General features: G+C 44.4%; 54 protein-coding genes and 1 pseudogene (1 of these 55 running past the window's edge). 15 read left to right on the forward strand and 40 right to left on the reverse strand.

Translation table 11 applies throughout. The features are described from left to right. Positions 1–244: 244 nt before the first annotated feature. The 11 genes from OQJ86_RS04025 to OQJ86_RS04075 all read right to left on the reverse strand — a co-directional run bounded on the left by OQJ86_RS04025 (position 245) and on the right by OQJ86_RS04075 (position 11522). Positions 245–553 carry a hypothetical protein gene (locus OQJ86_RS04025; protein ID WP_265986594.1) on the reverse strand — a complete coding sequence of 103 codons (309 nt, stop codon included), beginning with the start codon at positions 551–553 and terminating at the stop codon, positions 245–247. A gap of 32 nt (positions 554–585) precedes the next feature. Then, positions 586–1761 (reverse strand): tetratricopeptide repeat protein, encoded by a 1176-nt coding sequence (locus tag OQJ86_RS04030; protein WP_265986595.1) that lies wholly within the window; start codon positions 1759–1761, stop codon positions 586–588. 1112 nt (positions 1762–2873) lie between these two features. Next, positions 2874–3029: a YoaH family protein gene (locus OQJ86_RS04035; protein WP_080774323.1), complete on the reverse strand. Its 156-nt coding sequence runs from the start codon at positions 3027–3029 to the stop codon at positions 2874–2876. A 42-nt stretch (positions 3030–3071) separates the two neighbouring features. After that, positions 3072–4193 carry a conjugal transfer protein TraF gene (locus OQJ86_RS04040; RefSeq protein WP_265986598.1) on the reverse strand — a complete coding sequence of 374 codons (1122 nt, stop codon included), beginning with the start codon at positions 4191–4193 and terminating at the stop codon, positions 3072–3074. Positions 4194–4252: 59 nt separating this feature from the next. Then, positions 4253–5134: a DUF2861 family protein gene (locus OQJ86_RS04045; protein ID WP_038870714.1), complete on the reverse strand. Its 882-nt coding sequence runs from the start codon at positions 5132–5134 to the stop codon at positions 4253–4255. Between the two features lie 9 nt (positions 5135–5143). Continuing rightward, the gene (gene vxrB / locus OQJ86_RS04050) at positions 5144–5806 is read right to left on the reverse strand and encodes a response regulator transcription factor VxrB (RefSeq protein ID WP_038870712.1); all 663 of its coding nucleotides are present in this window, start codon (positions 5804–5806) and stop codon (positions 5144–5146) included. Further along, positions 5781–7202 (reverse strand): sensor histidine kinase VxrA, encoded by a 1422-nt coding sequence (vxrA, locus tag OQJ86_RS04055; RefSeq protein WP_161625078.1) that lies wholly within the window; start codon positions 7200–7202, stop codon positions 5781–5783. Before vxrA ends, vxrB begins: the two co-directional genes overlap by 26 nt. A gap of 220 nt (positions 7203–7422) precedes the next feature. Continuing rightward, the gene (pntB, locus tag OQJ86_RS04060) at positions 7423–8817 is read right to left on the reverse strand and encodes a Re/Si-specific NAD(P)(+) transhydrogenase subunit beta (RefSeq protein WP_038877385.1); all 1395 of its coding nucleotides are present in this window, start codon (positions 8815–8817) and stop codon (positions 7423–7425) included. A 12-nt stretch (positions 8818–8829) separates the two neighbouring features. After that, on the reverse strand, positions 8830–10386 hold the full coding sequence (locus tag OQJ86_RS04065; protein WP_265986601.1) for a Re/Si-specific NAD(P)(+) transhydrogenase subunit alpha: 1557 nt from the start codon (positions 10384–10386) through the stop codon (positions 8830–8832). Positions 10387–10821: 435 nt separating this feature from the next. Beyond that, positions 10822–11103: an HlyU family transcriptional regulator gene (locus OQJ86_RS04070; protein ID WP_038877383.1), complete on the reverse strand. Its 282-nt coding sequence runs from the start codon at positions 11101–11103 to the stop codon at positions 10822–10824. Positions 11104–11153: 50 nt separating this feature from the next. Further along, entirely contained in the window at positions 11154–11522 is a 369-nt protein-coding gene (locus OQJ86_RS04075; RefSeq protein ID WP_038870703.1) for a late competence development ComFB family protein, read from the reverse strand. A 255-nt stretch (positions 11523–11777) separates the two neighbouring features. On the opposite strand from OQJ86_RS04075, the gene OQJ86_RS04080 reads away from it, so the two are divergent. Next, positions 11778–13022 carry a GGDEF domain-containing protein gene (locus OQJ86_RS04080; RefSeq protein WP_038870701.1) on the forward strand — a complete coding sequence of 415 codons (1245 nt, stop codon included), beginning with the start codon at positions 11778–11780 and terminating at the stop codon, positions 13020–13022. A 45-nt stretch (positions 13023–13067) separates the two neighbouring features. Here OQJ86_RS04080 and OQJ86_RS04085 read toward each other — a convergent pair whose 3' ends face one another. From OQJ86_RS04085 to OQJ86_RS04095, 3 genes are all read right to left on the reverse strand, one after another. Next, positions 13068–14042 carry a Solitary outer membrane autotransporter beta-barrel domain gene (locus OQJ86_RS04085; RefSeq protein WP_052486864.1) on the reverse strand — a complete coding sequence of 325 codons (975 nt, stop codon included), beginning with the start codon at positions 14040–14042 and terminating at the stop codon, positions 13068–13070. A gap of 129 nt (positions 14043–14171) precedes the next feature. Then, positions 14172–15122 carry a Solitary outer membrane autotransporter beta-barrel domain gene (locus OQJ86_RS04090; RefSeq protein WP_042601472.1) on the reverse strand — a complete coding sequence of 317 codons (951 nt, stop codon included), beginning with the start codon at positions 15120–15122 and terminating at the stop codon, positions 14172–14174. Positions 15123–15157: 35 nt separating this feature from the next. Further along, entirely contained in the window at positions 15158–16117 is a 960-nt protein-coding gene (locus OQJ86_RS04095; protein WP_038877400.1) for a diguanylate cyclase, read from the reverse strand. Positions 16118–16301: 184 nt separating this feature from the next. On the opposite strand from OQJ86_RS04095, the gene OQJ86_RS04100 reads away from it, so the two are divergent. Next, positions 16302–16739, forward strand: a complete 438-nt coding sequence (locus OQJ86_RS04100) for a DUF3069 domain-containing protein (RefSeq protein WP_038870697.1) — start codon at positions 16302–16304, stop codon at positions 16737–16739. Between the two features lie 74 nt (positions 16740–16813). On the opposite strand, the gene modC is transcribed toward OQJ86_RS04100, so the two are convergent. The 4 genes from modC to OQJ86_RS04120 all read right to left on the reverse strand — a co-directional run bounded on the left by modC (position 16814) and on the right by OQJ86_RS04120 (position 20912). Beyond that, a complete protein-coding gene (modC, locus tag OQJ86_RS04105) occupies positions 16814–17920 on the reverse strand; it encodes a molybdenum ABC transporter ATP-binding protein ModC (RefSeq protein ID WP_038877381.1) in 1107 nt (368 codons plus the stop codon). Beyond that, a complete protein-coding gene (modB, locus tag OQJ86_RS04110) occupies positions 17917–18606 on the reverse strand; it encodes a molybdate ABC transporter permease subunit (RefSeq protein ID WP_265986607.1) in 690 nt (229 codons plus the stop codon). The genes modC and modB overlap by 4 nt, the downstream gene beginning before the upstream one ends. Positions 18607–18617: 11 nt before the next feature. After that, positions 18618–19370 (reverse strand): molybdate ABC transporter substrate-binding protein, encoded by a 753-nt coding sequence (modA, locus tag OQJ86_RS04115; RefSeq protein WP_265986608.1) that lies wholly within the window; start codon positions 19368–19370, stop codon positions 18618–18620. A 90-nt stretch (positions 19371–19460) separates the two neighbouring features. Continuing rightward, positions 19461–20912 (reverse strand): cobyric acid synthase, encoded by a 1452-nt coding sequence (locus OQJ86_RS04120; protein WP_265986610.1) that lies wholly within the window; start codon positions 20910–20912, stop codon positions 19461–19463. Positions 20913–21075: 163 nt separating this feature from the next. On the opposite strand from OQJ86_RS04120, the gene OQJ86_RS04125 reads away from it, so the two are divergent. Beyond that, a complete protein-coding gene (locus OQJ86_RS04125) occupies positions 21076–21447 on the forward strand; it encodes a YgiW/YdeI family stress tolerance OB fold protein (protein WP_038870691.1) in 372 nt (123 codons plus the stop codon). A gap of 174 nt (positions 21448–21621) precedes the next feature. Then, positions 21622–22152: a hypothetical protein gene (locus OQJ86_RS04130; protein ID WP_038870690.1), complete on the forward strand. Its 531-nt coding sequence runs from the start codon at positions 21622–21624 to the stop codon at positions 22150–22152. 94 nt (positions 22153–22246) lie between these two features. On the opposite strand, the gene OQJ86_RS04135 is transcribed toward OQJ86_RS04130, so the two are convergent. The 3 genes from OQJ86_RS04135 to OQJ86_RS04145 form a co-directional block, all read right to left on the reverse strand. After that, positions 22247–22948, reverse strand: coding sequence for a RimK/LysX family protein (locus tag OQJ86_RS04135; RefSeq protein ID WP_265986613.1), 702 nt, complete (start codon positions 22946–22948; stop codon positions 22247–22249). Positions 22949–22960: 12 nt separating this feature from the next. Next, positions 22961–24148, reverse strand: a complete 1188-nt coding sequence (locus OQJ86_RS04140; protein ID WP_038877373.1) for an amino acid aminotransferase — start codon at positions 24146–24148, stop codon at positions 22961–22963. A gap of 155 nt (positions 24149–24303) precedes the next feature. After that, a complete protein-coding gene (locus tag OQJ86_RS04145; RefSeq protein WP_038877372.1) occupies positions 24304–25161 on the reverse strand; it encodes an AraC family transcriptional regulator in 858 nt (285 codons plus the stop codon). Positions 25162–25313: 152 nt separating this feature from the next. On the opposite strand from OQJ86_RS04145, the gene OQJ86_RS04150 reads away from it, so the two are divergent. Beyond that, positions 25314–26699, forward strand: a complete 1386-nt coding sequence (locus tag OQJ86_RS04150) for an MATE family efflux transporter (protein ID WP_265986617.1) — start codon at positions 25314–25316, stop codon at positions 26697–26699. A 140-nt stretch (positions 26700–26839) separates the two neighbouring features. Here OQJ86_RS04150 and nrdG read toward each other — a convergent pair whose 3' ends face one another. Beyond that, complete coding sequence (gene nrdG, locus OQJ86_RS04155; RefSeq protein ID WP_005435220.1) at positions 26840–27310, reverse strand: anaerobic ribonucleoside-triphosphate reductase-activating protein; 471 nt, start codon at positions 27308–27310, stop codon at positions 26840–26842. A gap of 85 nt (positions 27311–27395) precedes the next feature. Further along, positions 27396–29516, reverse strand: a complete 2121-nt coding sequence (nrdD, locus tag OQJ86_RS04160; RefSeq protein ID WP_045465626.1) for an anaerobic ribonucleoside-triphosphate reductase — start codon at positions 29514–29516, stop codon at positions 27396–27398. A 308-nt stretch (positions 29517–29824) separates the two neighbouring features. Here nrdD and OQJ86_RS04165 point away from each other — a divergent pair, with 308 nt between their 5' ends. Beyond that, positions 29825–30688, forward strand: coding sequence for an endonuclease/exonuclease/phosphatase family protein (locus OQJ86_RS04165; protein ID WP_265986636.1), 864 nt, complete (start codon positions 29825–29827; stop codon positions 30686–30688). Here the strand turns inward: OQJ86_RS04165 and OQJ86_RS04170 are convergent. The 3 genes from OQJ86_RS04170 to OQJ86_RS04180 are packed head-to-tail and all read right to left on the reverse strand — an operon-like array spanning position 30685 to position 31860. Beyond that, on the reverse strand, positions 30685–31125 hold the full coding sequence (locus OQJ86_RS04170) for a YeeE/YedE family protein (RefSeq protein ID WP_265986638.1): 441 nt from the start codon (positions 31123–31125) through the stop codon (positions 30685–30687). The two genes, OQJ86_RS04165 and OQJ86_RS04170, sit on opposite strands and share 4 nt — an antisense overlap. Positions 31126–31139: 14 nt before the next feature. Beyond that, entirely contained in the window at positions 31140–31553 is a 414-nt protein-coding gene (locus OQJ86_RS04175; protein ID WP_323054491.1) for a YeeE/YedE family protein, read from the reverse strand. Positions 31554–31566: 13 nt separating this feature from the next. Then, complete coding sequence (locus OQJ86_RS04180) at positions 31567–31860, reverse strand: ArsR/SmtB family transcription factor (RefSeq protein WP_005435229.1); 294 nt, start codon at positions 31858–31860, stop codon at positions 31567–31569. Positions 31861–32011: 151 nt separating this feature from the next. Here OQJ86_RS04180 and OQJ86_RS04185 point away from each other — a divergent pair, with 151 nt between their 5' ends. Then, a complete protein-coding gene (locus OQJ86_RS04185; RefSeq protein ID WP_265986641.1) occupies positions 32012–33715 on the forward strand; it encodes an FAD-dependent oxidoreductase in 1704 nt (567 codons plus the stop codon). A 66-nt stretch (positions 33716–33781) separates the two neighbouring features. Here OQJ86_RS04185 and OQJ86_RS04190 read toward each other — a convergent pair whose 3' ends face one another. The 9 genes and pseudogenes from OQJ86_RS04190 to OQJ86_RS04235 form a co-directional block, all read right to left on the reverse strand. Next, positions 33782–34000, reverse strand: a complete 219-nt coding sequence (locus OQJ86_RS04190; protein WP_005446898.1) for a DUF6500 family protein — start codon at positions 33998–34000, stop codon at positions 33782–33784. A gap of 99 nt (positions 34001–34099) precedes the next feature. Then, positions 34100–35326, reverse strand: a complete 1227-nt coding sequence (locus OQJ86_RS04195; RefSeq protein ID WP_038870670.1) for a carbohydrate porin — start codon at positions 35324–35326, stop codon at positions 34100–34102. A gap of 111 nt (positions 35327–35437) precedes the next feature. Then, positions 35438–36070, reverse strand: coding sequence for a DUF3299 domain-containing protein (locus OQJ86_RS04200; protein WP_054755320.1), 633 nt, complete (start codon positions 36068–36070; stop codon positions 35438–35440). A gap of 79 nt (positions 36071–36149) precedes the next feature. Beyond that, positions 36150–37315: pseudogene (locus tag OQJ86_RS26630) on the reverse strand (metal-dependent hydrolase family protein). Beyond that, complete coding sequence (locus tag OQJ86_RS04215) at positions 37266–37409, reverse strand: hypothetical protein (RefSeq protein ID WP_265986652.1); 144 nt, start codon at positions 37407–37409, stop codon at positions 37266–37268. The pseudogene OQJ86_RS26630 and the gene OQJ86_RS04215 overlap by 50 nt, the downstream one beginning before the upstream one ends. Before the next feature lie 277 nt (positions 37410–37686). After that, positions 37687–38685 carry a helix-turn-helix transcriptional regulator gene (locus tag OQJ86_RS04220; RefSeq protein ID WP_265986654.1) on the reverse strand — a complete coding sequence of 333 codons (999 nt, stop codon included), beginning with the start codon at positions 38683–38685 and terminating at the stop codon, positions 37687–37689. A gap of 63 nt (positions 38686–38748) precedes the next feature. Further along, a complete protein-coding gene (locus OQJ86_RS04225; RefSeq protein WP_265986656.1) occupies positions 38749–39213 on the reverse strand; it encodes a hypothetical protein in 465 nt (154 codons plus the stop codon). Between the two features lie 38 nt (positions 39214–39251). Next, entirely contained in the window at positions 39252–39758 is a 507-nt protein-coding gene (locus OQJ86_RS04230; RefSeq protein ID WP_020196865.1) for a hypothetical protein, read from the reverse strand. Between the two features lie 2 nt (positions 39759–39760). After that, on the reverse strand, positions 39761–40219 hold the full coding sequence (locus OQJ86_RS04235) for a hypothetical protein (protein WP_054755324.1): 459 nt from the start codon (positions 40217–40219) through the stop codon (positions 39761–39763). 647 nt (positions 40220–40866) lie between these two features. Between OQJ86_RS04235 and uhpT the strand changes: the two genes are divergently transcribed. The 5 genes from uhpT (at position 40867) to manA (ending at position 47357) form a co-directional block, all read left to right on the forward strand. After that, entirely contained in the window at positions 40867–42264 is a 1398-nt protein-coding gene (gene uhpT / locus OQJ86_RS04240; RefSeq protein WP_038870657.1) for a hexose-6-phosphate:phosphate antiporter, read from the forward strand. A 297-nt stretch (positions 42265–42561) separates the two neighbouring features. Then, positions 42562–43170 carry a transcriptional regulator UhpA gene (uhpA, locus tag OQJ86_RS04245; RefSeq protein WP_005435246.1) on the forward strand — a complete coding sequence of 203 codons (609 nt, stop codon included), beginning with the start codon at positions 42562–42564 and terminating at the stop codon, positions 43168–43170. Continuing rightward, positions 43170–44669 (forward strand): signal transduction histidine-protein kinase/phosphatase UhpB, encoded by a 1500-nt coding sequence (gene uhpB, locus OQJ86_RS04250; RefSeq protein ID WP_038877357.1) that lies wholly within the window; start codon positions 43170–43172, stop codon positions 44667–44669. Before uhpA ends, uhpB begins: the two co-directional genes overlap by 1 nt. A 5-nt stretch (positions 44670–44674) precedes the next feature. Further along, entirely contained in the window at positions 44675–46015 is a 1341-nt protein-coding gene (locus OQJ86_RS04255; RefSeq protein ID WP_038877356.1) for an MFS transporter, read from the forward strand. Between the two features lie 118 nt (positions 46016–46133). Continuing rightward, positions 46134–47357, forward strand: coding sequence for a mannose-6-phosphate isomerase, class I (gene manA / locus OQJ86_RS04260; protein WP_265986663.1), 1224 nt, complete (start codon positions 46134–46136; stop codon positions 47355–47357). A gap of 67 nt (positions 47358–47424) precedes the next feature. Here the strand turns inward: manA and OQJ86_RS04265 are convergent, their stop codons facing one another. From OQJ86_RS04265 to OQJ86_RS04280, 4 genes are read right to left on the reverse strand one after another with little or no spacing between them, the layout of a single operon-like run. Next, positions 47425–48084: a potassium channel family protein gene (locus tag OQJ86_RS04265; protein ID WP_265986665.1), complete on the reverse strand. Its 660-nt coding sequence runs from the start codon at positions 48082–48084 to the stop codon at positions 47425–47427. Continuing rightward, positions 48081–49202, reverse strand: a complete 1122-nt coding sequence (locus OQJ86_RS04270; protein ID WP_265986666.1) for an AI-2E family transporter — start codon at positions 49200–49202, stop codon at positions 48081–48083. The genes OQJ86_RS04265 and OQJ86_RS04270 overlap by 4 nt, the downstream gene beginning before the upstream one ends. A 29-nt stretch (positions 49203–49231) precedes the next feature. Next, on the reverse strand, positions 49232–50245 hold the full coding sequence (locus OQJ86_RS04275; RefSeq protein WP_265986667.1) for a DUF2955 domain-containing protein: 1014 nt from the start codon (positions 50243–50245) through the stop codon (positions 49232–49234). Then, a complete protein-coding gene (locus OQJ86_RS04280) occupies positions 50235–51323 on the reverse strand; it encodes an HlyD family secretion protein (protein ID WP_265986668.1) in 1089 nt (362 codons plus the stop codon). The genes OQJ86_RS04275 and OQJ86_RS04280 overlap by 11 nt, the downstream gene beginning before the upstream one ends. A gap of 149 nt (positions 51324–51472) precedes the next feature. Between OQJ86_RS04280 and OQJ86_RS04285 the strand changes: the two genes are divergently transcribed. Together OQJ86_RS04285 and OQJ86_RS04290 are read left to right on the forward strand one after the other, a co-directional pair. Further along, entirely contained in the window at positions 51473–52486 is a 1014-nt protein-coding gene (locus OQJ86_RS04285) for a helix-turn-helix domain-containing protein (protein WP_020196855.1), read from the forward strand. Between the two features lie 541 nt (positions 52487–53027). Continuing rightward, complete coding sequence (locus tag OQJ86_RS04290) at positions 53028–54290, forward strand: hydroxymethylglutaryl-CoA reductase (RefSeq protein ID WP_265986671.1); 1263 nt, start codon at positions 53028–53030, stop codon at positions 54288–54290. A gap of 124 nt (positions 54291–54414) precedes the next feature. Here the strand turns inward: OQJ86_RS04290 and OQJ86_RS04295 are convergent, their stop codons facing one another. Next, positions 54415–56883, reverse strand: a complete 2469-nt coding sequence (locus OQJ86_RS04295) for a hypothetical protein (protein WP_265986673.1) — start codon at positions 56881–56883, stop codon at positions 54415–54417. 578 nt (positions 56884–57461) lie between these two features. Here OQJ86_RS04295 and OQJ86_RS04300 point away from each other — a divergent pair. After that, positions 57462–57671 carry the 5' portion of a DUF1800 domain-containing protein gene (locus OQJ86_RS04300; RefSeq protein ID WP_265986675.1) on the forward strand. The gene runs 1353 nt beyond the window's last position, so the window shows 210 of its 1563 coding nt (coding positions 1–210); it begins with the start codon at positions 57462–57464; the stop codon falls past the right edge of the window.

Genomic DNA, 57671 nt, shown 5'->3' on the forward strand with positions numbered 1-57671 from the left:
ACGCTCAAGTTGGCGAGACTTACGCTATGATCAAAGCGCTGAATAAGCTCACAGGGCTCGGTATGCCTGAAACTCAGCATGTTGTTTAAGAACTGCTCAACATGGGGCTGCCATGTCTTCCAACCGAATTAAGCAACAAAGCCACCAAAAGTCTATCCTGCTAAAGAAAACGTCTTACCGTTTTAAGGCGGCCGTCGAATGAAAGCCGCCGAATGGATACCAGCAAAAAATAAGAAGCTATGAATCACCTTTTTGTAAATTTAACTGTTGAGTCGTCGGAATCTTTCGTTGAAAAAAGAAACAGCACACCTTTTTCGACAAAGCCTAAACACGAAAAATCAACGTCAACATTAGATGATAGATATGAATATTTTTCATTCGGATAGTTTTTTTTAAATCTACCCTGTATCGTTGAGCCAGTTACTGTGCCTGTTAAGTGGAAATTGGCTCTAACTTGAGTTTTTTCTTCATCTTTATATGTTGTCCATTGAGCATCAATGTTAGTACCTTCAAGAGTCACTTCTATGTTGTCTTCATTGAGCCAAGTGTCCAATAATTCTGTCTTATCTCCTAAATAGTAACTATCTATGTATTTACGATAATTGTTTTGCTTTTTCGTGCTTTTTTCAGAAATTCACGCCATTTTTCGTGCTCGGTTTCTCGTTTGGACTCTATTGCTGAAATTAGCTTGTGTACATTGACATGAGGATCTTGAAGCGTTAATGCTTTATGGGCTAATTCACTTGCTTCTTCTATGAACCCAGCCCCCAGAAGCGCATACCCTTGATTGGTTAAAGCAAGAGAATCATCCAGCTCTATAGCTCTAGAATAGCTATTTATTGCCTTAATGTTGAAGTTGGCTTGCTTTGTAGCTACACCTAAATTATTCCAAGCGCCTGCGCTTTTGGGGTGTCGCTTAGTTAATACGTTGTAGTTAACTATGGACAAGTCATTTAGCCCACTTTCAGATGCTTGATAAGCTGCATTGAATAATCGCGATTCGCTTTCAGGATTGTATTGTGCGGTTTTATCTAAGCAGTAAGACGCTTCTTTTTTGTTTCCTAATTTTGTCTCTACGTCTGCTAAGTCAACAAATATATCAGCTTTTTGCTCATTGTTGATTGCTATTGATAGTGCGCCAACTAATGTATTTTTGGCTTTATTTAGCTCGTCATTATCAGCATATGCTTGGGCTAGTTTTATTTTAGCATCAACAATCAACTCTTCGTCAGTTAATCCCTTAGTGAAATCAAGCCATAAATTTTTAGCCCTTTCGGTTTGGTCATCAAAAGCTAGCCCTTTTGATAACCATGATAAGGAATCAAACTTTTGTCTGGCATCGGTAGCTTTGTTCATGTGGGCTTCCAATTCATTGAGCACGTCTGAACCATTGCCGTGATTAAACTGTAAGAATAGAAAGAAACTTTTATCTCTATATGACTTTTCTAGGTCATCTATTTCATTAACGTGTTTCTTGAAAACACATTTGGCCTCTTCCAAATCGTCGACAATTAACGCACTAATTACTAAGTCTACCCAATGATTTTGTTTTTCTTCACTTGGTAGTTGTTCGGGTTCTTCATTGCTTTCAGGCTTAGTACTGCTTTCTTCGCTAACCGGGAATGACTTTTCTTTTTCTTCTACGTCAATCACCATATCGCGAATTTGAACATTTTTGGTTCTATCTATCAGTCGGACAATGGGTTTGTAGAAAATTAATAAAGCTACGATACCGAGAATCAGTGCGACAACCCATCCCATATTGTCTCCCAATATAGATAGTAATTTGACTTGTAAATCCAATGGCTTGTTATCCTAAGTACGTTTGGATGTAATCCTTACATTTTATAATGACTTAGATGCGTAGTATAGGGAAATATAAAAGCCGAACCCCATCGCTAAGGTTCGGCTTTTTAGTTGGCTTCTCACTGATCATGGAAACGTATGTAGTAACATTTTCGAAGCCGTCTAGGTCAATAGACGTGCCTAAGGTATCGGTTCAGCGCACGTTGTGTAAATCATCATTAATGCAGGTCTGAACTAGATCGAAAGGTTTAAGCGCTTATTAGATTCTACTTACATATTGTTTAGACACACTATACATAACTCGTCTCTCCTGCCGCTTTTATCTGGCCCTCAAAACTAACTAAGTATCTACCATGCAGCAAAAGGCTTAAGAACTAAATGCAAACTTTACTCATCAATAGTTCACCCCATTTAGAATCTCAATTTCAATCCTATAACGTTACAGTGTAATACGTAAGTAAAATTGCGTTTATATCTCTAATGTAGGCCAGTGATCATTTTTTGAAAAAAGTTGCGCTCATTCCATCTAAATCTCACGTTGAAAAACACCGTTTACTCATTCTCATTTTCTGTTTTAAGTACGGTTTTAGATTTGGTTCGGTTTTAGTCCGCAAGTACTCACTGTTTCCATAAGTACCATTTTATATGTCTAAATTTTCTGCGAATCAAAGTGACGGCGTCTCTTTTATGTTTTTGCAGAATATTTCACTATTGGATATGGTCATTGAATTCGTCACTGTAATTAAATTACAGAACGAGGTGGGAGTGTTTTATTGCTTGAATGATTATCCCGAGTTAAGTGATTGTATTTAAGGGATTATGTTTAATTTGCTGTGCTTGCGCAGTGTTTTTGCCTGCATTTCAAAAGTGACAGTTAATGGTGGCTAGTAAAATTTTACTAACTTATTGTGGTAGGTGTTTCTACTCCACTTTTGAACTGCTTGGTTACGTGGTAACGTTGAATTTGTTTAAGGTAGTGTGGTGAAAAGACGGGGAGCTGTTTGATTTAGCGATATATGTGAGGGGCGTAAAAAAAGCAGGGTCTGTGCCCTGCTCTTTGTAATTTCTTAGTCTTGTTTCTTCGCGGCGTATTCTGCTCGAATTTGCTGGGCTACGATCTTAATCGCTTCTGCGGTACTGGTACCCTTCTGCATTAATTCTTGAATACGTTCTACAGCTTGTTGCTGTTCTTGATGAGACAGAGGTGGTAAATCGTCAAACATAAAAAAGCTCCTCAATATGAGGAGCTGACTATAACGGCTCGCTTAGTAGGTCGCAAGGAAATTAATCGAAGCACCCATTGCGTTTTCATTGGTATATTGCGCTGCAATATCAAGTTCGATTAAGTTCAAAGGTGACAAACCAATACCCGCCGTGATCGTTCCCTCGTCATCTGAACGTGCAAGGATTTTCATGTATCCCCCACGCAGTGCTAGCTGACGAAGTACGTCAATTTCAAAACCGGCTCGAACCATTTGCGTGTTGTCATCAAAGGTAGAGAACTTCTTCTCTTCATTCAAATCGTAGTCAACGCTGAAGCTGAAGTAATCTGCGACATATCCGGCACCTACGGTGTAGACTGGTCGCATACTGTATTCGTAGGATTGAATGGTATCGCCGTTGTAGGTGAAAGATTTCGTTTTCACGTCGCGACCGATTAAGTTTTTCGCTGAAATACCTAAACGGTAAGGACCAAAGAACCACAATGCACCTGCATCAAGGTTAAACATGGTTTCTGCAGTTTCATTTTCACGCAAATCTTTGGTATCGAACGCAGCAAAGCTTGTTGCGTAAGAGTAAGTGTAGATGCGCTGTAGTTTTGGTGTAATACCAAACGACAAATGCTGATTCATGAAGTTGGTGTATTTAGCGAGGGAGATCCCCGCTTCTGCCACACCAATAGAGACGCCGCGCACGTAGCTATCATTTAACGGGTCACCACTTGCCGTGTCGATAGTCGGTTCAACGAAAGACTCGGTATATAGTTTTCCGTAAGCTGTTGCAGATAAGAATTTATTCGGAATACCAACGGCGACGACACCACCAAGGTCAAAATCCATCTTTTGTCCGTTAATCGCGTCTAAGGAGTTTACGATTTCTGTTGGATCGGTCAGCTTACCTATGCGTTCGATTTCGTCGATTAAACCGTCTTGATCGTTATAGTTAACGCCAAAACTTGGCACGATCATACCTGCATCATCATTACGACGGTAGATTGCCGTTAATGCCGGGTTAAAGAATGGTGCAGTTAGGTAAGAGGCTGATACGGTTCCTACTCCACCCATTGCGTCACTACGAGCTTCGATTGCGTAAGTGCCAGCAAAAGCAGCGCTAGAGCATAACGCTGCTGTGATGGTCGTGGTTAAAATTTTGAATTGTGTCTTCATACTACACTTGTTATTTCGTTCGTCCTGAACTTATATCGGCACAAGTGTAATTTCTTTAGCTATTCTTCGAGAGAAACATCATAAGTTCGGCTAATAGTTTGAGCCTGCTCAACAATAATGTCACCTTGCCAACGTCGACTGTTAATGCTCACAGCTAACACATATCGGTCATTAGGGATTCCATCTAATTCAAGAGAATTTGGGTAATTAGATTCGTATGTCTTTTTCCATACTTGGTCATATTGACCTTCGACATAATCATAAAGGCCGACTTCTAGCTGTGGTAGCGGACAATGTGGGTTCCGTAGCGCGCTCTTCTCTACCTTCCAGTTCTCTTTTGAAGTCCAACGAACATATTGTGTCGAGTTTGAATCGCCTAAAATCACCCATGTACGGTAAGTACGTTTGTCTTTTGTCGTCACTGATAAGTGATATAAGCCCGCATCCAACTTGCCGGTTAGATTGTAGCGTTTTAAAAAGCTGCGTTCATTTGCCAGTTCTGCGCCTTCCGGTTGCTCTTCAAAATTGAATGAGCTGTCTGCAGAGATCGTACTGTCGACCCAACGGCGGAAAGAGATGTCTTCAATATCCGTTGTTGCACGCAGTTTAACGACAAGTCGATAAGTATCTCTGCCTGGGCTTTGGATGGTTTGTCGAATAACGTTAATGCCGCTTATCCAATCAGGAAGCGTGACACCTGTTAATGATTTGCCGCAGTCTCTAGAAAGTGATTGTGCTAATAAATCATTGAGGTGCGGTGTGAGTTCTTTGTTTGGTTCACTTTGCCATAGTTCGACAAGGGAATTGAACATGCCACCAAGGTCATCTTCGAGCAGATGCTGGTGAGCTTGTGTCAGTGGTGTATTAGTTTGAAACCAGTCCGTAGCTTGGACTGGTTTCACTAATAGCAATGAGAGAACTACAGGAAGTAGTGTTTTCATTCTTTGCCGTTACGCTTTCATCTTGTAACCAACGCCACGTAGCGTTTCGATTTCTAGCCCCGGTAGCTTTTGACGTAACTGAAGTACGTGAGTATCTACAGTACGCGTTGTTGGGAAATGGTTGTAACCCCAAACGTGATCTAATAATTCATCACGTGTAAATACGCGTCCTAAGTTAGATGCCAAGAACAGCAGTAGATCGAACTCGGTACGAGTCAGTGTGATCATTTCACCTTGGAATACGACTTCGCGAGTTGCGCGGTCGATCTCAAGGTCTTTGGTCATCACTTTGTCTGCATTACCCTGTTCCGCTGAATCTGGTGCGCGAAGTTGTGCTCGGATACGCGCAAACAGTTCCGCTTCTGCAAATGGCTTTGTTAAGTAATCGTTCGCACCAGAATCTAAACCCGCAACTTTATCTTTTACAGTAACCAGTGCAGTAAGAAGGATTACAGGGATATCTTTAATTTTTTTCCATTCAGGAAGAGATTGTACTGAGTCGCCGTCTGGTAGTTGGCGGTCCAGAATGACTAAGTCAGCCTTTTTCCATTGTGGCTCAACGTCTGAAATACGCTCCACATGTAAACACTCATATCCTGCTTGTTCCAGGCTTACTAACAGGCCGTCAGCCAAGTTTTTATCGTCCTCAACGAGAAGCAGTGTCTGTTTCACAAGGTATCTCCAATATAAAGGTTGTAGGTGGTCCCATTAGGGACATTTTTCCGCCCATGCGGCCTACCATTGATTCAACTATTGTTAATCCAAGCCCTAGTCCGCTCTTACTTACGAACGGCTTTCTTAGGTTTGCCCAATCTTTTGCAGTTAAACTGCCGGCATCTATGACTTGGATAATGATTTTATCCGCACTGGTTTCTACACATAGTTCGACCGGTGCTTTACCGTACTTCAATGCGTTTCGTAGCAAGTTATCGATACAGGTTCCGAGCCAATACACGTTAACTTTAGCAGCTACATCTTCGTTTATTTTGAAAAGTACAGCGTTATCAAATTCTTCTTCAATCTTATATTCTAGCCATTCTGCAACAGAAGGAACCCAGTCTGTTGCAAGCATTTGGTTATCAGATTGCAAATAATCTTTACTTGCCTCTGCTAACTGGCGTAATCGGCGCGTATCTTCGCATAATCGACGAAATTCGTCGTAAACGGTTTCTGGAAGATGTTCGAACTCACGACGGAAACCTTCAACGGTTAAAGACAAAGACGCAATCGGCGTTCTTAGTTCGTGAGTAAGAATTTGCAGCACCAACATGCGACTGCGCATTTCTTCTCGTTTGCTGTTCCAGCGATACACTGCCCAGCCGATCACCAATAAGATGTTGGCAATCACAAGAATGATCATGCTGATCCGCAACACTTGCGAGTGATCTTCTACATCCCAACAAATGTTACCGCGTTTCACAAAGCAGCTTCGGCTTTCTGATGCGAGTCCGTAAGACAGACCAGCATTCGCAACGTTTTCTTGCCAAACATTTTTAGAGAAAACGAAGTAGTGATCACCGCGGCGTAGCCAAAGCTCCTTCCCTTCAATGAACATGCTTGCACCAGCGATGAGTGCGTTTATTGCATCATCATCCATGCTTTGCAAGCTTTCTAGCAGTTCGTCGCCATCGTCGTTAGTGCGCTCTTTAATGTGCATGTACTGTGCAAGCTTAGGGCGCAGTTCTGGATATTTCTCAGCGTAACGAGCTGCGTAAGTGCCGCCTCCTGGGTGAATTAACCCACTACGAGAAAACCAACGTGGTGTGAGTTGCGTTCCTTTACATAAGGCACGAGTAAACACCAAAGGTTCCGTAATTAAAGGACTTAACGGCAGTTTTCCGCGACATGTGTTCGCCAGGCGATACAGCTGTTGAATGTCTTTTAGCGGATAATCGGCCGTTTGTGGCAACATTGAGTCCGGTGAAAGCAACTTGGTTGGGTAGTTCGATTGCAGTATGCGTATATCATACGATTTAAGAGCCACTTCATAATTAAATAGCTCTGTAAACGTATCTATTCGTTCTGGTAATGAATCTGCAAATGCGCTTGCCGAGAAAAGTGGCAGCATTAAGGCAGAACGGAGCAAAAACTGTTTAATCAAACTGTTACCGGTACTTGTTACATTAGCCAGAACTATACATCAATCTAAAAACAAATGACATTAGGCAGCTTAAGGATTTGCAGTACTATAACATTGAAAGCCCACAAAAAAAGGCCAGCGAATGCTGGCCTTGATGAGTTTTAAAGCAAATACTTCCTTTCGAAGCAGATGCTGATGTCCCCTACGCTTACAGTGCTTTAGAGATTGCTTCTACGCTCTCTTTCGCATCACCGAACAACATCGATGTATTCTCTTTAAAGAACAGTGGGTTTTGAACGCCTGCGTAACCTGTATTCATTGAACGCTTGAATACGATGACATTTTGCGCATTCCAAACTTCTAATACTGGCATACCAGCAATCGGGCTGTTTGGATCTTCTAGTGCCGCTGGGTTTACTGTGTCGTTTGCGCCGATGACCAGAACCGTATCTGTTGCTGGGAAGTCGTCATTGATTTCGTCCATTTCTAGTACGATGTCATACGGTACTTTCGCTTCAGCCAATAGAACGTTCATGTGACCAGGTAGACGGCCAGCTACTGGGTGAATACCAAAGCGAACTTCAATGCCTTGAGCTCGTAGCTTGTCTGTGATCTCATGTACTGGGTATTGAGCTTGTGCCACTGCCATCCCGTATCCTGGGGTGATGATTACGGACTTCGAGTTTTTCAGCATTTCAGCAACTTCTTCAGCTGATGTTTCGCGATGTTCCCCCTGTTCTTCATCACTTGAAATCACTACTTCTTGACCGAAGCCGCCTGCAATTACGCTTACAAACGATCGGTTCATTGCTTTACACATGATGTAAGAAAGGATGGCACCTGAAGAACCAACCAGCGCACCAGTCACGATCAATAGATCGTTTGCTAGCATGAAGCCTGCTGCCGCAGCCGCCCAACCGGAGTATGAGTTCAGCATTGAAACAACAACTGGCATATCTGCACCACCGATTGATGCCACTAAGTGGTAACCGAATGCAAAAGCAATCAGTGTCATCAAGATCAGTGCGAACATGCTGCCGTCTGCTTTTACGAAGTAAATCATAAGCAGTGTTGAAACAACGATCGCAGCGAGGTTCATCTTGTGTTTGTGAGGTAGGTTAAGTGGTGAAGAAGAAATGATCCCACGAAGCTTACCAAACGCTACGATAGAACCAGTAAAGGTTACCGCACCGATGAACACACCAAGGAATACTTCTACAAGGTGGATAACGTGCTCTGCGTGAATACCAGCAAGATCTGTTGATACTGGTGCTGGTGGCTCTAGGTAGCTGTTGTAACCAACAAGTACCGCGGCCATACCCACGAAGCTATGTAGAATCGCAACCAATTCTGGCATTTCTGTCATTTCTACTTTCTTCGCGTAGTGGATACCAATACCACCACCGATCACCATCGCGATGATGACCCATGCAAAGCCTTCGGCACTTGGGCTGAAAATTGTCGCAATAAGCGCAATTGCCATACCAGCAATACCGTAGTAGTTACCATTTCGTGCTGATTCTTGTTTAGAAAGTCCCGCGAGACTTAAGATGAAAAATAGCGCAGCAATAATGTATGCCGCTTGTACTAATCCTGCAGACATTGGTAACTCCTATTATTTGTCTTTGCGGAACATTTCAAGCATACGTTTGGTCACAGTAAAGCCACCAAAGATGTTTATGCTTGCAATGAGAACAGCAATGAATGATAGGAAGGTAACTACACCATTACCTTGACCAATTTGCAGTAGCGCACCCACTACGATGATGCCGGAAATCGCGTTTGTTACCGACATAAGTGGTGTATGCAGTGCGTGAGTCACGTTCCAAACTACGTAGTAACCTACCACACACGCCAATACGAAAACGGTGAAGTGTGATAGGAATGCAGCCGGAGCGACTGATGCAACCCAGCCAAACGCACCCAAACCAATAACCAGTGGTGCGAATTTCTTAACTGGTGAAGTTGGCTCTTCAACTTTCGGCTCTTTTTTGACCGGTTCTTGGGTTTTTGCTTGTGGTTGAGCAGAAACTTGAATCGGTGGTGCTGGCCAAGTGATTTCGCCTTCTTTCACGACGGTCACACCACGTAACACAACGTCTTCAAAGTCGATATCGATGTTGCCATCTTTCTCTTTGCACAACAGTTTTAGAAGGTTTACAAGGTTGGTTGCGTAGAGCTGAGAAGATTGCGTTGGCAGACGGCCTACCATGTCAGTGTAACCAACGATTTTTACGCCATTGGCTGTCGTGATGACTTTGTCTTTTTCTGTATATTCACAGTTACCGCCATTGGCAGCCGCCAGATCAACGATCACGCTGCCCGCTTTCATGCTGTCGACCATTTCTTTGGTGATCAACGTCGGTGCTGGGCGGCCAGGAATTAGCGCCGTAGTGATGATGATATCAACATCTTTCGCTTGCTCAGCGTATAGCTCAGCCGCTTTCTTGTTGAACTCATCAGACATTTCTTTGGCGTAACCGTCACCTGAGCCTGAGTCTTCTTTGAAATCTACCGTCAGGAACTCAGCGCCCATCGATTCGACTTGTTCTTTCACTTCAGGACGAACGTCGAAAGAACGAACGATTGCGCCAAGGCTACCAGCCGCACCGATTGCTGCAAGTCCTGCGACACCTGCACCTGCAACTAACACTTTAGCTGGTGGTACTTTACCAGCGGCAGTAATTTGGCCAGTGAAGAAACGACCGAATTCATGAGCAGCTTCAACCACTGCTCGGTAACCGGCGATGTTAGCCATAGAAGAGAGTGCGTCTAATGCTTGCGCACGTGAGATACGAGGAACGGAGTCCATTGCGAGAACGTTGATGTTCTTGCTTGAGAGCTGTTCCATTAACTCCGCGTTTTGCGCTGGCCAGATAAAGCTAACCAATGTTGCGCCATCTTGTAACAACGCGATCTCATCGATGCCACTTTCTTCATCAACATGAGGCGCATTCACTTTAAGAATTAAGCCTGATTGCCATACTTCGTCGCTAGATACAATTGTCGCCCCTGCTGCTTCATAAGCCGCATTGTCGAAACTGGCTAGCACCCCCGCTTGTGATTCGATTGCGACATCGAACCCCAACTTAATTAACTGCTCAACCGATTTAGGTGATGCAGCTACTCGCGATTCACCCGCGAGTATTTCTCTAGGTACACCGATTTGCAAAACGCATACTCCTTGTATACATATCAATAATTAGTCCCAAAACAGAGCGTTGCTCTACTCTAATTCTTTTTTATTTCTATCTGTTTACTACGCAAGAAAACGCAAACGAATGATGGTGTTTTGGGTCACCCATTTGCACAGTCAAATCTTGACTAACAGCCCTGTTATTCTTCTGTTTTTAACGAACGTCCATCATGACTTCAAGTATTTTGTAATAAAAATACTAAATTTCATTACATATAACGCTAAGTAATGAATAATTCTCTACTTCGCGCTGAAAAATAACAACGATTAGCGCCACTAGACAGAGGTCTAACCAGATGAATGTTAAGTGGTTAATTTAACAGGTAATTAAGCCACAAAAAGAAAGAGAGCCATCAGCATATACACTAATGGCTCTCTTGGAGATGATTCGAATCAAGTTGCAGTGAGTTCTTAATTGAAGATTTTTTCACCCATTTGGTCGATGAACATCTGCGCTTTTTTCAGCATCAGCTCATTGGCGTCTTGTTCTGATCCTATCAAGTCGGAACGAATAAAGCGGTGGGTTTTCACTTCTCCATCGAACTCTTTCTCAATCCGTCCTGCAATGCGGTACTGACCACCTTCTGAAATACTCTCTTGGTAAATCAAAAAGCCTTTATATTCGACGGGGTCTACGGTTTTAACTGCGGCAGTTTTATCACCACCACCAAACAAGCGCGAAAAGAATCCCACAATTCCTCCTTGGGCATGCCTTATCTATTTGAGACTGATTAAGACACTCATTACTTAATGTTGACGTTGAGAATTGGCTTCTCAAACCAATCCAGTTCTTTGTCTTCATCATAACTGGTATGCGAGAAAATTACAGGTACATCATTGTTACGATTCGTGCGTCGATCTTCTTGCACCATTGCTGCTGCATTTTCTACCGCGATATAGACACTATCTTTAAACTGCGTCAGTTTACGCTCAGGTAGAGCAGACAGAAAATCGATATCATGGCGGATATAAACTGGTTTTAATTGGATCAGCGCCAAGCAAGCGATGTCAGCCAACTGTTCATGATCAAACTGATCGACGTATCGCTCTGAAGAGAGTTCTTGCCCAACGAGTGTCTCCATATAATTGTGTACATCTGAACTGATTTGCATCGATTTTTCTCCTTTGCTCAACACTACGAAATTATAGCAGTCACAACTATCGTGCAACTTGTTGATTGGTCTTAATTTAATCAACCTCTCTCTTTTTGTAATCATCGACTGTAAAACACTTGGAAAATTCGCAAATACACGTATTCTTGTTAGTTTTGAAAGCGTCAGAATATATACTGCCCACACACGGTATTAATTGAATGCTTAATGTAACTCTTTAGATATACTCAACTATTTGCAGGTAATTTGTAGTAGATGGCTTCATCTTTAATGACCTCTCCAGGCTTTCGGTTTCTATTTCCAATTATACTGTTGGGTATGATCAGCTTGGGTATGGATAGCATCATTCAGATGACTCAGTCTAACTGGGGCATTGCTTCGAATTTGCCATATATTTTGTTGGGCTGTGCACTGTTAATGTGTTACTCATTCAAGCAAGGTCGCGAGTCTATGGTTTGCATTGCTATGCTACTTGCCTACTTCGTAATCCAACATCGCCTACAAGTTCCGCTTCAAACGGGAACTGCGCTTTTAGAGCTCACCATTTTAGCGAGTCTTTTACCCGTCTCTTTCCTAGCGGTGTTTCTGTTCAATAAAGAAGGTTTCGATTCCAAAGCCACGTTAGCCTACATTTTTGTGCTGGTTATGTTTGTCTTTTGGTCCTATGTGACGCTGACCTATTACGTAGAAGGTGGATTCGATGAGTGGACCAATGGCATCTTGTTTATTGTTCCCAAGGTTTCCAAACTTCCTCTAGTACTTGTGCTCTATTGTGTTGGTATTGTGTGCTTCCTTGGCATTTTGGTGCTGAAGAAGAATAAGATCATTCACGCGATGACTTACTCTGCGATGGTGTTAGCCTCGGCGACGTTTATCTTCTTCGACGTCCAATATATCTCTAGCACCATGTTTACGCTAACGGGCCTATTGATCATCATTTACTCCACATCGGCGAGCCATCAACTGGCTTTTACTGATAGCTTAACGCTCATTCCTAGCCGTCGTGCGTTGGATCTGGACCTTAAGCATATGGGACGTAAGTTCACCATTGCGATGCTGGATGTTGATCATTTTAAGAAGTTTAATGACACCTACGGCCACGACACCGGTGATGATGTGTTAAAGATGGTGGCTTCGCGCCTAATGAAGACACAAGGTGGTGCAAAGGTGTATCGTTTTGGTGGTGAAGAGTTCACCATTGTCTTTAAAGGTAAGTACACCGAAGACTGCGAAGCTCATGTGGAAGAAGTTCGCGAATTGATTGCTGAATATGAAATGATTCTACGCGATCAAGACAGTCGACCTGATGACAACAAACAAGGCCGCAAAAAGCGCGGAAGTGCTGATTCAAAGAAAAAGACCGTATCTGTCACTGCGAGTTTTGGGGTTGCAGACAGCCGTAGTGCACGAAACCCAACTGACGTAATTAAACTTGCTGATGACGCCCTGTATAAAGCCAAAAAAGCGGGCCGAAACTGTGTGAAGTTCTGCCACGCTTAATTGTCCTATTTTCTGCTTACAAGAGTCGTTGAAATCTGAAAAGCGTTAAACTTGGTTGAAGAACATGACCAAACTACCCCCTTTAAACGCACTGCCATAGTTGAGACTCATCCCTACACCTATGTTCACCACAAATGGGATTTTAATCGGTGGTGTCATAAGCCAACCCATACTCGCTTCATAGTAGTGATCCGTGTTTAACGGTTTCTTGGTATCGCCACCTATGTCAACTCGGTTGAAGCTGGTATAAAACGACTGAACCATGTTTTGCCATATCGCTAGACGGTGAAAGACCTTTACGCCATTAACCCAATACCAGCCTTCAGGGTTAATTACGTTGTCACCTTTTCCGAGATTGACACCAACGCCGTTAAAGTAATGTGGTGAAGACCAAAAGTACCATTGACCAAAATGACCATAAGGGCTGTATTTTAGTGTCGCATTAACCTCGCCGACCATTGCTAACGCGTTGGTATTGACATAAATACCATCGATTTGGTCACGATAATCCTCCAACGTATCACTACGATAAGCGTAATCATTTTGGTAGTACATGATGTGCGTTCCCGCCGCTGCGCCCAACGTGATATTGCGATTCAAATAAGCCTCTTGCTCAACTTCTAAGTAGCCACCCAAAACAAGCTCATCAAGGTCGTCAGGAGTGTCGGCATTTAACGCGGACACTTTTTGTTGAGAAGAAAGCAGGTAGCCTCGCCCGTTCACTTTTGTCTGGTATGGGGAATAACGGTAATTGCTCGCCGGAATACTGAATGGCAACGACAATACGGAGATTTTCTTCCGAAGGTCGACGGATTCGTTATCACCTAAAGAATCATCATCGAGATTGAGGTATTCGTTAGGGTCAAAGTTTGAGAAGCCAAAGGTGAACACATCACTGTCTGAAAGGACAATGCTGGAGGCGAAGTTATAATCGAACTCTTTTTGCAGCTGCTTTTCAACGGTGCTGGAATAAGATGAAGTAGAAGCGAAACACATCGCCAAACAAGCCAACTTACGCATAACTTTTATAGGTTTGTTATTGTCGTTCCATGACTTGGTTTATGTGCTTATGTTCCTATTAAGCAAAATGGGGCGCGATTTTGGCTCGCCGAGTGAGGAAATGCAATGGTTTTCTTTGCCATTGCGGAATTACTCCTGATTAAAGAACAAAACAAGGCTTCCGCCTTTTAGTGCACTGCCGTAATTGACGGACAGGCCGAGACCTATGTTATCAATCCATTCGCTTTTAAACGGTGGTGTCATTAACCAACCAAAGCTTGCTTCATAGTAGTGTGAGGTATTCATCGGTTTACTCGTATCGCCGCCAACATCAACTCGATTGAAACTGGTGTATACAGACTGGACGGTTCTGCCCACTTTGGTGATGTCGTAAAACAATTTGACGCCGTTCACCCAATACCAGCCTTCTGGGTTTCCTATATCGCCATTATTTCCTTCGCCCCAACCCATTCCATAAAAGTAATGTGGCGACGACCAAACGTACCATTTCCCCCAATTTTCATTTTCGAGGTACTTGAGTTCTGCGTTGACCTCTCCGACCAACGCCCAAGCATCGGTATTGAGGTAAACTCCCTCTATATATGGCTTAAGGTTATCGAGCGCATCACTACGGTAGGAATATTCGTTGCGGTAATACATCAGGTGAGCTCCGGCGGCGCCACTCAATGATAGATGTTCTGTGAGTTGGTTTTGTTGTTCAATTTCGGTGTAAGACCCTAAGATAAGCTCTTTGTTTCGATCGGGTACTTTGTCTTCATTGACGGTCACATCTTGGTCGATACCTAACGCATATAATCGACCTTTGAGATTATATTTAACTGGGGCAGTTTTATCTTCAGAAAGAGATAAGTGATAAGGAAGTGTGGACAGCGCAACCTGTTTTCTCAGGTCGACAGAGTCTTGGGTACCAATATCTTCATTATCAATATTAAGATATTTATTGGGGTCGAAATCATGAAAGCCTAAGGTAAAGACATCACTGTCAGAGAGCACAATGCCAATCGCGAAGTTGCGCTCAAACTCTTTTTGTAGCGTTTGCTGTACGGGATTTGCGTGACAAAAACTAGAAGTAAGTGACATTGTCACAGCGATGGTTTTGCAATTAAACTTCTGAATCAACTAGCATTTACCACAGTGTATGTATTTCTTCCTAGAGACTTTGACGAATAAAGCGCTCTATCTGCCGTTGCGTACAATTCTGCTATGTTGTCTTTACCTGTGGGTTGAAAGGCAAAGACCCCTTGTGACACCGTCACTCTATTTGCAATGCTAGAGTATGCATGTGGATAGTCGAGGAAGTACATGGCCTCTTGCACGCGTTCAGCTTCCCTTTCTGCAGTTTTCGCATCCGTGCTATTGAGCAGAATGACAAATTCTTCCCCACCATAACGCCCGACATACTCTCCAGAACGACAGAACGTTGCTTTGAGTTGATTCGCAATCGCTTGCAGACAGCGATCCCCTTCTATGTGCCCATAGTTGTCATTGAACGGCTTAAAGAAATCAACGTCGAGTAAGATGAGGGCCATTGGCATATGATGACGGCCATGCCAAGCAATCATGGTTTCAAACTTTTGATCGATATAGCGGCGGTTATACAACTTCGTCAGACCATCTTCATTGGCTTGCTGTTGTAATCTTGAGTTCATCTCTTCTAGTTGTGCCGTCGCCTGTTTCAGTTCTCGTCTCATGTGAGCAATACGTTGCATTGCCATCAACTTAGAATTAAGAACAAGCTTGTCGACAGGTTTGATGAGGTAATCATCCCCGCCGGCCTCAATAGCTTTGGCGATCATTTCTGGTTCCTCATGGCTACTGAGGAAGATGATTGGGATCCAGTCCGGGAACGTTTCTCTGATATGAAGTGATACTTCAAAGCCATTCATGTCTGGCATAGCGATATCTAGCAGAACCAGTTCTGGGTCGAAGCTTTCATAAGTATTTAATGCTTCTAGACCACTTCCAACGGCTTTAACAATATGACCTTGTTGTTTCAAACGGATAGCCAACTGCATTCGATCCAGCTGAACGTCATCAACCAGTAGAATGCGCATCGATGTCCCTGTCGGTTGCATAGCGCGTCCCATTCTTTTGTAAGTCTTTATTAAACATATATCATACTCACGAGATTGTTGCATTACGCCACTCATTTAGTGCTATATTTTTTTGTTGAGTGGTCACGGAATCAAATGCTTCTTATGGTAGCTATTTGATGCATTTGGTATTAATATTCCCGCCTTTTGTAACGAGAGACACACCATGTCAGAAGCAACTAACAACGAAAGCAAAAAAATCGATCTAGAAACTATTTCTCCTGAACTACGTAAAGTTATCGAATTTGACGAAGTTCCAGAGCAAATGTTCGAGATGGTTACCTCTATCCATGAAGTGTCTGAAGAAGCTGTTCGTGCGTCTTGGGACGAAATGCCTGCAAGTGCACAAAACATTCTGGACAACTTTGAGCAATTCCACGCTCTAGTAACGGTTGGCCAAGCATTCGCTGGTCTAAACGTAATGGAAGAATTCCCAACGCTTAATCTGCCTGAAAACATGACAGATGAAGACAAAGAAGACTACCGTTCTCAACTTCTTGACAATGTTCTTCACAACTGCGTGAAAGACATGGTTAAGCAACTTAAGAAAGCGCGTCGCGATCCTCTTCTTAAGCGTGAATTTAAAGAAGTATTTGTGAAGTAATTCTCCCCATTTACTTCAGTTAAGTTAAAGGCCGCAATTGCGGCCTTTTTTATTTTGTATAATCTGGTTACGCGCTAGTGATGCGCCAACGAGATATCTCTCTGCGTTACACTGACCCCTTTTACTTGTGCGTACACCATGTCACCGACTTTTAAATTCAAATCATCCAACGCCCAAGGCGTAATGGTCGCCCATAAGTGGCAGTCAGTATCTAACTTCAGCGATACCGTAATACTTTGTTTGTCTTCGCCAGCATTGAATTCTTCAATGGATGCAACGGTCGCTGACAGTACATTACGAATAGACGTCGCAACTGGTTTTTCCAAAGCTATAGAGACATCATTGGCACGCACTTGCAGGCGAATTGACGTATCTGGCTCACCATCGACCTTTTGAACCCACAAACAAGCCTTTGGTGCGAGCTTTACGCACGTTAACGCGTATTTGTCATGATGGGTCGCAATTTTGCCCTCAAACAAGCTACTGTGATCGGAAAATGACTGCCATGGACGCATCGCATGAGACGCCCACACTTCTTCAAGCTTACCTGACGTCATGATTCGTCCCTTGTCGAGAATCGAAAGGTGTTGGGCCAAGCGTAGGATTTCTTGCAAGCTATGCGTAACGTACACGATCGGAATGTTGACCTGCTCAGACAACTCTTCTAAAAATGGCATGACTTCTCGCTTACGTGGCATATCTAAGGAAGCCAAAGGTTCATCCATCAAAAGCAGATTAGGCTTAGAAAGTAGTGCTCGCGCAATGGCTACACGTTGCTTTTCACCGCCCGACAAAGAAACTGGGAAGCGTTTTAACAGTGGTTTAATAGCAAGTAATTCTGTGACCTTATCGAAATACTCTTCATCTTTTTCTACAACACCATAGAGCAAGTTTCCTTTTACTGAATAATGCGGAAACAAGCGAGAATCTTGAAATACATAACCAATTTTGCGCTTATGCGTCGGTAGATTAATACCCGCATCACTATCGAAAAGGATGTGCTCGCCAATCGCCACTTTGCCTTGCTGTGGTGTAACTAATCCACTAATAACGTTAATTAGAGTCGTCTTTCCGGCGCCGGAGCGACCAAATAGCGCACTTATTCCGTTACGCGGTAATGACAGATTAATGTCAAAGTTGGTTTCACCAAGTGATTGTTTAAATTGAATTTCTATACTCATCGCTTGGCCCCCAGACGCGCTGCGGCTTTACGATTTAACCATTCTGAGATCATTAACGTCGACAGAGCTAAGGCAATAGAAATGATGCACAAGCGCGCTGCCTCCATCTCAGCACCAGGCGTTTCTATAAAGTTGTACATGGCTAGTGGGATAGTTTGCGTTTCCCCTGGTATGTTCGAAACGAAGCTGATAGTGGCACCGAACTCTCCTAAACTGCGTGCAAACGAGAGCATGGTACCAGTGATGATTCCAGGAATAGTTAACGGAAGCGTAATTGTGACAAAGACTTTTAACGGCGACGCTCCGAGGGTTGACGCTGCGTGTTCTAATTTGGGGTCAACCGTATCTAAACTCAATCGGACCGAACGGACCATTAATGGTAAGGCCACGACGATACAGGCGATGACGGCCCCCTTCCAGTTGAAACTGAATATTAAACCAAAGTGTTCATATAGCCACCCACCCAAGTATCCTTGACGACCGAGAGATAGCAGTAGCAAATAACCAATAACCACAGGAGGTAATACGAGTGGAAGATGAATCAAGCTATCTAATATGGACTTACCGATAAACTCTTTTCTAGACAGTAACCAAGCGAGAGCAACGCCTATTGGAATCAACCAAACGACGGCATAGGTGCCGACTTTTAGGCTTAGCATTAAGGCTTGGTATTCAAGTTCTGACACTCTGATCCCTTTTATTGAAAACCGTAATGGGCAAAGACTTGTTTTGCTTCATCCGACTTCAAGTACTGGAAGAATTGTTTTGATTGTATTGAGTCTTTCACAATCGCGGCTGGGTAAACGATGTCTGCGTGGGTATCGCTTGCAAATTCTCCAACTATTTTCACCTTAGTTGTCAATTGTGCATCCGTTTTGTAGACCACTCCCAACGGGGCTTCCGCTCGCTCTACTAGCGCAAGTGCAAGACGAACGTTCTTTGCTGGAGCAATTTGACGTTCTAGTACTTTCCACACGCCAAGGTTAGTTAAAGACTCTCTTGCATACATTCCGGCAGGAACGGACACTGGATTGCCTAGAGCAAGGCGGTTGCCGTCCAGTGCCTTATTCCAAGCATCAGCATCAGAGAAATCAAATGTTGCAATACTGCTATCTTGCGGCGCAATGACAACGAGGGAATTTTGCACTAAATTAGTGACATTGTCACTCTTTACGGCTTTTGATTTTAGTAGGTAATTCATCCATTTAGTGTTTGCAGAGATAAACACATCGGCCGGTGCGCCATTTAGAATTTGGCGAGCAATGGATGATGAACCACCGTATACAGGTGTGACTGATACATCGTATTTTTGCTCGAATTTTTGAGCAATATCATCAATTGCATTAGTCATTGACGACGCTGCATAAATTTTTAAGTCAGTTGCCGCGTTTGCTGCTGATGAAACGCTCAATATTGCCACTAGGCAAGCATGAATTTTCCATGCTTTCATAAAAACACTCCGGTGTTAGACAGGCAGAAGATGAATGAGTGGAAAGCAATCTCCACTTTTATTTATGCTTCAGACAGTTAAAAACTGGTTTTATTTGAACAGAAAGTCAAGATTCATATGTTGTTCTATCGCATCTGCAATTCGATTAATGCCCTGTTCTTTGAGCTGTTCAAAGTCTTGTTGTTTGATTTGAGTGCCGTTTACCCATTCTGAAACAAGGCTCAAGACATCTGCCTCATCGAAGAAGCCGTGTAGGTAGGTTCCCATGATTTGGCCACATTCACTAAGCGCGCCTTCTGCTTCGCCAGAATTTAACTTGATAGGTTGAGCGCCCTGCACTTCACTTCTTCCCACATGGATTTCATAACCTTTCACATTAGCTTTTTTGCCGTTAAGAGAAAGCTCTGCTCGTGTGTTTGTAAGTTGTTTGCTATCGGTTAGAGTTGTGGTGATGTCTAACAAACCAAGGCCTTCACTACGACCAGGCCGGCCCTCTACGCCATTTGGGTCATCAATTAAGTTGCCAAGTAACTGGTAGCCGCCACAGATGCCAATGACTTTGCCGCCCAAGCGAATGTGGCGTTGAATGTCTTTGTCCCACCCTTGGCTACGTAGATAATCCAAATCGTCTCGGACTGATTTAGTACCCGGCAAGATAACGAGATCGGCTTTATCGATCTTCTCACCTTTGCCAACGTAGCGAAGGTTAATGTCTGGATTTAGGCGCAAAACATCAAAATCAGTATGGTTACTAATGCGCGTTAAAACTGGTACCACAACATTGAGTTTCACTTGTGAAGACAGTTCTTGCTGCGCCGTAATGGCATCTTCTGCTTCGAGGTTTAATCCGTGAAGATACGGCAATACACCGAGCACAGGCTTGCCCGTTCTCTCTTCTAGCCAATCAAGACCAGATTCAAGCAAGCTGATGTCGCCACGGAAGCGATTAATTACGAAACCTTTAACGCGCGCTTGTTCAGATTCGGATAGCAACGCTAGTGTCCCGTAAAGATGGGCAAACACGCCACCGCGGTCGATATCTGCAATAATAATGACGGGAACGTCTGCTTCCTCGGCAAATCCCATGTTGGCTATATCATTTTCTCTTAAGTTGATTTCTGCTGGACTGCCAGCGCCTTCAATCATCACGGATTCGAATTCTTCGGTCAGTTTAGAGAAAGAGTCTAATACCGTGCCCATTGCGACTTTTTTGTAATCGTGAAAGCCGACAGCGTTCATATTGGACAGTGCTTTACCTTGTAAGATAATTTGAGCGCCCGTATCGCTGTTTGGCTTAATCAACACAGGGTTCATATGAACCGTAGGCTCGACGTTGCAGGCTTGCGCTTGAACGGCTTGAGCACGTCCAATTTCACCTCCATCTTTCGTTACTGCACTGTTTAAAGCCATGTTCTGCGGCTTGAACGGGGCAACTTTTATCCCTCTACGAGCTAATACACGGCATAAACCTGCCACAAGGACGCTTTTTCCGGCATCTGAAGTTGTGCCTTGAACCATTAATGAAGGGATTGGTGATTTCATGAACGTTTAATAAGAGAAAAAAGAAGGTGAACAATCATAACGTTATCTCAGCATAGGACTCAAGAAAATGAATCGAATATGAATGTTCGAATCAGTAATGGTTCAAATAAGGTTTGTTTTAATAGCACCATCAAAACGAACACTTTAATAGAGAAACCAAATTATGAAAAACACTGTTATCGCTACTATCGCTGCACTTGCTATCGCTCCTACTGTTGCAATGGCTAAAGACCACAACCACGGTCAATCAAGCATTCAATTTAATGGTCCTGTAACGGTTGAAAAAGTCGATGCATTGATTAAAGACTCAAGCATGTTCACTGAGAAAGACGTGGTCGTAGAAGGCAACCTACTTCGTCAAACACGTTCAGACCAGTTTATCTTTAGCGATGGTTCTGGCGAGATCATGGTTGAGTTGGACGACGACATCCGTCTAGCGACACCAATTGACCAGACTACAAAAGTTCGTCTATTTGGTGAGTTTGAAGGCGGCAGCAAGCCAGAGATTGAAGTAGAACACCTCGTTGTTATGTAATCTTGCCTTTTCGCCGCTCAATTGGGCAGCACAACATTGAACTGAAAAATCATACGCACTTTGTCCTAGTGCATTAGGTGACGGAAAAAGCCTAAAATGATACTTTGTAAATCTTGGTCTGCATTTTGCAGACCTTTTTTTCGTTCGTATTATTTTTCTTGCCCGGAGACACCCATGCTAGGTAAAGCTCTAAAGGTTGCTGCCTTTGGTTTGTGCGCTGTTTTGCCACTTTCTGCTCACGCAAACAATTTCAACTACAACACAATGGAATTCCGCATGGGTACCAGCCCAGGTACGTTTGGTGGGGAAGTCACAACCTACTTTACTGAAAATACGCATTTTATTGGACGTGCTGATAGTGAATTCAGTGGTGATTGGGATGTTGCAGGCGGTATTGGCTTCAATGGTCCTGCAGGCCAATTTGCTGATATTTATGGTCAAATGTTGGTTCACAACATCAAACAAGACAATGGCGACGGTGATGAGTGGAAAACAGAAGTAAACATCGGCACTCGAGTCTGGTTTATGCAGAACATTGAACTACATGGTCGTATTGGCCAACTGATTGACAACGATGACTCTAAGACTATCTATAACCTAGGTGCACGTTTTCACTCTACGCAACAACTGTCGTTGGGTGCGGATTTAAAAAATAACGGTACTTACGGCCAGCAGCTTGTTTTATCAGCACGCTTTGCTTACTAAGTTGTTCGATATTAAAGTTCAATAACGCATTGATATTATGTAAAAAAGCCTCTCGAATGAGAGGCTTTTTTTGCTTGCTACGTGAAGCAGAGATTTACTTGCCGCTTGGCTTGTTTTGAACATACTTCTTAGATACGTCTACAACAGCAACGTCGCGGAAGAAGCTTCGACCAAGTAGGATTGGGAAATTCATGTGGCCTCGCTCAGCCAGTGTGAATTCCGTTTTCTCTTTTAGGTCACCAACTTGAATGTAAGCCACAACAACAGCGCGCTTATCTACTTCTTCTGAAGAGGATTGACGAACTTTTGCCCAACGTTCAACAGGTAACTTGAACTCTTTGCTCGCTTTACCATTAATGTCGATTTTGAACTTAACCCAGTCTTTACCATCTCGTTCAAACGGCACTATTTCTGTCGCGCTGATTGATGATGTGGTTGCACCGGTATCGACGCGACCTTTAAATGTTTGGTCAATGTCTGGTACATAAACCCACTCTTCCGAACCAAGGATCAACATGCCATCAGGTGTTTTCTTTGCCTGCGGTGGTTTTGCCGGTTTAGGATCGGGTTTCTTCTCAGGCTTAGTTTCCGGTTTTTGTTCCGGCTTCACCTCGGGTTTTGGGTCTACTTCTGGTTTTACATCCGGTTTTACATCCGGTTTTACATCCGGTTTTTCTACCGGCTGCTCCACGACTGGTTTTTCTGGCTCAACAGGCTCAGTGGTCGTCGGTGTCGACGTACAAGCAATAAGACCGCCGCTCATCATTAGCGGCAGAATCAGTTTCCAGTTCTTCATTAACTCTCCCAATTAACGTTGAGATATTTTTTGGATCGCGTCAGCAACGTAAGGAATATGAGTTTCGGTTAAACCAGCGATGTTGATACGACCATCACCGACACCATAAATGCCATAATCTTCACGCAGTTGCGCCATTTGGTTTTCACTAAAGCCTAGCACAGTAAACATGCCTTTGTGACTCTCAATGAAATCAAATTGATCTGTATTATGGTTGTTTCTCAATTCGTTACACAAAGTTTGACGAAGATTCAACAAGCGCTGCTGCATTTCGTTCAATTCTTGTTTCCAAACGGAAGTGAGGCTTGCATCTTGGAGAATGGTTTTTACTAATGCTGCGCCGTGATCTGGCGGCATAGTGTATGTTGAACGTGCTAGCGTAAGCAGTTTACCTTTCGCATTCGCCACATCTTTTGCATTCTTGCCGATCACAATCGCTGCACCGGTACGTTCACGGTACAAACCAAAGTTTTTAGAACAAGAAGTCGTGATCAGCATTTCTTCAACGTTGTCAGCCATAAAGCGAAGACCTTTTGCATCTTCTTCTAAGCCGTCACCAAAACCTTGGTAAGCAATATCTACGAATGGCGTAAAACCATTTTTTTGAGAAAGCTCAGTGATTGTCTGCCACGCTGAAAAATCAATATCTGCACCCGTTGGGTTGTGGCAACAACCATGCAGAAGTACTACATCAGAAGGACCAGCTTTAGAAAGGTCTTCGAGCATTTTTGCTGTATCGACTTGCTTGGTTTCTGGAGAGAAGTAATGGTAGAACTTAACTTTCAGCCCAGCCGCTTCCATCACTGGTTTGTGATTTACGTAGCTAGGGTTTGAAATCCAAACCGTCGTATCTGGTTGTGCGACCTTCATTAGGTCACCCAGCATACGCAATGCACCACTTGCCCCAGGCGTTTGAATAGCAGCAACGCGATCTGTGGCTGATGTTCCCGTTAGAAGGAGGTCGATCATACTTTGGTTGAATTCTTCACAGCCTGCAAGACCAACATAAGACTTAGTCTTTTGGTTCTCAACGACCACTTCTTGTGCCATTTGAATGGCTTTCATGATTGGTGTTTCGCCAGCGCTGTTTTTGTATACGCCAATACCAAGGTCAACCTTGTTAGGGCGTTCATCGCCGCGGTATGCGACGGAAAGAGATAAAATAGGATCTAATACAGGAGTTGGTAGATTAGAAAGCATGAAAGTCATAACCCTTTGAAATTCAAGTATCGAACCTCACGGTAACACTTTCGTTAAAAATGGCGAAAGGATTTTTAACGGATTTCATCAATTAGAGGACAAAATACTGGGAACGAACGCGTTTTATGATCTCAATCGGTTATAAAAAGAACGATTCACTCATCCGAGTTTGAGTCAAGTTTACCATTCTTTCTAAATTCACGTGGGGTCATGCTCGACCAGGCTTTAAAACGGGTACTGAAGTTCGCACTAGTAGGATACCCCACGATTTCACCAATGTGTTGAATTGACCATTCTGTCGAACGCAACAATCGAGCTGCATATTCCATCCGCATGCGTGTGAGATGTGCTATCGGACTTCTTCCAAATTGTTGCTGAGTTAAACGATGAAGGTGCGGCTCAGAACAAGGATATAACGCTGCGAGTTGTTCAACTGTCCAATCTTTATGAAGTTGCCGTTGCACTAGATCGAACACACGTCGTAGTTTTAATTGATTACGCGAAAGGGAATCTGAGTGTGGCATATTTAGCATAAGCTCTAATTGAGCAACACTGTGAGCTCCTACCTCACCTCCGTAGTCAATAGGCAAGTTGATACTGCGCAGTAGCGTTTGAATGCAGGAATACAGCACTTCTGGAGCAGGGGTCAGTTGGTATTCGATCTCTTCATTAACCATTGGCCATTCTTTATCTTGTGAAAGGAAAACCCAAGCGATTTGCCATGTTTCATCTTCCATCCCAAATCCATTTTCCGTTCCAGCTGGAACAATTACTAATGACCCCGGTTCTAACTCATATCGACATGCCCCGCTCTCTAGCCAACCTCTTCCACGGACGGTGTATAACAACATGTGCTTTTTTTGGTTTTTGCGATAAACGGAAAAAAAATCTCGGCAAGTAGCGATTCCACATTGGACAATACCGCGTTCTTCAAGCGCAAGTACACGGGTATGATCGATGAATTCTTGATAGGTTTTATCTGAAATGGTGTAGCGTTCTTGTTTTTCTTCCATGATTCATCGACTCACTAAGGTACTTTCGTCTCGGAGTTAGAGTAACTCCCACAGAGACTGGATAGTTTCGCAAAACTATTGGATGTCTTTGAAAAATACACCGCTAAATCATGTGGATAAACTACTCGCATTATTCTTAGAGGAGAAATGCGATGCTCTTAACACGTCAATACATAGACAAAGCATTTTGGAAAAAACTGGTTGCGATTGGCGTTCCTGTCTCGCTCCAATCTATGCTGTTTTCGTTGCTCGGAGCCGTGGATATCTTCATGGTTAGTCAACTTGGTGAGTCCGCTACCGCTGCGGTGGGTGTCGGTAACCGAATCTTTTTCTTTAACCTTGCTGTGGTGTTTGGTTTGTGTGGGGTTGTAACGGTTTTAGCCTCTCAATATTATGGTTCGGGGAACCTTGCGGGAATAAGACGAACACTCGCTCAATCTTGGTTTATTTCGTTGGTCGTGACCTTGCCGTTTATCTTGTTGTATGTGGTTTACGACAAAGAGATTGTCTCTTTTATGGCGGACGACCCCGAGTATGTTGGGTACGCGAGGGAATACTTGGTGGTAACTGGATTGAGTTTGATTGGCACAGCTGTCGTTGTTCCCATTGAATCGGTGTTGAGATCAGTCGGTGAAGCTAAGATGCCGACTTACGTCAGTATTGCTGCCATTGTTGTAAACATCTTCCTCAATGCAGTTTTGATCTTTGGTTTACTTGGTTTTCCACAATGGGGCGTGTTTGGCGCGGCTGTGGGGACTTTGATTTCTCGATTCTTTCAAACGGCGATTCTGGTTTATTTCTTCTGTCGTCGATACGCGTATCTGCTCCCTACCCGTTCAGATTGGCGTGAAGGTACAATAAAGAAGTATCGGAACAAATATTTCAAAGTCTCTATGCCAATGCTGATCCACGATGCGTTGTGGACCGGCGGCCTGATTATCTACAGCATCATTTACGGTCAATTAGGCGTAACCGAACTGGCGATTATCTCTTTCCTATCGCCGATTGAAGGCGTATTGATTTCAACCTTTATGGGATTCGCTGTTGCCGCGTCTGTGTTGCTTGGGAATGACATTGGCGCTCAGCAATATGACCGTGTTGAGAAGACCGCTTGGTGGTATGTCTTAACCAGCGCCGTGCTCGCAACTGTGTTGTTTTTTGCTGTGTGGGTTAGCTCGCCTTTAATATTGAATTTACTGGAAATGAGCCCGCTCACAGACACACAAATGGCGCTGAATGTATGTTTAGTACTTGCGCTAGGCATGATACTGCGTGTGTTTAACATGGTTGGTATTGGGGGCGTATTAAAGAGTGGCGCTGATATTCGCTATAGCATTTTCATCGACACGTTTGGTCAATGGGCGATTGGTATTCCGCTTACCTACTACACTGGAATGGTGTTAGGTTTACCACTTCATTGGGTGCTGATGTCTCTACTGGTCGAAGAATTGGTAAAAGGCATTCTAACAACTCACCGAATTCAGTCTAAGCGATGGATTAATAACATGGTTGATGATGATTACACTGTGACAGTGTAACTGAAGTGTTGTGCTATAGTAAGATCACAACAGCGCGACTCATCTATCGAGCAAAGCTTTAAAAGAACTCACACCAAAAGGGCACATCCGAACTATACGAATGTGCCCTTTTCATATTTAGCTTTCTTGTGTTTCAACGCTTAAAGCTCAGTGAATCGATGGATAATTTGATTCGAGCTGCCTCGCCATTCTAGATTGAGGTCTCGTTTATCTTGCTCGTATTTGCCATCGATTAATGTGTCGATGTACTGAGTCACTTCGCGCTGTGCATCGTCTAGTTCTTCAAGCGTGTAACCTGTCCAAACCCAAATATCTTTGCCTGGGCACTCTTCTCTTACGCGTTTTACAAGCTTAAGAATGTGCGGCACGTTCGCTGGATGCAAAGGATCACCACCAGACAGAGATAAACCACGGCGTTTGATGCGCGTGTCGTTTAGGTCTGCAATGATTTTGTCTTCCGCTTCTTGCGTGAAAAACACACCAGAATCCAAGCGTTGCGTCGACTGGTTATAACAGCCGCGGCACTGGTGTACACAGCCCGACACAAATAGCGTGCAGCGTGTACCTGGTCCGTTAACAACGTCAATTGGATAATATTGGTGGTAGTTCATAATCGTGCCTTGTTTTGCTGGCTAGAAAAGAAAATCAACCCACGACAGGTTGATTTTCATTATTGGGTTTGAGCTTAAGTGAACCTTATAGGTGCTTAACTCGACGCTTCACTTCTTCTTGCTTACCGAAGTTAAACGGACGTGCATCTGGGCTGCCTAAGTAGCCACAAACACGACGTGTTACTGACACTTTGGTTGAGTCATGGTTGCCACAGCTTGGGCAAGTGAAGCCTTTACTTGTACAGTCAAACTCACCGTTGTAGCCACACTCGTAACACTCATCAATTGGTGTGTTTGTACCGTAGTAAGGTACGCGGGTGTAACTGTAATCCCATACGTTTTCTAGTGCTTCAACATTACGTTGCATGTTCGGGAACTCGCCGTAACAGATAAAGCCGCCGCTTGAGATTTCTGGGTAAGGCATCTCAAAGTCGATCTTGTCGTATGGGTTTACTGTTTTCTCAACATCTAGGTGGAAGCTGTTAGTGTAGTAACCCTTGTCTGTTACACCTTTGATTACGCCAAACTCTTTCGCATCGATACGGCAGAAACGGCTACATAGGTTTTCACTTGGCGTTGCGTAGAGGCTGAAACCGTAACCGGTATCTTCTGCCCAGCCGTTTACTGTGTCTTTCAAGTGCTTAATGATAGCTACTGCTTTTTCACGTAGAACAGCATCGTCGTAAACGTGCGCTTCTGTACCGAATAGCGCGTTGATTGTCTCGTGTACACCGATGTAACCAAGAGAAATCGACGCACGACCGTTCTTGAAGATATCTGCGATTGAGTCGTCCGCTTTCAGACGAACACCACATGCGCCTTCCATGTAAAGGATCGGAGCAACACGTGCTTTCACGTTTTCTAGACGAGAAATACGTGTTTCTAGCGCTTTACGAGCAAGACGTAGGCGATCGTTTAGAAGCTCGTAGAACTTCTCTTCACTGCCGTTTGCACGGATAGCGATACGAGGAAGGTTCAAACTTACTACGCCAAGGTTGTTACGACCTTCGTGAATCAGCTCGCCGTTTTCTTCGTAAGTACCAAGGAAGCTACGACAACCCATTGGCGTTTTGAATGAACCCGTTACTTCTACTACTTTGTCGTAGTTAAGGATGTCTGGGTACATACGCTTGGACGCACACTCAAGCGCAAGTTGCTTGATGTCGTAGTTTGGATCTTCTGATTTGTGGTTCAAGCCATCTTTGATGCCGAATACCAGTTTAGGGAATACCGCTGTTTTACGGTTCTTACCTAGACCTGCAATACGGTTCTTCAGAATAGACTTCTGGATCAGGCGTGACGCCCAACTTGTACCAAGACCAAAACCGAACGTAACGAATGGGGTTTGCCCGTTCGCCGTGTGTAGCGTGTTTACTTCGTATTCTAGAGATTGGAACGCGTCGTAACACTCTTTCTCAGTGCGTGATTTTGCGAACTCTTCTGGCTCAGCAATGTTCCACTCTTTTGCGATCTCTAGGTGTTTCTCGTAGCTTGTCATTACGTACGGCTCTAGAACTTCATCAATACGGTTGATGGTTGTGCCGCCGTAAATGTGGCTCGCTACTTGAGCAATGATCTGTGCCGTTACTGCAGTTGCAGTCGAAATTGATTTAGGCGTATCAATCTCAGCGTTACCCATTTTAAAGCCGTGCGTTAGCATGCCTTTAAGATCGATAAGCATACAGTTAAACATTGGGAAGAACGGTGCGTAATCCAAATCGTGGTAGTGAATGTCACCCACTTCGTGCGCTTGAACCACATCGCGTGGAAGGATGTGTGTCTTCGCGTAGTGTTTCGCTACGATACCAGCCAACAAGTCACGTTGAGTCGGAATCACTTTACCGTCTTTGTTCGCGTTCTCGTTGATTAGATCTAGGTTGCTTTCTTCAATTAGACCTTCGATTTCGCGAGTTAGTGCACTTTGCTTCTCACGAGCGATGTCGCGATCGTGGCGGTATTCAATGTAAGAACGAGCTAGGGCTTTGTAAGGACCTTGCATGAGTTCATTTTCGACTAAGTCTTGAATCTCATGAATGTGAACTTCATCGTGATCCTGAAGCTGTAACTCAACTGCCAGAGCAACATTTAGTGCATAAATGGCGACATCTTTGTCTTTGTTTTCCGCTGCAGCTTCTACTGCTGCTTGAATACGATCCCTGTTGAACGGAGCTCTTGAGCCGTCACGCTTGATTACGATTGGTTTCACTTTTTCTCCTTACCCCAAAATACTCACAGACTTATCCACAAATACACTATATGGGGTTATTTCTTATTCTGATGACACAATATATTGTGGCGTATTTAACGAGAAGCACCAATTGAAAACATTGATTTTGATCAATAAAAAATGGGTAGCGAACAAGAACAAATCGATCTTATTGGCGTTGATCTCAGTTGCGAAGAAAACTGTGAAAATTGCAAAATTGGAGCGAAATCCACTTGCTTTTTTTAGAGGTCTTATAGGATAAAGGATGGAAAGGAATGCGCTAAAAGATAGGAGTGCGATAGACCAAAATGCGATCACTTTTTGTTACGACGATATTACTTTTTAGTTCTTTTTCATTTGCTCAAAATTCCGTCAACTTAACCAGCTGGAATATAGAATGGTTATCTATAAGTGGTGGTAAAGTTTCGAGAACACCACAAGATTTTGAAAAACTGGCCCACTATGTGGATAACACACAAGTTGATATTCTCGCTTTTCAAGAAGTCGAAAGTGCAGCTGCAATCCAAAAAACGGTTGGTAATGACTTCACTATTTATTTGTCTGATCGTGCGAGCACTTCTAATCGACATCTTCAGTTCAACGATACCAACCAGTACACAGGTTTCGCGGTACGCAATGGCGTAAACGTATTGGACAAGCCTGACTTTTCTATCACACGAGGCAACAGCAAGCTCCGCTTCGCCAGCTACCTTGTTTTGAATCCTAACCAAGACAACGAAACTCACCTACTCTCTGTACATCTAAAATCGGGTTGTAGTGGTGCGTATCGCAATAACCGCGATTGTAAGATAGTGAAACAACAAGGACAGGCACTAGCAAAGTGGATAATAGCGCGCGAGGACAACAAACAACACTATATGGTGCTTGGCGACTTTAACCACAATTTGGGTTATCGAGGAGATTGGTTATGGGACGTGCTATCGGACAATACCGATGCTAAGTTAGTGACCAAAAATACCAAAGCGGAATGTAAGGTGCGTTCTAATCGTAATCCGAATAAAACCCACCAATTCCGCTCGGTGATAGACCACATTATTGTGAGTGGTGATTTAAAGGCGTCGTCTGGTGTTCAAACCGTTTTCAAAACACAAGATGTACTCGACTACAAACTGAGTGACCATTGCCCGGTGTCTACGACGCTCTCTTTTTAATGACGAACCACTCTTTTAGCGGTGAATGACCCAACCAACATTGCCGCTATAAAGAGCAGAACTTGTATGTTGCCAGTAAAAAGGCTGGCAACCGCAGGGCCAGGACACACACCCAGTAAGCCCCACCCAATACCAAACAGAGCTGCACCACCAACTAGCTTTTTGTCTATCGTTTTAGAAGTTGGACATAAAATCTCATCACCAAAAACAGATTCGCTTCTTGGCTTTATTAATAAAAGGTAAGCAGGAACGAACACCGCAAGTGCTCCGCCCATAACGAAGGCTAAGCTTGGGTCCCATGAACCGGTAATATCGAGAAAGCCGATAACTTTGGCCGGATCAGCCATACCGGAAATCACCATACCAATACCAAAAAGCACACCAGAAAATGCAACGATGGAAATTTGCTTAATACTTTTCATTACGTGGGTTTTCATTACGACACTATTCCTTACGAGACTAGCAAGACGGTTAACATGGCTGTTGCCATAAAAGTACACGTCGCGACAACAGAACGGACAGAGAAGCGCCCCATTCCACAAATGCCATGTCCACTCGTACAACCATTACCGATACGGGTACCGACCCCAACAAGTAAACCTGCAGCGACAACTAAGATAAGAGAGCTGCTGTACTCAGTTGGTACATGCCCGCCAAGGGCATAAACAGCAAACACACCGCCCAATGCCATCGCAATTAAGAAGACAATTCGCCAAACGTGGCCTGCATTCTCAATCGCGCCATTTAAGATCCCGCTGATTCCCGCTGTCTTACCTGTGAATAGCATCAATATTACCGCTGATGCGCCAACCATGACGCCGCCTAAAAGCGACATCCAAGGAACTTCAAACATAACAACCACCAATATAAAGTCTGAATTATTGCTTACAGAAAACTTGGTTAAACGCTTCGATCAGCGGAGCGACTCTCCCATCAGAAATCGAATAAAATACCTGCTGAGAAACCTTTCGAGCTTTGATGATGTCGTGTTTTCTCAATACAGTGAGGTGTTGTGAAAAGGCTGATTGGCTTAATGTTGAGCCTTCAAACAGTTCACCGACTCCTTTTTCGCCTTCAATCAGCTTGCACATCACGATTAAGCGCTCTGGATGAGCCATAATTTTAAGTAGCTCACTCGCCTCGGTCGCGCTTTGTAGCATACTGTCGCCCATTCTTATGTCCCTTCATCAATACGTTAAGTTTTATTAGATATTACTAATTAATATTATTAAGTCAATGCTAATGTAGTCAAATTAACATTAGACACAGCTAATTTATTTAAGTAAGGTGTAGGCGTTTTCGATCATTCAGTAGGAGAAATCCATGAGCAAAATCGTGATTATTGGTGGTGTTGCTGGCGGTGCATCTGCAGCAGCTCGCGCTCGTCGTCTTAGTGAAGACGCAGAAATCATTATGTTTGAACGCGGTCCATTTGTGTCATTTGCAAACTGTGGCTTGCCGTACCACATTGGTGGCGATATTCAAGAACGCAGCAAACTGCTTCTTCAAACGCCTGAGAGCTTCTTAGCGCGTTTCAATGTTGATGTTCGTGTGATGAACGAAGTGGTTTCTATTAACCGCCAAGACAAAACGGTTACGGTTAACAACCTGCTTGATGGCTCTGAATACCAAGAGAGCTACGACTTTCTTCTACTCAGTCCTGGTGCAGGTCCAGTAGTGCCGCCTATTCCGGGTATTGATAACCCGTTAACGCACTCGCTGCGCAATATTCCAGATATGGACCGCATTATTAAAACGATCGAAACCAACAAAGTGGAACATGCTACGGTCGTTGGCGGTGGTTTTATCGGTTTGGAAATGATGGAAGCCTTCCACCAGCTTGGCGTAAAAACCACATTGGTTGAAATGGCGGATCAAGTGATGACGCCCGTTGACCGAGAAATGGCTGGTTTTGCTCATGCAGAAATTCGTGAGAAAGGCATCGACCTGCGCTTAGGCGTTGCTCTATCTTCTGTTGAATATATTGCGAACCAATCTGTCGCTAACAACGAAGCGGGTGAAGATGACACGCACCAACACCTTCAAGGAAAGCTGACACTGTCTCTAAACAATGGTGACCAACTTAATACCGATATCCTAATCATGGCGATCGGCGTTCGCCCTGAGACAAAACTTGCACAAGAAGCCGGTCTTCAAATTGGTGCGCTAGGCGGTATTTACACCAACGAGTATATGCAGAGCAGCGATCCTTCTATTTATGCCGTTGGTGATGCGGTTGAAGAGAAAGACTTTGTCACTGGCGAACAAACACTTGTTCCGTTGGCAGGTCCGGCAAACCGTCAAGGTCGTATGGCAGCAGACAACATGCTTGGCCGCCAAGAAACTTATCAAGGAACACAAGGCACGGCGATCTGTAAGATCTTTGATTTGGCCGTCGCTTCCACTGGTAAAAACGAGAAGCAGCTAAAACGTGAAAACATCGCTTATGAAAAAGTGTATGTCCACACAGCTAGCCACGCGAGTTACTACCCTGGCGCAGAAACTGTGTCGTTCAAAATGCTGTTTGATCCATTAACCGGAAAGATTTTAGGTGCGCAAGCAGTAGGTAAAGACGGCGTTGATAAACGTATTGACGTAATGGCAGTTGCTCAGCGTGCTGGCATGACGGTAGAACAGCTGCAACACCTTGAGCTAACTTACGCGCCACCTTATGGCTCAGCGAAAGATGTGATTAACCAAGCGGCTTTCGTTGCGAACAACATCATTAAAGGTGACGCAACAGCGATTCATTTTGATGAGATTGACAACCTGTCAGAAAACCAGGTGCTGCTTGATGTTCGTAATCCGGGAGAATTGGAATCTGTAGGCTTCATTAAAGGCGCGATCAATATTCCTGTCGACCAGCTTCGCCAACGTATGAATGAACTGCCGAAAGACAAAGAGATCGTGATTTATTGTCAGGTCGGTTTGCGCGGTAACGTCGCTTATCGTCAACTGGTCAACTCAGGGTTTAAAGCACGTAACCTACTTGGCGGTTACCGTACTTATAAGTTCGCACAAGCTTAATCGCTGATTCTAAAAATCTAAGGTTTAGGGCTGAAAATACAAAAGGGGCACGTAATGTGCCCCTTTCTACATCTCGGATTCGACTAATTGAATAATCTTGGTCGCTTTTTCGAAGTGATCGAGTTGATGAGTTTGAATCCACCAAGTCGCCGCTTCCATCAATAACTCAGGATTGTCATTCTTATTGGCGAAAAAGGCATAAAAGGACACACCAACATTGTCGCCTTTCTGCTCTATTTTCTTCTTACACACCTGAATGATTTTGTCTCTTAACGCGATGTTCATTGCCTTTCCCTTTCTCTTCGCAATAGCAAAATTAACCCAAAACAAGAATAACTGTATTTATATACAGTTATTCTTGGTAAGGCAAATAAACATAATCATCTAGATGAATATTCTCGCGCGAAGACCTAATACCCAAGTGCTGCTTTTGTTCGAAAATGCTGGGTCTTTAATGTATTGAATATCAGGGGTAATTTGAATGTAGTCGTTTAACTGCATGTTGTAGTAAAGCTCGGCAGTGAACTGTTCAGAGTCATCCACACCATAGGCTTGCTCTAGGTTATCGTTAACATGGCTCCAGTTAACAGCGAAGCCGAGGTTGTTGGTTGGCTTACCTAAACCAAAATAACCAATCCCCACCGTTAGGGAGCGGTCATAAAGCGCCACATCACCTTCCGAAAAGCCACCACGAACAAATGGCATTAATTGCTCTGTAGCAAAGTAGCTTGCTGAAAAGTTAATACCCTGTCCGCTGTCTTTATTCGTTAGGTTATGTTGCGTGTCGCCATCTAAATGCCAAGCCGTTAGGTGAACATTATCGGTATAGATTTGGTCTTGTGACGCCGTCCAACCTAGCTCGAACGTGGTAAACAATTTATGATCGTTGAATAAGGTATCGAAGCCATCAAATGGCTCATCTGAACGCCCTTTACCATCTGCGACGCCTGCAACCATATAGAAGTTATCAGTCAGCATGTGTCCCACGGCTAAGCCGAGAATCCCATCATCCGGTAGACCAATCGAGCCTCCACCAGTACTGAATGCAAGGTTAGTAAATCCGGTCCAAGGGCTTGCCAATGCATAGGCATCAACGTAGTCAGTCGTATCTAGGAAACCCACCATGAAGGAAGTTTTGCCATCATTCAGTTTTTGTTTCCAGTATAGGTTGGTTAGACGAGCTCCTTGATCGCTGTATGCTGGACCAATCATGCCTGCATAACCAAGCCCATTTCCGATAAAGCTAAACTCTTTTGGTGACAAATCGTTGTAAGCATGGCGATGTTCGACTTTCCAAACCAGACCGCCTGTATTGCCAGAATCAAGACCGATCAGATCCCAGCTACCATAAAAGCGAGCAACACCAGCACTTGCCGTATCTTCACCACCACTTTGAGGGGTTGAGGCCGTTAGTCCAAGGAATTGATAATCCAGACCGAAAGTAACATTGTGTTCTTCAGCTAATGACTCACGCCATGAGCGTTTTTCTCGAGCATTTTCTGCAATAGTATTGTCTACCGTATCAGGGCTACCAAAGTTCGCCGCGTTTACCGATGACGCCATTACAAGTGAAAGAGCGATAAAACTAAGCTTGGGAACAGTTACTTTCATGTCTGGGTTCTCATTAAATTGATTTCTAGAAAGAGATTTTAATGATTCAGAGTTTTGAAAATTGCCATTAAGCGACAGCTCACTGCTTTATGTCATTTCGATAATAGACTCTTATTGGTAAGGACGGATAGAAACCTCGTCCATTTGGTAGATAGTTTCTACGTTCGCAGCACCATCAGAGTATGAAACGTCTGCTTTGGTCTTTTTCACGTGCAGATCCCCTTTCACCCAAATTGGTTCGTAAAGAGAAGTCAGTTTCAAACCTTTCGGGTAATCAACCAACACAATCTGGTTTGCTGGAGGTGGTGGTGTATGGATACATGCGCCCATGGTGGGAACAAGGAAGAATTTTGTGACAACGTCATTGTTAAATTCTACTGGCGTTACAAAGCCTGGAATTTCATAAGTATCTTCGGTAAGTGTTGCGTTTGGCATTGATGCCAACATACGACGATGTTCAGTAATTTCTTTGCGCTTTTTGAACAACCATTCAATGTCTAAGTCGTCAGCTTTTAAACTGTCCTCTAACTCTTTCATGGTTTGCTTCTGTTGCTCATTAAGATTTTGAGAATCGCGGTATCTTGCAAGAGAACCAAGTTCGAAAAGCTGTTGATCGGTAAGTTTTACAAATGGGTCTTCAATTTGAGGAACATTGACTGGCAATAATTGCTGCCAACTAAGTTGGTCGGCGGATACATTTGATGAAGCCAGCAAAACTAAGCCAGCTAATAGGTACTTCTTCATACGTTCCCTTGAATCGTTCTTTGTCTTTTAGAGAAAAATTTGGGGACAGCCTTCGCCCCCAAATAGTCGAAAGAGTTTACTACAAGGTGTTCTTGTGGATCTTGCCGTCTTTCATAATTATTTTGAATTTATCTTGGTAATCGTTAAGAACTGTGATGTCTTGCAAAGGATTTCCATCCACCAGCACCACATCGGCATAAGCCCCCGGCTCTACAACTCCGAGCTTTCCGTATTTATATGGATTCATACCACCCGACCAACTAAGCACTTCTGCTGCGTTCGATGTGCCCATCTTCATGATTTGATAAGGGGTAAATCCGACTTTCTCCATCCAAACCATGTTGTCTGCTTGGCGCGTATTGTAAGACGGGCCAAACATATCGCCGCCCGTTACAATCAACAAGTCGTATTTACGCGCCCACTCAAACATCTGTTTCGCGCCTTCGTTTACTTTGGTCGCTTTGGCTTTTTGATCGGGACTGAAGAAGGTGATCTTTTCTGGTTCTGCAAAGGCTTCAAGAGACATCACTGCTTGAGCAGAGAGCGCTACGCCCTTCTCTTTCATTCGTTTGATAGTTTCCTCAGAGATAAGGAAATTATGTTCGATAACTTTCACGCCAGCATCAATGGCGCGATTAACCGAACGGTCATGATAAGCGTGGGCCATGACATAGTGCCATAGTCTTCCGCTACGCCCACAATCGCTTCCATTTCTTCTTTGGAGAATTGCGTCATATGGATTGGGTCAAACTCACTTGCGACGCCGCCGCCAGCCATGATCTTGATTTGAGTTGCCCCCGAGCGAAGGTTCTGACGCGCAGCACGACGAGCCTCTGTTTCACCATCAACGATATAGCCAAAGCCGTGGCGTTCGAGATCGTCAACGCGTCCTGGTACATCATTGAAGCTGCCGGTATCAGCGTGGCCGCCTGTTTGACTCAAGAAACCGCCTGCTGGGAAGAGTCTTGGGCCTTCTAGCAAACCATTGTTGATGGCTTTTGCCATACCAAGAATATTACAGCCTGCGTCACGAGCCGTCGTAAAGCCTTGGTCGAGGTACTGCATCATGGAAACGTGAGCACGTGCACCCATCGCCATTTGGTCGTAACCATCTCGACCTACCAACATGCCTTCCTGAATACACATGTGTGAGTGCATGTCGATTAAGCCAGGGATCATGGTTAAGCCTTCGCCATTAATCGTTGTGGTTTGCTTGTCGGTTTTTATCCGTGCCATTGAAAACATCGACGTTGGTAAACAGCGTTGAGGCTGCATTGGCATTGAGGGCGAACGCACAAGATAGCGCAACTAAAGAAAGGTTCTTCTTAGAAATTGTCATTATTACACCTATGTTTTTGGATAGTTGGGGTCCATTTCCTATAACCTCCCTGTTTAAACAGCGGCGTTATGAGGGCATCTATTTCAGTGATCACCAAAAACAACTGATCAGATAAAAATACATATGAAACAGACGACTTACGTTAAAAACATAGAAGTCATAATGACGACTTTCAAGGTGGTTTAATTGCCTTTACACGACAACATGCGGATATTGTTATAGAAATGTGAGTTGAGACGAAAACCTCCGATTATTCAGAGGTTTTATGTGTAACTCATTATGACAAGGATTGGCGGTACGCTTTAGGCGTGAGATTCATCATTCGCTTAAACGCACGGGTGAAATGAGCAGAATCGGAGTAACCTGTTTTGAGCGCAATATGCGTGATACTCAGGTCTCGGTCCGCTAAAAGCTCTAGCGTTTGTTTCAGCACCAAACCTTCGATCACTTCTCTATACGTCGTATCCTCATTTGCTAGCCGCCTTTGTATGGTGCGAGCATTCATGTCAATCAACTCGCCAGCAAACTGGATAGAGATCTTACCCATCGAGAGATAAGGCGTGAGCGCCCTTGCTAAGGCATCGCTGAACTTATCATCCTCACCACGAAAACTTGTATTTGGCGCAGTTTGAGATGGTGTGAAAGCAATCGACTGGTTAATCCATTCATTAGGAATTGAGATTGCAGTAACCGGTCGACCAGTAAAGAACTGCGCACTCTTCATACCCGGCAACAGATTGAAAGGTTCGGCTTCTACATCTTGAATTCCGACTTCTGCCAATCGCCATTGGGCACCAACTAGCTTTTTGAGCAACTCATTCATGAACATCGCGGAGAACATTTCTGCGTAACGGAACCAGTCCCTTTCTGCGTTCTGTTTTTCTCTCACTAGCCACCATTTCCCGCCGCGCGATTGAACAGAAATACTTACGTTATCAGAGATTTGTTTAAGCAGTTGGGATACCTCTTCTAGCGCTGCTTTTAGCGAGTGAGTTTGAGTAATTTGATTCGCAAATCTAGGCACATAGATGTCGTGACAAAGCGTCCAAGTAAGCAAGGCAAACGTCTCTGGTGACGCACGTTCCCCCAACGTTTGGAAGACGGCTTTTAGCGCGCTCTCAGGAACGAACGCGTCAAGGGATTGGTTAGACAAGATATCCTGTGGCATTCGGGCGGATTCAAGTAATGAGTGAATATCTCCATCAAGCTCATTTAACATCGTGGCAAAAAGCTTTACTTCTTCCGAGTGAACCAAAGGAATATCTGTATTGGGCATGCAAGCTATCATCTTAAAATACCAAGGATTATTCTAGTTTATGCACAAACTTCCGAGCTGTCATTAATAGCAATCTAAGTGCCATTCCATATTGAGAGAGAACTCACCTGCAGGCATTTGATACTCGTTCATATCAACTCTGGCGCTGATTCGGACTTCTTTACTAGAATCTAATTGCTCAAGGTTTAGCTCAATGCCTTGCCGCCAGAAGTCAAGATTACCGACAAAACTCTCCGGCGTTTCCACTTTAAAGTGAATACGTTCCGGACTGATGGTCTCTGCGCCCATATCAATATTGAAATAGGACAAACGAAAATAGAGACGCTTATCTCGGTTATTCGCAAGTAGTTTGAGCGTTAATGAATCAGTGCCAAATCTTCGACCGAAATGAATTTCGCCACGCTCTTTAATCACTTCAATGCCACAAGACTCATCGATATGTTTATGAAAATGAACTTGGGCCGCACGAGAAAGCGAACTCACGCTTAATATCGCGACTGCTAATAATGAAATTAGAAATTGCTTCATAAGAAAACAAGCCCTATTAAAGGGCTTTCATTAATTTATTAATCATCACATTCGATGACCCAATTAGTGACCAGTGTATATTGGTCAGCATCCAAATTGCTTTCATCGACATTAATTCGAGCGGACAAGTCAACGAGATTATTATTTCGGATGTCAGAACGGGAATATTCAATACCTTCCTCCCAATCTTTAGCATTCATATTTGCTTCATGGACACCGCCGGATTTAAACCACACATCTTCTTTATCAATGTGGTTACCGAGTTCATGCTCTTTTAATGGCTCAAGGCTCAGCTCAATTTTTCCGTCGTCTTCGTTGTTAATCAATTTAACTTGTGCTTTTGAATCGTTATATTGCTCACCAAAAGCAAGATCAGCGTTCGCGATGGTGACATCAATGCCGCATTGTTCTTGAATAGTCGCACTAAACGTGACGTCGTCACTCGTAGCTTCGTCCTTATCTTTAAGCGCTTGAGCCTGTACACCAGTCGCTGCAATGAGTGTTGCCAACAATGCAATGCGGACCGGTCGTTTCTTGAGTTTCATGTTTACTCCGAAAAAGTGGTTTGAGTTTGCTTCATTCTCTTGAGCCTTTGTGTTTCTGCTTGAATTTGCAGAAGCTTCAGCTCGTGCTCTGCCTGAGCGAGTTCTTCCTGCCGTTTTCTCTCTCGCAACTCGAATTCATAAAGACGAGTACAATCGACTCGTTCCTCACCACCGAATTGAAAAGTCAGTGACGCGTATACGCCCGCCTCATCTTGGTTTTGCTGGTAATAGTTGTTGTAGTAGTTATCACTGTCTTCTTGACCCGTTGCGCCATACGTACCGACCTGAAAGGTTTTACCGGTTGAGACGGCTTGCTCACAGGTTGCGCCTTCAGACGTTCTGATTCTGTCTGTACCCGATGGGTTAGAAACACTGGGAATAGGATTTGCGATAACACCAAAACTCAGCAGTAACAAAGGCAAGCCACAAAACAGAACACGCTTGCTAGCAATCGTGCTCATGCTTTAATACCTTTTTAACCGGATGTTAGAACACACTTCGTAGCTATTTAGTGTGTTATTCACCATTCGAGTACAAATTTTCTTTTTGCTTATTTGGCCCGCAGGTGTTTTGACTCGAACGTTTAATGACACTTCTTGTTGAGGATCGAGTGTTATTTTACTGTTGAACGTCTTATCATCGATTCTGAGATAATAATCCGCTTTTTTGTTGTACTGATTCTTTAAAAGAAATTGAACTTCCGTCATATCGGTATATGCGGTGAACTCTCTCTCTTTCCAAATATGTAAATTTGCCGATGCACTGCCAGAGATTAGCATCGTTAATATAATCACCTTTCGTATCATGGCTTATTACCTTGAGAAGAAATCAGACGGTGATTTTATTTTGTGCAGTTTTTAATCCTTACCATTTTACGCCAAGGAAGAAACTAACTAGGTAACTGGATGCTTATCGCTCGAATTAAGGCTATTCCGCACAGAATGTGATGATTTTCACGCTTTCTTAATCAGCAATCGTTTTCTAGGAATTTTTCCTAGTCGATCTAAGCCCTCCTCTCATGTGGTTCAAAAGAGGACTCTCTACAATCGCCGACAGTTAAAAGAAAGCGAGCACGCAAGTGCATCACACTAATACAAGAGAGTTCACGATGTTAAGATTCCTTGAACAAGTCCGAAAGCCTACCCTCGACCTTCCTGTCGAAGCACGTAGAAAAATGTGGTTTAAGCCATTTATCCAATCTTACCTTGTGGTATTCATTGGCTACTTGACCATGTACCTGATCCGTAAAAACTTCAACGTCGCGCAAAATGACATGATCTCAACTTACGGTTTGTCGATGACAGATCTAGGTTTGATTGGTCTGGGTTTCTCGATTACTTACGGCATAGGTAAGACCGTAGTCTCCTACTACGCCGATGGTAAGAACACCAAGCAATTCCTCCCTTTTATGCTTATCCTTTCTGGTCTGGCGATGCTTGGTTTCAGCTTCAGCATGGGTGGCGGTAGCGCGAGCTTGTTCATGATGGTCGCATTCTATGCACTGAGTGGTTTCTTCCAAAGTACTGGTGGTCCTTCTAGTTACTCGACCATCACTAAGTGGACGCCGCGTAACAAGCGTGGTTCTTATCTAGGTCTTTGGAACATGTCTCACAACGTAGGTGGTGCGGGTGCCGCAGGTGTAGCTTTGTTTGGTGCAAACTACTTGTTCGACGGTCACGTAATCGGCATGTTCGTGTTCCCTTCTATTATTGCGATCATCGTTGGTTTCATTGGCATGCGCTTTGGTAACGACTCTCCAGAAGCATATGGTCTAGGTAAAGTTGAAGAGCTATTTGATGAAGCAGTCAGCGAAGAAGACGAAGCGGCTGAAGAAAATCAAATGACCAAGAAAGAAATCTTTGTTGAGTACGTACTGAAAAACAAAGTTATCTGGCTACTTTGCTTTGCAAACATCTTCCTTTACATCGTGCGTATCGGCATCGACCAATGGTCAACGGTCTACGCTTACCAAGAACTCGGTCTATCAAAAGAAACAGCAATCTCTGGCTTTACCCTATTCGAAGTGGGTGCGCTTGTGGGGACTCTGATGTGGGGTTACCTGTCTGACCTTGCGAACGGTCGCCGTGCGCTAGTGGCTTGTGTTTCTTTGGGTTTGATCATCGTATCACTTGAGTTCTACCAACACGCAACGAGCGAGTTCATGTACCTAGCGTCGCTATTTGTTCTAGGCTTCCTCGTGTTTGGTCCTCAACTGCTTATCGGTGTTGCTGCGGTTGGCTTTGTTCCTAAAAAAGCAATCAGTGTTGCAGATGGCGTAAAAGGCACATTCGCTTACCTAATTGGTGACAGTTTCGCGAAACTGGGTCTGGGTATGATTGCAGACGGCACGCCAATCTTTGGTCTAACGGGTTGGAAAGGCACGTTTGCTGCCCTAGATACCTCCGCAATGATTTGTATTGTTTTGTTGGCTTTCGTTGCTATCGCGGAAGAGAAAAAGATCCGTCAAAACAAGAAGAAGCTTGAACTCGCAGAAAACCAAGCTTAATCAAACAGCGCGCTTTGCAAGTCAAAGCGCGTTAGATCATTAAATAAACTTGGTCAATTTAGTATCATAGTAGGTTTTTATTGAGCTTAGATACCAATCGAAACAAATAGGTGTTCATTCTTGCTGGCTAAAATCACTTATAGCTTTGTTGGAGATTTTGTAGTTAGAGCAACTAGCTAACGGCAATCTCCGCCTCGCTCTAAGCGATTTTTTCTGCGCAATTTTCTAAACACTTATTTATCCCGATTGGTATTGAGCTCATTTTCGTTTGTGTATTGCTGAAGTTTGGTATTTAAGATGATTAACGTAGCGCTTGTTGATGACCATGTCATTGTTCGTTCTGGATTTGCTCAATTGCTGAGCCTTGAAACAGACATGAATGTTGTAGGTGAATTTAGCTCGGTAGCAGAAGCTCGAGTGGGATTACCTGCGTGCAAGCCAAATGTAGTTATCCTAGATATCTCGATGGCAGACGAAAGTGGGCTTACCCTACTCTCCGAAATCCCTTCTGGCATTGCTTGTGTCATGCTTAGCGTGCATGACTCTCCGGCAATGGTTGAAAAGTCACTTAAACTCGGCGCAAAAGGTTACCTAAGTAAACGTTGTAGCCCAGATGAGTTGATTCAAGCTGTAAGAACTAGCGCATCGGGCGGTTGTTATTTAACGCCGGATATTGCGTTGAAGCTGGCAACACCGAGTGACAAAGCGGCGACGCTGACTCAACTGACACGTCGTGAAAACGAAGTCTGCCAATTGCTGGCTCGTGGTTTGGATGTGAAGTCTATCGCCACTGAGCTTGGCTTAAGCCATAAAACCGTTCACGTTCACCGTGCAAACGCCATGGATAAGCTTGGCGTAAAGAACAACGTTGAGCTCGCCAAACTGTTCTCTCAAGAGTCGTTTTAATGCGTAGCTACACCATCACCTCCATTTGCGGTTTATTCATGACAGGATGCTCGTGGTTCTGTCTGTGGGTGATCGCCTATTACTTTGTGAACGATGCCGAGCTTGCGATCTTGTTGTTCCCCTTCGCGTTGCGTTTGGGGTTAACACTGCACACGCGCACAAAGTATTGGGCAACGATTTACCTTGCCGAATGGGGGCTGACCGTTGCACTCGCTCTACTTCTTGAACAGCCACAATGGTTGATGGTGTTGGTGGCCAGCGTGTTGAGTATTCCAGTGGTTTACCTTGCTAAGCGTTATTACAAAGGCGATCAGAACCAACATTTAGCGGTGATGGCGGTCGTGTTGCTCGTGACGTCTTGCATTAACGTACTTGCGGTTGGCTATCATGTTCAATCTGCCTATATGGCATGGTTAGCGAGCATTGCGGGCGGTTTGTTGGTGCTGCCGATGTGTTACTTGCTATGGAATTATCTCTTCCAAAGCCCTTGGTCACCGCTGACCTCGAACTTGTTAGCCAACGAAGTTCAATTCAAAGTTCGTCATATTCTGCTTTATAGCGTGCTGTTGATTGCCAGCATTTTGGTTCAAACCAGCTTGCCTGATGAACTGGCTCGATTTGCACCTTTCTGTATGGCGATCCCAATCATCGTCTTGGCACTGCGTTACGGTTGGCAAGGTGCACTGCTTGCGACCATGTTAAACAGTATTGCCTTGATCGCTGCACGAAGCGGTGTTTCGAATCTGGAAATCACTGACCTTCTGTTGTCCCTTTCGGCACAAACCTTAACGGGCATCATGCTCGGTTTAGCGGTGCAGAAACAAAAAGATCTTAACCAAAAACTGCGTGGCGAATTGTCGAGAAACCAAACTTTGTCCCGACAACTCATTCAAGCGGAAGAGTCGGTACGTCGTGACGTGGCAAGGGAGCTGCACGATGAGATTGGTCAGAACATCACAGCTATTCGTACCCAAGCGAGCATCATTAAGCGGGTTGATAATGCCGAAATGAACACACGCTGTGCCGACATGATCGAAAACCTATCACTCAATGTTTATGACACCACCAAACATTTGCTGAGCAAGCTACGTCCGAAAATGCTCGATGATTTGGATTTGAAAGACTCCGTTCACCAGTTAACCCGTGAAATGGAGTTCGACAATCATGGCACTCGCGTTGTGCTTGATTGGCAAGGAGACTATGAGTCTTTGGGCGACACGCTGAAAGTCACCCTATTCCGTTTGTGCCAAGAAGCGTTGAACAACGCTGCCAAATATGCGAGTGCGACGTCAATCGTTATCGAGCTGTCTATTGACGAGAACATTTCGTTGAACATCGCTGACAACGGCATTGGTTTCAAAACCGAAGACTGCATGAAAGGCATGGGCGTTCGCGGCATGCAAGAACGTGTGCAAGCGCTTGGTGGAAAAATGTATATCTACTCTTTGAACGATCATGTGGATGGTACGCAAATCGCCATCACATTACCTAAGGTGTAACGAGCATGTTTGGATTATTTCAGTCTCCGAGCTACAACCAAGCTCCCCTTAGCAAAGACCAAGTGGATGAACGTTATCGTTATTGGCGCCTGCACATCATGCTGGGCATGTATCTTGGTTATGCGGGCTTTTACTTCACTCGTAAAACCTTCAACTACGCCGCACCCGCGATGATCGCTGATTTAGGTTTAGATAAAGCCGATATCGGTATGATTGGTACGCTTTTCTACATTACCTATGGTTTATCAAAGTTTATTTCGGGCACCATTTCCGACCGTTCTAACCCTCGCTTTTTCATGGGTGTCGGTTTAATCGCGACGGGCCTTATCAATATCGCATTTGGCTTCTCTAGCTCTTTGGTTGCACTCGCAGCCCTGTGGGTGATGAACGCTTGGTTCCAAGGTTGGGGCTGGCCTTCGTGCTCTAAGTTACTTACGACGTGGTATTCGCGCTCAGAACGTGGCTTTTTGTGGGCAATTTGGAACACGGCTCATAACGTAGGTGGCGCGTTAATTCCCCTACTCGTTGGTTTTCTCACATTCCATTACAGCTGGCGAGAAGGCTTTATCGTACCGGGCGTAATCGGCGTGATTCTTGGTGTGGTTGTGTGTTGGCGTTTGCGTGATAAACCGACCACTCAAGGGCTACCAACGGTTGGTCAATGGCGAGATGACAAGTTAGAACTCGCTCAAGAAAATCACGGACAAGGTCTGAGTTATAAAGAAATCCTCAAACAGTACGTGTTCAACAACAAGTACATTTGGTTGCTCGCATTTAGCTATGTTCTGGTTTACATCGTGCGCACCGCTATCAATGACTGGGGTAACTTGTACCTAACAGAACAACATCACTACAGCCTAATCAATGCTAACGCTGCGCTGTCGATGTTTGAAATCGGTGGCTTTGTTGGTTCTCTAGTGGCTGGTTGGGGCTCGGATAAATTGTTCGGTGGTAACCGAGGCCCAATGAACCTATTGTTTGCCGCAGGTATATTCCTATCTGTCGCCGCACTGTGGTTGATGCCGTTAACCAACTTCGCGTTCCAAGCGGCGGGATTATTCTCAATTGGTTTCTTTGTGTTTGGTCCACAAATGTTGATTGGCATGGCTGCAGCGGAATGTTCACACAAAGATTCTGCTGGTGCAGCAACGGGCTTTGTTGGTTTGTTTGCTTACATGGGTGCCGCACTTTCTGGCTACCCATTGGCATTGATTCTTGAAGAATACAGCTGGACTGGATTCTTTATCACCATCTCGGTATGCGCAGCCGTTATTGGCTTGCTGTTGTTACCGTTCTTGCAGGCTCAACCTTCGAGAAAGCCGCTCGCTCCCAAGCTTAGGTTGTAGACATCTGATTGTAGAAGCGACTTCTACACCTCTTAGGGTGAGTTAACCGCTCACCCGTCCAATCTCCACTATTTTTTGCTTCCGATTCAGTTCGGAGGGTTTTCTACGGGTAAAATTCATGAATTCGAATACTATTTCATCAAAATGCTTCTTCAAAATGGACAATAAAATCCAAAACTACGACTGGGGAAGTCGCACTGCTATCCACGATTTGTTTGGTTTTGCTAACGAAGCTCAACAACCTCAAGCCGAAGTTTGGATGGGTACGCATCCGAATGGTTGCTCTATCGTTACACAAGGAAACACTACTGCTTCGAGTACAAATGTTTCATTATCAGAATTGATCAACCAGGATCCGTCAGCGTTTCTATCGCAAAGCACGGCAGAAGCCTTTGGTGATCTACCTTTCCTCTTCAAGATTCTTGCGGCGGATAAAGCCTTGTCTATTCAGGTGCACCCAAACAAGCAAGATGCGGAGCTAGGTTATGCAAAAGAACAACAGTTAGGTGTCCCGCTGAGCGCATTCAATCGTAATTACAAAGATGCCAACCATAAGCCAGAACTGGTTTACGCACTTACTGAATACCAAGCGATGAACGGCTTTCGTCCCTTTGATGAAATCATCGCTGAGTTCCGCCTGTGTTACATTCCTGAAATCAACGGCTACCTAGAACAATTTGAGCGTAATCCCAACCAAGATGGGTTGTGTCAGTTCTTCGTAGAGATTCTTTCCATGGAAGAAGCACGCAAGGTTAACGCCGTGGATCACTTATTAAGTTACGCAGCAGCCAACCAAGCACGCCCTGTGTGCGAATTGATTTTAGACCTTGCTGCTCAGTACCCGAATGACGTAGGTTTGTTTGCCCCATTACTGCTGAATGTTATTACGTTAAAACCCGGTGAAGCTATGTTCTTATGCGCAAGAACGCCTCACGCATACATTAAAGGTACTGGTCTGGAAATCATGGCGAACTCAGACAACGTACTTCGCGCTGGTTTAACACCAAAACACATGGATGTGGAAGAACTGGTTAAGTGTACCGACTTTATTCCAAAGCCAATAAATACGCTGCTAACCAAAGCAGAAATCAGAGGCTGTGAGCATCACTTCCCTGTCCCTGTACAAGACTTCAAGTTCTCTGTCTTCCAAGAGCCAAAAGATCAGCATGTCGAGATGACCAGTGCAGAAATCTTGATGCCAATCGATGCGGACGTAACGCTACTTGCAGAAAGCAGCGAAACATTGGTGCTTGGCAAAGGGCAATCGGCTTTCATTCCTGCTTATGTAGGTAACTACACAATCCGTTGCGAAGGTCGCGTCGCTCGTGCATTTAATAGCTAAGTTCATTTCCTCTTAAAACAAAAATGGCGGAGACTTTTCAGCTCCGCCATTCAAACCATTCATTTGTTTACTCACTCTGTGCTTGAGCCAAACGAATATTCACCAAACTTGCCACCATGATGGCCAAGTAAAAGCTCCCAACTATCGCCTCGAAGAAAACGAAGAACTGAGCCACTGGAACCGTTGGTGAAATGTCACCATAGCCCACCGTCGTTAATGTGATAAAGCTAAAGTACAAGGCATTAAACAAGTTCGACAGCCAAGGTTTTGCTTCTAATCCTGTGAAAGAGCTCGGGAAGAACTCCAACACCAACAAGTAAATCACCGCCCACGCAAGCCCTAATAGCAGATAGATACAAATCGAACCGATGATGTGGTTTGTCGTCACCGACTTAGTTAACACTACCTGCTTTAGCGCCGAGTATATGTGCGAGAACAAGAACACCAATAACGCACCTAGCGTCAATATGGACAGATCTAAATGCTCTAAGAACGACATCCCATAGGAGATGACGGCCACAATCAGTAACACGCCATACCATGTTCGGTTGGTCTTGTTTTTCTTATTGATACCAGCAATCGAAGCACCTAGTGTCACCACCAAAAGAGCAAGAACAAACTCCTGCCCATCTGGATAAAACTGATGCATCACAGCACAGCCGAAAAACAGCGCAATAAGTGCGAAAAACAAAAAGTAGAAGTTGTCTTCCCTGGTCATCGGTTTCATGATGCCACCTCTACTTTGTCTTCCTCCTTCGCTTTTTGGTCAATGCTCAGTGCTTTGTTTGTTTCCGCGTCATCTTCATCTAACCAGTTCACCATCAACTGGTAAGTCAGACTCAGTACCACGGCACCAACAAACAGACCAACGATACCAGACATTGCCATACCACCCAGTGCACCCAACAGTGTCACAAGCATCGGTGTGTCAGAACCACGGCTTAGAAGAACTGGTTTCAGTACCGCATCACTCGCGCTCACCAAAATACACCAAACGAGGAAGATGCCAGCAACCAGTGTTGATTCGACACTAAACACGTAAATGATCGCAGGAATCAATGCCAGAATCGGCGGCAACTGAACAATCGCAATCAGAATAACTGCAACCATCCAAAGCGCAGCAGCAGGAACGCCAACCGCGACCATACCAACACCTGCCATGACAGATTGAATCAGCGCAACGCCAATCACACCTTGAACGACACTGCGAACAGTCGACTTTGAAAGATCAATCAACGCTTCGCCTTTCTTGTTGGTGAGGCGATCAGCTAGCTTGGTAAAGCCTTTCTGGCACACTTCAGCATTGCTCATGAACGCACCAGCAATCATGGTCGAAATGATGAACTGAATGAAGCCACCACTTACCGAGCCAACAATAGATGCCACTTGAGAAAGGAAACCTTTCACTTGTTCGCCATACTTAACCAAGAAGCCTTCCATGTTGGTCGATGCGTAGTTAATCGCAACGAACAGCTTGTCGCCTATAACAGGGATCTCTTTCAAGCTTTCTTGCGGCTTGGGTACAACTAAGGTGCCATCTTGCAACCCAGTGACGACCTCTGTACCACTGGTATAAAGACCAGATGAGAGCGCGATAAGCGGGATTAAAAGTAACAGCACACCGATAGTACTGAGGAGCGCACTCGCCTTACCTTTTGAGATACCTAAGCGATTGTGAAGGGACATCATGACTGGGTACAAAGCGATGGCAATAATGCCGCCCCACACGACCAACATAATGAATGGACTGAGGATAGAGAAACACCACCAGATCAGTAACGCTACGGCTCCGATCTTGATAGCGGCGTCTATCGCCTGTTTAGAGAAATCATTTGAAGCTTTCATAGCGTTACCTTTTCACTGTCTGTTAAGTGTTATGTTTGCAAAAACTTCCATTGTCGGGTTTCCAAAAAGAGTGATGCGAGGATCATGTACGTCCCGACCAACACCAATTGGAAAATTCGGATAAATGTATTGCTGTCGATATCACCAGAGCTCATGAGCGTGCTGGCGATTAAGACAAGCAAGGTGCTGAACGCCGTGGCGAATATCGGTGCCTTTTCTGGCACGGTGTAAATCTTCTTCCCTATCACTACCGCCAATAACGCAATAAAGGCGGTGTAAAAGAATATGCTTGGCACAATGGCGAGAATCGAGAAAGCCAAGATGGCAAGTATCCCGCCGATACCGTTACTGATGATTAAGAACGCGCTTAATTTGACTGACTTCTCTGACGTAATCATCAAAGACAACAACGCGACAAACATCATGGTGAGCAGCGCTTCTGAAATCTGAAAGATAAAGAAGAAGCACACCACAGGAAACGAAATCAACATGGCTCGGAATGACGCATGCCAACGTTGTTCTTTACCAATTGGTGGAGCCGCATAACCAGCGAACTCACTGTCTGGCTCTGGTAGATAAATATGAACCAGAGCAAAAATCGCCACCGATACCGCACCGGAAATTGCCAAACCGCTCGCGAGCACAACAGAAATTGCTGGGTTATTTATTGCCATAAACGGCAACATCAACACCGCAATCAACAAAATGGTCGCGAACAAATTCCATTTGGGGTCAGTAAACAAGTAGTAACCCCATGCCATCATCAAACCGACTGCAATCAGTAGAACAATTGGGTACTGAGTAATGCCTCCTGAAAGAAGCAGCCCCAATCCCATAGTGGCAATCAATGCCAGCAGCAACTCGTAAATCGTTTCTCTATGAAGGTTTGGCTTATCGACCAAGAACTTCGCGGTAAATACCGGCGCGACAAACGCCAGTTGCCAGTTAATCCAAGCAGCGAGAAACACCGCCAGACCTACACCTATGGTGAAGCGCAGAATCCGGCGTTGAGTTGCGTTATCAATACTCAGATTATCGGACATAAGACAGTACGCTCAGTAGACGAATCCAAAGTTTGCCAAGCGTGTTGAACACGAAGTTGTCACCACTGTAGACAATCACGTCTGCTTGCCCGCCAACGCGTAGCATTCCCGTTACTTCTTGACGATCAAACTCGATAGCGATTGGTAACATTTGCGTTTGGCGTAACCAGCCTGTTTGTTGGTTGGCTTGCGCGAGCTTACCCGCTTGTTGGTTTTGTCCCCAATCGACACACCAGTCGATGCTGCTGACTTTGCCTTTGATGACTTTGCCAGGAACAAAATCTAGGGCGATTTCTACTTCATCACCAATGCTGACGTTGCCTAAACTGTTTTCACGGAAGTACGCCTCAATCCAAATGTCTCCTGTCGACACAAACGTCATGATTGGCTGACCTGCTGAAGCGTAGAAGCCTTCGGTTAAGCTGAAGTTCGAAACACCACCTTGAGTTGGCGCACGAATCACTGTACGTTCTAAGTTCAGTTGAGCTTGCTCAAGAGCCAGCAATGCCGCTTTAATTTGGCTGTTTTCTTCACCTTCTGCGCCAAGTTGTTGTTTCGCTTTTTCAAGATCCGCTTCTGCATTTACTACGTTCGCTCTCGCGGTTGCCAATGATGCTCGTGCTTTATCTGCATCCGATTTCGACACTACGCCTTTCTCTGCGATGGCAAGAACACGGTTGGCTTGCGCTTCAGTGTTTTGGCGTTCAACAATCGCGGAAGTTAATCTCGCTTGAGCCGAAGCGATTGACGCGGTTTGCGCACCAACGTTCTGCCCAGCAATTTCATAATCTGATTTGTCGAGAACGGCGAGTTCGTCACCCTCTGCAACAAGTTGGTTCGGACGAACCTTAATATCTAAAACGTTGCCAGAAACCTGAGGTTTTATCGGCACGATATAGCCTTTGACGCGTGCATTGTCAGTCACTGGAATGATGCGGTCTGACACAATGCTGAACCCGAGCATGACGACGATAAACAAAAGCAAATAGTTGGTGACCGTCTTTACTTTGTCTTTTTTATTCGTCTCTTTGTTTTCTGCCACTTCCGTTGGCTGTTTTTGTTTTTCGTTCTCGGACATGTTATCCCCTTGCCATTGAATAGATTGAACATTTTAAGAATATACCGTCCTGCTCAACCTTCAATTAATTGAATAATAAATAGCGAGCTATATCTAAAACCGTGCGTTATGCGCTAAGATAAAACAGTGATAAAGGAGTATCCGCAAAAATGCCAAATCAAACGTTTCATCTACCTGTCATTCAGACTAACTATGCTCGAATCCTAGTCGAAGTCTTTGCTGACTATGGCTTGGACAAGCATAAGCTACTTAGTGACGCTGGCTTACCTGCGGACTTATTCCAAACCGAGAGCGACTACATTCCGTCTGAATCGATAAAACGTTTAATTCATCTCACTTCTTCCCAACTTGGCGTAACGAAATTCACCGACTTATTGGTGTTAGTCTTTCGTCGCCGCGTTATACCCAATGTCTTGCATCAGTTTGTGCCATTTAAAACCATCGGCGATTCAATGCAGCACATTGATGAAATCTTCAGTTTAGACTCGCCTGGCAGTAACGTTTCTTTCGAAACCCATCATGGCCACGCTTGGTTCTGTCGATATTCGGAACAGAAAGACACTCAAATCGCTAACTGGTCTGAAGCATTTGCAGTGATTTACATCATTGAGCTCATTAGCATTTTGACCAAGACCGCTTGGTATCCAAGTAAGGTACGCCTGCAAGGCAGTAACAGCGATATCGTAAAAAGTGTTGTACCTAGCCAGTGCCAGATATTTGTGGGTCAAGAGAAGACCGGCGTTTATATTCCCGCGGACATTCTTAACGTACCAATCCAAATATCGGACTCACAGTTAGGCGCTGAACCAAGTCAGATCCAGTGGCATACAAGTTTTACCGATAGCGTGTTTGAACTCCTGCGCCCTTATGTGCGAGAGCGTAATTTGTCGATAGAAGAAGCGGCTCAGTTGCTGAGCTATTCTGTCCGAACCTTTCAAAGAAAGTTAAAGAATGAAGGCACTTCTTTTCGGCATATTAAAGAGTCATTGATGTTCTCTGTTTCTTGCGAATTGATGGAAGAAGGACACTCTCTCACTTATATATCCAATCAACTTGGCTACACCAGTATTTCGCACTTTTCGCGCGCCTTTAAAAGAGTGTCCGGGTTATCTCCTAAAGTGTATAAACAGTCGATTGCGCTGAACGCATCCAGCACTTCGTGACGTTATACTGCTCAGTCCATTTGAGGCTTGGTACTTGGTAATTGTTTGAGCTTGGCTTGCATCAGTGTTGCGAGGTCTATTTCATCACACAACACTTCTACGTCCTGAACTCGAAAGTAAGCAATCATACGTTACCCTCAATTGAAAACGTGGGGCTATTATGCCGTGGCGCAAACCAAGTTATTTACCATTTTACGCCACACAACCACATTCCAATCTCATTATTTGAAGTCTCAAATTAGAGTAGTTCGCCCACTTTGCACAATTTTTACAATAAGAAGAAATTCGGTGGTTTGTACATTGCGTTTAACTTCTCAGTCCCGCTTCCATATTAGCTTTGGTCGAATTTTCAATAACCTACTGTATTGGTTAGCCCAAATATCGGTTTTATCAGCCAATGGATAACGTTCTATCTATTGGTCAAGCCGAATGTTCATCAGTTTGAAGCGGAGCAGCCTTTTGTTGCAAAACGTATACGCGGGATTGTAATCACGTTTTGTATCACTACAATTCCAAACCAAATGAATAAAGAAACGTTTGTATGCCGAAATTAAATTTAGACAGCGCAAGGAATAGCTCTGCACTCTCTGATAATGAAACCTGCGAAAAAGTACAATCGGCATTAGAACCGAAATACCACAAGCCAGAAAAGAAACTTTGCCTCAGTGCGGGTCTGACGGAAAAGCACATTGAACGCCGTTGGAAAGTACTCGAATCGATGACGGACAAAGATCTTCTTCTGGATCCTTTCACACAATCGCATTACGACCAATACGCCAACAACATTGAACACTTTATTGGTACCGTTAACGTCCCTGTCGGTGTTGCTGGGCCTCTACGTATTAACGGCTTGTTCGCGAATGACGACTACCTAGTACCACTCGCAACAACAGAAGCCGCTCTCGTTGCCTCTTATAACCGCGGTGCGAACTTGATTACCGCAGCTGGTGGCGCAAGTACGCTTTTGATCAGCGAAGGCGTGAGTCGTACTCCCGTGTTTGGTTTCCAATCACTTGCAGAAGCAGCGCAGTTCGTAAGTTGGGTGGTCACTCAATACGATATCTTCCGTAAAGAAGCGGAATCCACCACCACGCACGGCAAGCTTAAAGACATCAACGTCAACATCGAAGGTAATCATGTTTACTTGGTGTTTGAATACGTAACTGGCGACGCATCTGGTCAGAACATGGTGACCATCGCGACACACAAAGTCTTCCATTACATTCTTGAACACAGTCCAGTCGCGCCGGTTGATGCTTATCTTGACGGTAACTTATCTGGAGATAAGAAAGCCAACGCCCACACTTTACGCTCTGTTCGCGGTAAAAAAGTCTCAGCTGAAGTGACGATTCCTGCAGCTTTGGTCCAGAAATACCTGCACACCACACCAGAGGCCATGGTGAAATTTGGCAAAATGAATACCGTTGGTGGATTGCTAAGCGGCACTATCGGTATTAATGCGCACTACGCCAATGCCCTCACCGCTCTGTACATCGCCTGCGGGCAAGATGCAGCGTGCGTTGCTGAATCTGCGGTTGGCATTACTAGAATGGATGTGGATTCTCACGGCGACCTGTATACGTCAGTCACTTTACCAAACATCATGGTTGGCACCGTTGGCGGCGGTACTGGCCTACCAACTCAAAAAGCGTGTTTGGATATACTTGGTCTGCATGGTAATGGCAAAGCAAAAACGTTAGCAGAAGTCGCTGCAGGTCTATGTTTGGCGGGCGAGCTTTCCATTGTTGGCGCATTCTGTGCCGATCATTTTTCTAGAGCGCATCATAAGCTCGCGAGAAAATAAGCTGTTGAGCCTAATTCGTTAAAACAAAAAGCCGCGCACTCGTGTTAATACAATGGGTGAGCGGCTTTTTAGTTTAAGCTCTTGTGCTTATTTCGTTATTGATGCTGCAAGCAACTTGGCTTATTTACTCAGGTTGCGGTGGTATGTGTAAATCCACAGTATCAACGAAATACGTACTCCACATCTCGTTCATACTTGTATCTGAGTACTCGTCAAAGATAATAACGGCAGCGCCATATTCACCTTTGAAGTAAGGCGCAATCAAACGGACAAAATCGTCTCCTTTGCTTAACCTTAAGTAACCTTCTGAGGTGATACTCCAATCCCAACCGAGGTTTTCAGTATTGCCATCGGCTTTCCAAGTCTCGCGATCGGCCATACCATCTTCATAGATATCCCAGAACCGAACTTCGACTCCGTTTCCTTTGCGTCTCGTCAGTCTTGAATCGACAACGTCATCCGCCGTTAATGGTTGAAGTCCGCCACAGTTTGTCAGCTCTGTCGCCAACAACGCGGCATTGACTGATTCACCAGTCGCATTGACCTCGCAGTAATCGTAACCCTCACTGCGGCTAACGCCACGGATAGACTCACCAATCACTCGCAACCAGATCGCTTGTTCAGACAGTCCTTCTTCGAGCCAACCGTCGACCAGTTCATCTAAGTCTTCAATATAAGGACCGACGTACTCAGGATAACCGGTGTAATTGTCGTTGATTAAGGTACTGTATTTTTGTCCACCATCGTTAAAGGTGTAGTCATACCCTTCAATTGCAAAGTGTTGCCATTCAACATGAGTACGAATATCTGTCTCTGACCAATAGGTTTTCACTTCGTCCCAACGGTTGAACATCATACCATCGCCATTCTCATCAACTTTCTTGACCGCGTTAGCTTCATCGAGAATATATTTGCCACCGACACTCGTTTCGATTTTCTGACCGTCGTCGTTGACACCCTTGGTATAGGTATATTCTTCCCAATAATTGACTTGGTATTCGAAGCTAACTGAACCATCCCAGTTCCAAACCGGGCCTGCTTTCATGTATGACTCGGAGCCATCGGCATTGTTCATACTTGTTGTCGTTTCATTAACTGAACCGTCTGCATCCCAATAATGCTTGATGACTTCTTTGTTACCACCATCCACATAGTCCCATCGTTCACGAACTTGCGCATAGGTAGCCGCTTCTAGAGGAACTGCAGCGTCTAGGTCGTACTCTTTAAATTCACGAGATTCGTAATCATGTCCTGCCGTTGTTTCTTCTACCTCAACCATGGTTTGAAGTAAGTCCACACCAGACATATCGCCGGCCATGACCGCTTCTGCAAACAAATCCACCGTGCTGTAGCTTAACTCGCGTTCTGGATCATTCGTAGTGACACTGTCACCACCAGAATCGGCAGGGTTGGATTCATCAACGTAACGGGTAAATTCCCACTGACCGCGAGTCTCCCCCTCATCTGCGACACCGACATCATATACATGGCTGGTGAAATCAAACTCGCCATCGAAGTTCAAGTCTGCTTTAAACGTTATCTTGGCCGTGAAAGTACCGTCATCAAGGTTCTGCACCGCTTCTTCTGTGAACGTACTGAACACCGTTTTTACGCCGGCTCGTTCATAATACTCTGTAGCCGTGGCTTGATAGGTCAACGTGTTCGCGGTTTCATCGACGATCTCCGTTTCACTGCCCTCTACCGTGAAGTCCAATGAGATGTCCATGTTGTCCGGCGTACCGTAGTAACTGTCTGTATACGAGTAATGGGTCACCTTACCATCGGGGTATTCATCTTCTAGCTCTTCGGCAACTCGCTCATCCGATACGCGTTCGTCGACTTTACTTTCAGCTAGTTCGAGAATTTCGCCTGTGTCGCCTTCAGCGATAAAATCCCCCATCAAACGGTCTTTAAGTTCTTCATCGGTCAAGGTGCTGTCTTCGAGCTCTTCTTTTAACTCGTCGACTGCATCGTCAATTGCTTGGTTCACTAGGCTTCCAAGCGCAACAAGCAGCGCTGCTATTTCCTCATCACTCAACTCATCGAGGTTTTGATCTTCCAGAACGGCGCTTACTCGAGATGTCAGCTCTTCATGAACTTGGGTAGTAAAAGGGTTGATGACCTGACCATCGAGTTCACCGTCTTCAAGATCATCAAAGTCGGCTTGTGTTAAAGGTGGCATCCCAAGAACAATGGCGTGTCCTTCTTCGGCATCTTCAAAGACCTTTTCTGCTTCATTGGCAGCGATTTTCTGCTCTAACTCTTCCATCGTGGTTGGGGGTTCAGTCCCCACATCGACAGAGGCGTTTGTTAACTGAGCCAAAATCGGCACACCTACTAAGGTGTCCTTTTGTGCTTCTGAAATTTGAAATGAATATGTACCATCAAGGCCAGTATTTGTCTGAGGTTCATCGGCGTCTGGCTCACCATCTCTATCGATGTCCATCCAGACTAAGGCGTTATAGATGTAACCATCTACGACGGTACCATTAAGTGTATACGTTTGACTGGCGCTCTCATCATTGTCATCACTGCCACACGCAGCGACCGTAGATGCAATAACAACAGCGAGCATAGTTTTGCGAGCTTCCATGTGTGCTCTCCTATCCAACATTTATGGTGCAGCTATTACCTCTCCTCTTTACTAGCTGCGGATTGAATTGTGTCGAACTTATCGACCCGGTAAATGTTAGCTATTGATCGCATTTATTTGTGCAATTTATGTACAATCGTGAGCTTATTCACGCTTTATGCAACTTAATTAATAAATCGATCAGTAAAGTAATCACTCTGGCATGTTTTTTTAGATCTAATTTCTTTAAAGGCTCACTTTAACCAAACTAAGTGATATATCAACAAGCCCACCATTGAGTGTTCGAATGATAAAAACAGGCAAAACATGAAAGCCTGCTTAAAAATTTCATAATTAATTTGAAGTTTAACAAGGCAATTTTGGTGCTTATCTATCAGTTGTTTATCAAACCAAACGTGAGCCTACGTTTTTCAATCCAGATTATTTTCTGAGAAATCATACTTTGTTAGTGAATTTTCCCGTCTATACTCCGCTCTGCAGCTGCTTGATTTCGTTACTTTATTTTACAGCTCACTATGAGCTTCATTTTACTCCCGTTAAATGGATTTAAGTCGTTCCTTTGGGTAAGCGAGTTAACTATGAGACGTCAGAAACAGAATGAGATTTCTTGTTGGGTGCTAGGTTTTGTTGCCATGCTGTTGTTTTTTGTCGGACCAGTATCGGCGGACGAAGACGACCCAGATCTACCAACTGCACGCTTTCTATATCAAACCACATTTGGTCCCACTCCAGCGTTGATCGACCAAATAAACCAAACCAATTATGAGGATTGGATTACAGAACAAATA

The organism is Vibrio sp. Sgm 5 (genome assembly GCF_026241575.1).
Taxonomy (GTDB): Bacteria; Pseudomonadota; Gammaproteobacteria; order Enterobacterales; family Vibrionaceae; genus Vibrio; species Vibrio jasicida.

Coding starts and splice junctions, on each gene's coding strand:
- OQJ86_RS04030 (WP_265986595.1), bottom strand. CDS start 1,761: ATGGGATGGGTTGTCGCACTGATTCTCGGTATCGTAGCTTTATTAATT.
- OQJ86_RS04035 (WP_080774323.1), bottom strand. CDS start 3,029: ATGTTTGACGATTTACCACCTCTGTCTCATCAAGAACAGCAACAAGCT.
- OQJ86_RS04040 (WP_265986598.1), bottom strand. CDS start 4,193: ATGAAGACACAATTCAAAATTTTAACCACGACCATCACAGCAGCGTTA.
- OQJ86_RS04045 (WP_038870714.1), bottom strand. CDS start 5,134: ATGAAAACACTACTTCCTGTAGTTCTCTCATTGCTATTAGTGAAACCA.
- vxrA (WP_161625078.1), bottom strand. CDS start 7,202: ATGCTGCCACTTTTCTCGGCAAGCGCATTTGCAGATTCATTACCAGAA.
- pntB (WP_038877385.1), bottom strand. CDS start 8,817: ATGTCTGCAGGATTAGTACAAGCGGCATACATTATTGCTGCGCTATTT.
- OQJ86_RS04075 (WP_038870703.1), bottom strand. CDS start 11,522: ATGCAAATCAGTTCAGATGTACACAATTATATGGAGACACTCGTTGGG.
- OQJ86_RS04080 (WP_038870701.1), top strand. CDS start 11,778: ATGGCTTCATCTTTAATGACCTCTCCAGGCTTTCGGTTTCTATTTCCA.
- OQJ86_RS04085 (WP_052486864.1), bottom strand. CDS start 14,042: ATGCGTAAGTTGGCTTGTTTGGCGATGTGTTTCGCTTCTACTTCATCT.
- OQJ86_RS04090 (WP_042601472.1), bottom strand. CDS start 15,122: ATGTCACTTACTTCTAGTTTTTGTCACGCAAATCCCGTACAGCAAACG.
- OQJ86_RS04095 (WP_038877400.1), bottom strand. CDS start 16,117: ATGCAACCGACAGGGACATCGATGCGCATTCTACTGGTTGATGACGTT.
- OQJ86_RS04100 (WP_038870697.1), top strand. CDS start 16,302: ATGTCAGAAGCAACTAACAACGAAAGCAAAAAAATCGATCTAGAAACT.
- modC (WP_038877381.1), bottom strand. CDS start 17,920: ATGAGTATAGAAATTCAATTTAAACAATCACTTGGTGAAACCAACTTT.
- modA (WP_265986608.1), bottom strand. CDS start 19,370: ATGAAAGCATGGAAAATTCATGCTTGCCTAGTGGCAATATTGAGCGTT.
- OQJ86_RS04120 (WP_265986610.1), bottom strand. CDS start 20,912: ATGAAATCACCAATCCCTTCATTAATGGTTCAAGGCACAACTTCAGAT.
- OQJ86_RS04125 (WP_038870691.1), top strand. CDS start 21,076: ATGAAAAACACTGTTATCGCTACTATCGCTGCACTTGCTATCGCTCCT.
- OQJ86_RS04130 (WP_038870690.1), top strand. CDS start 21,622: ATGCTAGGTAAAGCTCTAAAGGTTGCTGCCTTTGGTTTGTGCGCTGTT.
- OQJ86_RS04135 (WP_265986613.1), bottom strand. CDS start 22,948: ATGAAGAACTGGAAACTGATTCTGCCGCTAATGATGAGCGGCGGTCTT.
- OQJ86_RS04140 (WP_038877373.1), bottom strand. CDS start 24,148: ATGCTTTCTAATCTACCAACTCCTGTATTAGATCCTATTTTATCTCTT.
- OQJ86_RS04145 (WP_038877372.1), bottom strand. CDS start 25,161: ATGGAAGAAAAACAAGAACGCTACACCATTTCAGATAAAACCTATCAA.
- OQJ86_RS04150 (WP_265986617.1), top strand. CDS start 25,314: ATGCTCTTAACACGTCAATACATAGACAAAGCATTTTGGAAAAAACTG.
- nrdG (WP_005435220.1), bottom strand. CDS start 27,310: ATGAACTACCACCAATATTATCCAATTGACGTTGTTAACGGACCAGGT.
- OQJ86_RS04165 (WP_265986636.1), top strand. CDS start 29,825: ATGCGATCACTTTTTGTTACGACGATATTACTTTTTAGTTCTTTTTCA.
- OQJ86_RS04170 (WP_265986638.1), bottom strand. CDS start 31,125: ATGAAAACCCACGTAATGAAAAGTATTAAGCAAATTTCCATCGTTGCA.
- OQJ86_RS04180 (WP_005435229.1), bottom strand. CDS start 31,860: ATGGGCGACAGTATGCTACAAAGCGCGACCGAGGCGAGTGAGCTACTT.
- OQJ86_RS04185 (WP_265986641.1), top strand. CDS start 32,012: ATGAGCAAAATCGTGATTATTGGTGGTGTTGCTGGCGGTGCATCTGCA.
- OQJ86_RS04190 (WP_005446898.1), bottom strand. CDS start 34,000: ATGAACATCGCGTTAAGAGACAAAATCATTCAGGTGTGTAAGAAGAAA.
- OQJ86_RS04195 (WP_038870670.1), bottom strand. CDS start 35,326: ATGAAAGTAACTGTTCCCAAGCTTAGTTTTATCGCTCTTTCACTTGTA.
- OQJ86_RS04200 (WP_054755320.1), bottom strand. CDS start 36,070: ATGAAGAAGTACCTATTAGCTGGCTTAGTTTTGCTGGCTTCATCAAAT.
- OQJ86_RS04215 (WP_265986652.1), bottom strand. CDS start 37,409: ATGACAATTTCTAAGAAGAACCTTTCTTTAGTTGCGCTATCTTGTGCG.
- OQJ86_RS04220 (WP_265986654.1), bottom strand. CDS start 38,685: ATGCCCAATACAGATATTCCTTTGGTTCACTCGGAAGAAGTAAAGCTT.
- OQJ86_RS04225 (WP_265986656.1), bottom strand. CDS start 39,213: ATGAAGCAATTTCTAATTTCATTATTAGCAGTCGCGATATTAAGCGTG.
- OQJ86_RS04230 (WP_020196865.1), bottom strand. CDS start 39,758: ATGAAACTCAAGAAACGACCGGTCCGCATTGCATTGTTGGCAACACTC.
- OQJ86_RS04235 (WP_054755324.1), bottom strand. CDS start 40,219: ATGAGCACGATTGCTAGCAAGCGTGTTCTGTTTTGTGGCTTGCCTTTG.
- uhpT (WP_038870657.1), top strand. CDS start 40,867: ATGTTAAGATTCCTTGAACAAGTCCGAAAGCCTACCCTCGACCTTCCT.
- uhpA (WP_005435246.1), top strand. CDS start 42,562: ATGATTAACGTAGCGCTTGTTGATGACCATGTCATTGTTCGTTCTGGA.
- uhpB (WP_038877357.1), top strand. CDS start 43,170: ATGCGTAGCTACACCATCACCTCCATTTGCGGTTTATTCATGACAGGA.
- OQJ86_RS04255 (WP_038877356.1), top strand. CDS start 44,675: ATGTTTGGATTATTTCAGTCTCCGAGCTACAACCAAGCTCCCCTTAGC.
- manA (WP_265986663.1), top strand. CDS start 46,134: ATGAATTCGAATACTATTTCATCAAAATGCTTCTTCAAAATGGACAAT.
- OQJ86_RS04265 (WP_265986665.1), bottom strand. CDS start 48,084: ATGAAACCGATGACCAGGGAAGACAACTTCTACTTTTTGTTTTTCGCA.
- OQJ86_RS04270 (WP_265986666.1), bottom strand. CDS start 49,202: ATGAAAGCTTCAAATGATTTCTCTAAACAGGCGATAGACGCCGCTATC.
- OQJ86_RS04275 (WP_265986667.1), bottom strand. CDS start 50,245: ATGTCCGATAATCTGAGTATTGATAACGCAACTCAACGCCGGATTCTG.
- OQJ86_RS04280 (WP_265986668.1), bottom strand. CDS start 51,323: ATGTCCGAGAACGAAAAACAAAAACAGCCAACGGAAGTGGCAGAAAAC.
- OQJ86_RS04285 (WP_020196855.1), top strand. CDS start 51,473: ATGCCAAATCAAACGTTTCATCTACCTGTCATTCAGACTAACTATGCT.
- OQJ86_RS04290 (WP_265986671.1), top strand. CDS start 53,028: ATGCCGAAATTAAATTTAGACAGCGCAAGGAATAGCTCTGCACTCTCT.
- OQJ86_RS04295 (WP_265986673.1), bottom strand. CDS start 56,883: ATGGAAGCTCGCAAAACTATGCTCGCTGTTGTTATTGCATCTACGGTC.